This window comes from Pseudoduganella lurida (assembly GCF_007830455.1).
Taxonomy (GTDB): Bacteria; Pseudomonadota; Gammaproteobacteria; order Burkholderiales; family Burkholderiaceae_D; genus Rugamonas; species Rugamonas lurida.
The window spans coordinates 286363-342213 of sequence record NZ_VLLB01000004.1; the positions used below are offsets into that span (position 1 = coordinate 286363).

At 66.4% G+C, this 55851-nt stretch carries 56 protein-coding genes (2 of these 56 cut by a window edge); 26 read left to right on the plus strand and 30 right to left on the minus strand.

Annotated elements, in window-relative coordinates:
• From IP91_RS13695 to rpsP, 8 genes are all read right to left on the minus strand, one after another.
• Window positions 1-1286, minus strand: the start of a protein-coding gene (locus IP91_RS13695) for a M16 family metallopeptidase (protein WP_145649617.1). Its footprint begins 1444 nt before the window's first position; the window shows 1286 of its 2730 coding nt (coding positions 1-1286); it begins with the start codon at window positions 1284-1286; its stop codon lies off the left edge, out of view.
• A gap of 85 nt (window positions 1287-1371) precedes the next feature.
• Window positions 1372-1692, minus strand: coding sequence for a DUF3579 domain-containing protein (locus IP91_RS13700; protein WP_145649618.1), 321 nt, complete (start codon window positions 1690-1692; stop codon window positions 1372-1374).
• Window positions 1693-1901: 209 nt separating this feature from the next.
• Window positions 1902-2861, minus strand: coding sequence for a CobD/CbiB family protein (locus tag IP91_RS13705; protein ID WP_145649619.1), 960 nt, complete (start codon window positions 2859-2861; stop codon window positions 1902-1904).
• Window positions 2862-2939: 78 nt separating this feature from the next.
• Window positions 2940-3599 carry a CoA pyrophosphatase gene (locus IP91_RS13710; protein WP_145649621.1) on the minus strand — a complete coding sequence of 220 codons (660 nt, stop codon included), beginning with the start codon at window positions 3597-3599 and terminating at the stop codon, window positions 2940-2942.
• Window positions 3600-3745: 146 nt separating this feature from the next.
• Complete coding sequence (gene rplS / locus IP91_RS13715) at window positions 3746-4129, minus strand: 50S ribosomal protein L19 (protein ID WP_145649623.1); 384 nt, start codon at window positions 4127-4129, stop codon at window positions 3746-3748.
• A gap of 123 nt (window positions 4130-4252) precedes the next feature.
• Window positions 4253-5014, minus strand: a complete 762-nt coding sequence (gene trmD, locus IP91_RS13720) for a tRNA (guanosine(37)-N1)-methyltransferase TrmD (protein WP_145649625.1) — start codon at window positions 5012-5014, stop codon at window positions 4253-4255.
• Window positions 5015-5035: 21 nt separating this feature from the next.
• Window positions 5036-5581: a ribosome maturation factor RimM gene (rimM, locus tag IP91_RS13725; protein WP_145649626.1), complete on the minus strand. Its 546-nt coding sequence runs from the start codon at window positions 5579-5581 to the stop codon at window positions 5036-5038.
• A gap of 20 nt (window positions 5582-5601) precedes the next feature.
• A complete protein-coding gene (rpsP, locus tag IP91_RS13730; protein WP_145649628.1) occupies window positions 5602-5847 on the minus strand; it encodes a 30S ribosomal protein S16 in 246 nt (81 codons plus the stop codon).
• Between the two features lie 211 nt (window positions 5848-6058).
• On the opposite strand from rpsP, the gene IP91_RS13735 reads away from it, so the two are divergent.
• Window positions 6059-6490 (plus strand): NINE protein, encoded by a 432-nt coding sequence (locus tag IP91_RS13735; RefSeq protein ID WP_145649630.1) that lies wholly within the window; start codon window positions 6059-6061, stop codon window positions 6488-6490.
• Between the two features lie 164 nt (window positions 6491-6654).
• The gene (locus tag IP91_RS26700; RefSeq protein ID WP_145649631.1) at window positions 6655-7086 is read left to right on the plus strand and encodes a glycine zipper 2TM domain-containing protein; all 432 of its coding nucleotides are present in this window, start codon (window positions 6655-6657) and stop codon (window positions 7084-7086) included.
• A gap of 236 nt (window positions 7087-7322) precedes the next feature.
• On the opposite strand, the gene IP91_RS13745 is transcribed toward IP91_RS26700, so the two are convergent.
• The 7 genes from IP91_RS13745 to ugpQ all read right to left on the minus strand — a co-directional run bounded on the left by IP91_RS13745 (window position 7323) and on the right by ugpQ (window position 17193).
• Window positions 7323-8933 carry a methyl-accepting chemotaxis protein gene (locus tag IP91_RS13745; RefSeq protein WP_145649633.1) on the minus strand — a complete coding sequence of 537 codons (1611 nt, stop codon included), beginning with the start codon at window positions 8931-8933 and terminating at the stop codon, window positions 7323-7325.
• A gap of 358 nt (window positions 8934-9291) precedes the next feature.
• On the minus strand, window positions 9292-11082 hold the full coding sequence (locus IP91_RS13750; protein ID WP_145649634.1) for an acyl-CoA dehydrogenase: 1791 nt from the start codon (window positions 11080-11082) through the stop codon (window positions 9292-9294).
• 82 nt (window positions 11083-11164) lie between these two features.
• Window positions 11165-12097 carry an electron transfer flavoprotein subunit alpha/FixB family protein gene (locus IP91_RS13755; RefSeq protein ID WP_145649636.1) on the minus strand — a complete coding sequence of 311 codons (933 nt, stop codon included), beginning with the start codon at window positions 12095-12097 and terminating at the stop codon, window positions 11165-11167.
• A gap of 19 nt (window positions 12098-12116) precedes the next feature.
• Complete coding sequence (locus IP91_RS13760) at window positions 12117-12866, minus strand: electron transfer flavoprotein subunit beta/FixA family protein (RefSeq protein WP_145649638.1); 750 nt, start codon at window positions 12864-12866, stop codon at window positions 12117-12119.
• Window positions 12867-13094: 228 nt separating this feature from the next.
• On the minus strand, window positions 13095-13322 hold the full coding sequence (locus tag IP91_RS13765) for a sulfurtransferase TusA family protein (protein ID WP_145649828.1): 228 nt from the start codon (window positions 13320-13322) through the stop codon (window positions 13095-13097).
• A gap of 448 nt (window positions 13323-13770) precedes the next feature.
• Window positions 13771-16380, minus strand: coding sequence for an alanine--tRNA ligase (gene alaS / locus IP91_RS13770; RefSeq protein WP_145649639.1), 2610 nt, complete (start codon window positions 16378-16380; stop codon window positions 13771-13773).
• A gap of 69 nt (window positions 16381-16449) precedes the next feature.
• A complete protein-coding gene (gene ugpQ, locus IP91_RS13775) occupies window positions 16450-17193 on the minus strand; it encodes a glycerophosphodiester phosphodiesterase (RefSeq protein WP_145649641.1) in 744 nt (247 codons plus the stop codon).
• Window positions 17194-17259: 66 nt separating this feature from the next.
• Here ugpQ and IP91_RS13780 point away from each other — a divergent pair, with 66 nt between their 5' ends.
• Complete coding sequence (locus tag IP91_RS13780) at window positions 17260-18495, plus strand: CaiB/BaiF CoA transferase family protein (RefSeq protein ID WP_145649643.1); 1236 nt, start codon at window positions 17260-17262, stop codon at window positions 18493-18495.
• A 280-nt stretch (window positions 18496-18775) separates the two neighbouring features.
• Here IP91_RS13780 and IP91_RS13785 read toward each other — a convergent pair whose 3' ends face one another.
• Both IP91_RS13785 and IP91_RS13790 read right to left on the minus strand, forming a co-directional pair.
• Complete coding sequence (locus tag IP91_RS13785; protein ID WP_145649645.1) at window positions 18776-19102, minus strand: hypothetical protein; 327 nt, start codon at window positions 19100-19102, stop codon at window positions 18776-18778.
• A 112-nt stretch (window positions 19103-19214) separates the two neighbouring features.
• Window positions 19215-20438 (minus strand): MFS transporter, encoded by a 1224-nt coding sequence (locus tag IP91_RS13790; RefSeq protein WP_145649646.1) that lies wholly within the window; start codon window positions 20436-20438, stop codon window positions 19215-19217.
• A gap of 96 nt (window positions 20439-20534) precedes the next feature.
• On the opposite strand from IP91_RS13790, the gene IP91_RS13795 reads away from it, so the two are divergent.
• Window positions 20535-21434: a LysR substrate-binding domain-containing protein gene (locus IP91_RS13795; RefSeq protein WP_145649647.1), complete on the plus strand. Its 900-nt coding sequence runs from the start codon at window positions 20535-20537 to the stop codon at window positions 21432-21434.
• A gap of 71 nt (window positions 21435-21505) precedes the next feature.
• Here IP91_RS13795 and IP91_RS13800 read toward each other — a convergent pair whose 3' ends face one another.
• The 4 genes from IP91_RS13800 to IP91_RS13815 are packed head-to-tail and all read right to left on the minus strand — an operon-like array spanning window position 21506 to window position 24024.
• The gene (locus IP91_RS13800) at window positions 21506-22390 is read right to left on the minus strand and encodes a hypothetical protein (protein ID WP_145649648.1); all 885 of its coding nucleotides are present in this window, start codon (window positions 22388-22390) and stop codon (window positions 21506-21508) included.
• Entirely contained in the window at window positions 22390-23187 is a 798-nt protein-coding gene (locus IP91_RS13805) for a hypothetical protein (protein WP_145649649.1), read from the minus strand. The genes IP91_RS13800 and IP91_RS13805 overlap by 1 nt, the downstream gene beginning before the upstream one ends.
• Complete coding sequence (locus tag IP91_RS13810; RefSeq protein ID WP_145649650.1) at window positions 23187-23693, minus strand: hypothetical protein; 507 nt, start codon at window positions 23691-23693, stop codon at window positions 23187-23189. The genes IP91_RS13805 and IP91_RS13810 overlap by 1 nt, the downstream gene beginning before the upstream one ends.
• 37 nt (window positions 23694-23730) lie before the next feature.
• Window positions 23731-24024: a DnaJ domain-containing protein gene (locus IP91_RS13815; RefSeq protein WP_145649651.1), complete on the minus strand. Its 294-nt coding sequence runs from the start codon at window positions 24022-24024 to the stop codon at window positions 23731-23733.
• Between the two features lie 131 nt (window positions 24025-24155).
• On the opposite strand from IP91_RS13815, the gene IP91_RS13820 reads away from it, so the two are divergent.
• The 4 genes from IP91_RS13820 (at window position 24156) to IP91_RS26440 (ending at window position 30248) form a co-directional block, all read left to right on the plus strand.
• A complete protein-coding gene (locus tag IP91_RS13820) occupies window positions 24156-25934 on the plus strand; it encodes a glutamine--tRNA ligase/YqeY domain fusion protein (protein WP_145649652.1) in 1779 nt (592 codons plus the stop codon).
• A gap of 163 nt (window positions 25935-26097) precedes the next feature.
• Window positions 26098-27918 carry a CHASE domain-containing protein gene (locus IP91_RS13825; RefSeq protein ID WP_145649653.1) on the plus strand — a complete coding sequence of 607 codons (1821 nt, stop codon included), beginning with the start codon at window positions 26098-26100 and terminating at the stop codon, window positions 27916-27918.
• A 142-nt stretch (window positions 27919-28060) separates the two neighbouring features.
• Window positions 28061-29050, plus strand: coding sequence for a glycine-rich domain-containing protein (locus tag IP91_RS13830; RefSeq protein WP_145649654.1), 990 nt, complete (start codon window positions 28061-28063; stop codon window positions 29048-29050).
• Between the two features lie 205 nt (window positions 29051-29255).
• A complete protein-coding gene (locus IP91_RS26440; RefSeq protein WP_229474383.1) occupies window positions 29256-30248 on the plus strand; it encodes a glycine-rich domain-containing protein in 993 nt (330 codons plus the stop codon).
• 71 nt (window positions 30249-30319) lie between these two features.
• Here the strand turns inward: IP91_RS26440 and IP91_RS13840 are convergent, their stop codons facing one another.
• The 3 genes from IP91_RS13840 to IP91_RS13850 all read right to left on the minus strand — a co-directional run bounded on the left by IP91_RS13840 (window position 30320) and on the right by IP91_RS13850 (window position 32234).
• Complete coding sequence (locus IP91_RS13840) at window positions 30320-30559, minus strand: hypothetical protein (RefSeq protein ID WP_145649655.1); 240 nt, start codon at window positions 30557-30559, stop codon at window positions 30320-30322.
• A 224-nt stretch (window positions 30560-30783) separates the two neighbouring features.
• On the minus strand, window positions 30784-31065 hold the full coding sequence (locus IP91_RS13845) for a hypothetical protein (protein WP_145649656.1): 282 nt from the start codon (window positions 31063-31065) through the stop codon (window positions 30784-30786).
• A 329-nt stretch (window positions 31066-31394) separates the two neighbouring features.
• Window positions 31395-32234: an NAD-dependent epimerase/dehydratase family protein gene (locus IP91_RS13850; protein WP_229474455.1), complete on the minus strand. Its 840-nt coding sequence runs from the start codon at window positions 32232-32234 to the stop codon at window positions 31395-31397.
• Between the two features lie 140 nt (window positions 32235-32374).
• Between IP91_RS13850 and IP91_RS13855 the strand changes: the two genes are divergently transcribed.
• The 3 genes from IP91_RS13855 (at window position 32375) to IP91_RS13865 (ending at window position 35213) form a co-directional block, all read left to right on the plus strand.
• A complete protein-coding gene (locus IP91_RS13855; protein WP_145649658.1) occupies window positions 32375-33400 on the plus strand; it encodes a CDP-6-deoxy-delta-3,4-glucoseen reductase in 1026 nt (341 codons plus the stop codon).
• Between the two features lie 59 nt (window positions 33401-33459).
• Complete coding sequence (locus IP91_RS13860; protein ID WP_145649659.1) at window positions 33460-34731, plus strand: MFS transporter; 1272 nt, start codon at window positions 33460-33462, stop codon at window positions 34729-34731.
• Window positions 34732-34841: 110 nt separating this feature from the next.
• Window positions 34842-35213 carry an HPF/RaiA family ribosome-associated protein gene (locus IP91_RS13865; protein ID WP_145649660.1) on the plus strand — a complete coding sequence of 124 codons (372 nt, stop codon included), beginning with the start codon at window positions 34842-34844 and terminating at the stop codon, window positions 35211-35213.
• Here IP91_RS13865 and IP91_RS13870 read toward each other — a convergent pair.
• A complete protein-coding gene (locus IP91_RS13870) occupies window positions 35210-35995 on the minus strand; it encodes a helical backbone metal receptor (protein WP_145649661.1) in 786 nt (261 codons plus the stop codon). The two genes, IP91_RS13865 and IP91_RS13870, sit on opposite strands and share 4 nt — an antisense overlap.
• A gap of 76 nt (window positions 35996-36071) precedes the next feature.
• On the opposite strand from IP91_RS13870, the gene IP91_RS13875 reads away from it, so the two are divergent.
• Window positions 36072-37034, plus strand: a complete 963-nt coding sequence (locus IP91_RS13875) for a GGDEF domain-containing protein (protein ID WP_145649662.1) — start codon at window positions 36072-36074, stop codon at window positions 37032-37034.
• 13 nt (window positions 37035-37047) lie between these two features.
• Here the strand turns inward: IP91_RS13875 and IP91_RS13880 are convergent, their stop codons facing one another.
• A complete protein-coding gene (locus IP91_RS13880) occupies window positions 37048-37614 on the minus strand; it encodes a DUF5610 domain-containing protein (RefSeq protein WP_145649663.1) in 567 nt (188 codons plus the stop codon).
• Window positions 37615-37658: 44 nt separating this feature from the next.
• On the opposite strand from IP91_RS13880, the gene sbcB reads away from it, so the two are divergent.
• A complete protein-coding gene (gene sbcB, locus IP91_RS13885; RefSeq protein WP_145649664.1) occupies window positions 37659-39101 on the plus strand; it encodes an exodeoxyribonuclease I in 1443 nt (480 codons plus the stop codon).
• An 83-nt stretch (window positions 39102-39184) separates the two neighbouring features.
• Here sbcB and pyrF read toward each other — a convergent pair whose 3' ends face one another.
• A complete protein-coding gene (gene pyrF, locus IP91_RS13890) occupies window positions 39185-40003 on the minus strand; it encodes an orotidine-5'-phosphate decarboxylase (RefSeq protein ID WP_145649665.1) in 819 nt (272 codons plus the stop codon).
• A gap of 152 nt (window positions 40004-40155) precedes the next feature.
• On the opposite strand from pyrF, the gene IP91_RS13895 reads away from it, so the two are divergent.
• The 4 genes from IP91_RS13895 (at window position 40156) to IP91_RS13910 (ending at window position 43173) form a co-directional block, all read left to right on the plus strand.
• A complete protein-coding gene (locus tag IP91_RS13895) occupies window positions 40156-40755 on the plus strand; it encodes a LemA family protein (RefSeq protein WP_199754595.1) in 600 nt (199 codons plus the stop codon).
• A 210-nt stretch (window positions 40756-40965) separates the two neighbouring features.
• Window positions 40966-41790, plus strand: coding sequence for a TPM domain-containing protein (locus tag IP91_RS13900; protein ID WP_145649830.1), 825 nt, complete (start codon window positions 40966-40968; stop codon window positions 41788-41790).
• Window positions 41790-42302: a TPM domain-containing protein gene (locus IP91_RS13905; RefSeq protein WP_145649666.1), complete on the plus strand. Its 513-nt coding sequence runs from the start codon at window positions 41790-41792 to the stop codon at window positions 42300-42302. Before IP91_RS13900 ends, IP91_RS13905 begins: the two co-directional genes overlap by 1 nt.
• A gap of 475 nt (window positions 42303-42777) precedes the next feature.
• Window positions 42778-43173 (plus strand): VanZ family protein, encoded by a 396-nt coding sequence (locus tag IP91_RS13910; protein WP_229474385.1) that lies wholly within the window; start codon window positions 42778-42780, stop codon window positions 43171-43173.
• 111 nt (window positions 43174-43284) lie between these two features.
• Here IP91_RS13910 and IP91_RS13915 read toward each other — a convergent pair whose 3' ends face one another.
• On the minus strand, window positions 43285-43737 hold the full coding sequence (locus IP91_RS13915) for a hypothetical protein (protein ID WP_145649667.1): 453 nt from the start codon (window positions 43735-43737) through the stop codon (window positions 43285-43287).
• Between IP91_RS13915 and IP91_RS13920 the strand changes: the two genes are divergently transcribed.
• A complete protein-coding gene (locus tag IP91_RS13920) occupies window positions 43715-43999 on the plus strand; it encodes a hypothetical protein (protein ID WP_145649668.1) in 285 nt (94 codons plus the stop codon). The genes IP91_RS13915 and IP91_RS13920 overlap by 23 nt on opposite strands.
• 48 nt (window positions 44000-44047) lie before the next feature.
• On the opposite strand, the gene IP91_RS13925 is transcribed toward IP91_RS13920, so the two are convergent.
• Window positions 44048-44986: a TraB/GumN family protein gene (locus IP91_RS13925; protein WP_229474387.1), complete on the minus strand. Its 939-nt coding sequence runs from the start codon at window positions 44984-44986 to the stop codon at window positions 44048-44050.
• Between the two features lie 439 nt (window positions 44987-45425).
• Between IP91_RS13925 and IP91_RS13930 the strand changes: the two genes are divergently transcribed.
• From IP91_RS13930 to IP91_RS13965, 8 genes are all read left to right on the plus strand, one after another.
• On the plus strand, window positions 45426-47699 hold the full coding sequence (locus tag IP91_RS13930; RefSeq protein ID WP_145649669.1) for a hybrid sensor histidine kinase/response regulator: 2274 nt from the start codon (window positions 45426-45428) through the stop codon (window positions 47697-47699).
• A gap of 98 nt (window positions 47700-47797) precedes the next feature.
• Window positions 47798-48787, plus strand: coding sequence for an LLM class flavin-dependent oxidoreductase (locus IP91_RS13935; protein WP_145649833.1), 990 nt, complete (start codon window positions 47798-47800; stop codon window positions 48785-48787).
• A 322-nt stretch (window positions 48788-49109) separates the two neighbouring features.
• A complete protein-coding gene (locus IP91_RS13940; protein WP_145649834.1) occupies window positions 49110-50258 on the plus strand; it encodes an MFS transporter in 1149 nt (382 codons plus the stop codon).
• 230 nt (window positions 50259-50488) lie between these two features.
• Window positions 50489-51391, plus strand: coding sequence for a tRNA glutamyl-Q(34) synthetase GluQRS (gene gluQRS / locus IP91_RS13945; RefSeq protein WP_145649670.1), 903 nt, complete (start codon window positions 50489-50491; stop codon window positions 51389-51391).
• 129 nt (window positions 51392-51520) lie between these two features.
• Entirely contained in the window at window positions 51521-51925 is a 405-nt protein-coding gene (locus IP91_RS13950; protein WP_145649671.1) for a DUF4124 domain-containing protein, read from the plus strand.
• A 319-nt stretch (window positions 51926-52244) separates the two neighbouring features.
• The gene (locus tag IP91_RS13955; RefSeq protein ID WP_145649672.1) at window positions 52245-52982 is read left to right on the plus strand and encodes a PEP-CTERM sorting domain-containing protein; all 738 of its coding nucleotides are present in this window, start codon (window positions 52245-52247) and stop codon (window positions 52980-52982) included.
• Window positions 52983-53084: 102 nt separating this feature from the next.
• On the plus strand, window positions 53085-53891 hold the full coding sequence (locus tag IP91_RS13960) for an alpha/beta fold hydrolase (RefSeq protein WP_145649673.1): 807 nt from the start codon (window positions 53085-53087) through the stop codon (window positions 53889-53891).
• Window positions 53888-54472 carry a Rhs element Vgr protein gene (locus tag IP91_RS13965; RefSeq protein WP_199754596.1) on the plus strand — a complete coding sequence of 195 codons (585 nt, stop codon included), beginning with the start codon at window positions 53888-53890 and terminating at the stop codon, window positions 54470-54472. The genes IP91_RS13960 and IP91_RS13965 overlap by 4 nt, the downstream gene beginning before the upstream one ends.
• Before the next feature lie 301 nt (window positions 54473-54773).
• Here IP91_RS13965 and IP91_RS13970 read toward each other — a convergent pair whose 3' ends face one another.
• Window positions 54774-55851, minus strand: partial view of a putative bifunctional diguanylate cyclase/phosphodiesterase gene (locus tag IP91_RS13970; protein ID WP_145649674.1) — the 3' portion only. It continues 695 nt past the right edge of the window; the window shows 1078 of its 1773 coding nt (coding positions 696-1773); its start codon lies off the right edge, out of view; the stop codon is at window positions 54774-54776.

The window sequence follows — 55851 nt, forward strand, 5'->3', positions numbered from 1 at the left end:
GTGATCTTCGGCAGCGCATCGCGGCCCTGGAACAGCAGGCGCCAGTCGCCCAGCGCGATCTGTTCGGACAGCGCCACGCCCACCTGCTGCGGATCGTTCAGCGATTTCTCGATGCCGTTGGCGAAGCTGCGGCGCGTGCGCTCCATCTCCTCTTCCGTGGGCGGCTGCTTGGCCAGGCTTTCGACGGCTTCGGCCAGCGCATCGCGCACCGGCTCGACCGGCTGGCCGGCTTTCACGACGGCGCCGAACAGCTGCAGGCCGGGCGCATAACCCAGCTGGCCGAACGCGAATACCTGCGCGGCCTTGCCCGATTCGGCCAGCAGCTTGTGCAGGCGGCCGTTCGGCGTGTCGCCCTCGATCTCGCTGATGAAGGCCAGCGGGTCGGCATCCGGGTGCAGCGAGGAAGGCACCTTGTAGCCGATCAGGACCAGCTGCATGTCGCCCTTGCGGCGCACGGTGAACTGGCGGTCGCCATCCTGCACGGGTTCCACGGTCCAGAATGGCGGCAGCTGGCGCTTCGGTTTCGGGATCGTGCCGAAGGTCTTGCCGATCCACGCCAGCGTCTGCGCCGGATCGAACTTGCCGGCCACCAGCAGCACTGCATTGTCCGGCTGGTACCAGGTGCGGTAGAACGCCTGCAGGTTCTCGATCTTCACGTTCTCGATGTCGCTGCGGTTGCCGATGGTGGACCGGCCGTAGCTGTGCCAGTCGAACGCAATGCTCTGCATGCGTTTCAGCAGCACGCCGAACGGACTGTTCTCGCCGCTCTCGTATTCGTTGCGCACCACCGTCATCTCGGAATCGAGATCCTTCTTGGCGATGAAGGACTTGGTCATGCGCTCCGCTTCCATCTGCAGGGCCCACTTCAGGTTCTCGTCGCTGGCGGCGAACACCTCGTAGTAGTTGGTGCGGTCGAGCGACGTGGTGCCGTTGAAGTTCATGCCCCGGTTGGCGAATTCCTGCGGGATGTTGCGGTGCTGCGGCGCGCCCTTGAACATCAGGTGTTCGAGCAGGTGGGCCATGCCCGTCTCGCCGTAGTTCTCGTGGCGCGACCCCACCAGGTAGGTGACGTTGACGGTGACCGTGGGCTTCGACGCATCGGGGAACAGCAGCACCTTCAGGCCGTTCGGCAGGCGGTACTCGGTGATGCCTTCGACGGACGGGCCCTTGACGACGCCGGCCGGCAGCGCCTGGCCATGCACGACGGGGGGAACGAAGGTGAGGGAGAAGCAGGACAGCAGCGCGGCAGGAAGGATCGAACGACGCAGGGCAGGACGAAGGGTCATGTGGTTTCGCGGGTCACGTGAAAACCCTATCCTACGCCGATCCCGGCGCGGAAGAAATACGCTGAAGCTTAAGGGTGCCGGAGGATCAGGCCTTGTCGCCGGGGAGCGGCACGTGGCAGGCATCGACCACCTGCAGCTTGTTGTCGGCGGCGAACTGGCGCACGAAGTGATACGCCATCGGCTCCACATCCTTCAGGCCTTCGTTGACGACCACCGCCTTGACCCCGTTGATCATCGTGGGGCGTACCAGCGGCGAGTACTGCAGGTGCGCGTTGCGTCCGCCGCCGCCCGTGCTGCCCGCGGGGCGGAAGCACGACATCACGCCGCACAGGCGATCCGCCCAGTCGCTGGGCCGGAACTGCTTGCCGTCGAGGGTAAGCCCAAGAATGAAGAACTCGCTGGTCATAGACGGAAAACCATAGGCAGGAAGCTGAGACGTGGATGAGACGATGGGGCGGGGGTATTATATCTTATAGAAGACCTGACCGCCGAGTACCCGACTGGACCGGAAAGGAATGCGGGCGCCCGGTCCGCGCATGCAGCATTGTAAGCCGGTTCGGGCCGTGGCGATGTTCCTGCAAGCCGGCCACTGCCCGGCCTGCCCGGCCTGCACGATCAGCCGAGGGCCATGGCGCCGGACATCAGCAGCAGCAGCAGCATCCACAACAGCAGCGCGCGCCAGACCAGGCCCACGGTGCTCTGCAGCGCGCGCACGGAGGGTTCGTCGCCCGGCAGCGCTTCCACTTCCACGTCGCTGATGTCCACGGTGGCCGCATCGACCGGCACCAGGCGCGCCAGGTTTTCCTGCGGCGTGCCGAGGCGCACGCCCATCGCGCCGCCGCCGGCGGCCAGGATGATGCCGATGGCCTCGTCGCGCCAGCGGTGCGCGAAATTGCGCCAGGCGTAGATCGCGTCCTCGAAATTGCCGACCACGGCGAAGGCCACGGCCGTCAGGCGCGCGGGGATCCAGTCGATCCAGTAGAAGGCGCGCGCGGCGAACTGGCCGAACGCCTCGTTCTTCATGTGCTCCGGTTCGTTCCAGGCGCGCGCCAGGTATTCGGAGACGCGGTACATCACGGCCGCGGCGGGACCGAGCGGCAGCAGGAACCAGAAGAACACGCCGAACACGTTGCGGTGCGTGGTGATCAGCGCCTTCTCGACGGCGATGCGGGCGATCTCGTTGGCTTCCAGGCCCACCGTGTCCGTCTTCGTCCATTCGGCCAGCAGCGCGCGTGCGGCCGCTTCGTCGCCCGCGTTCAGGGCCAGCTGGATCGATGTGAAGTAATGGCTGTAGTGGCGGAAGCCCAGGGTCAGGTAGACGATCAGCACGTTCCAGGCAAAGGCGCCCAGGATCAGGTTGTAGCGCAGCAGCAGCCAGTAGACCAGCGCGGTGGGCACCATCAGCGCGGCCATCATCAGGAACCAGCCCATGCGGCCATGCGTGGCCTGGCCGGCGTTGAACCAGGCTTCCATGCGCACGGCGAACAGCTTGATGTTGGCGTAGATCGGGTTATCCGCGCGCAGCGGCTTCATCTGCTCGAGCAGCAAGGCGCAGAGAATCGATAGAAATGTCATTGAAATCCTTTGAGGCTGCCTCCGGGGCAGTGTTTCCATGCCCGGGGATGGCAATAGCGCAATGTGCGCTACGATAGCCTAAGCGCGCAAGAAATGAAACAGGTTGCGCAGCATCCCCGCCGTGGCGCCCCAGATGAAATGGCGGCCGTACGGCATCGTGTAGAACGACCTGGTGCGCTCCTGCAGCGCGAACGAGCGGCGCTGGTGATGCGCGCCATCGAGCAGGAAGGCCAGCGGCACTTCGAAGATCTCGGCCACCTCGAACGGGTCGGCCTTCAGCGTGAATGGCGGCGCGACGAGCGCCACGACCGGCGTGACCGCGTAGCCGGTGCCCGTGTGGTACAGGGGCAGCGTACCCAGCACCTCGATATGGCGGCGGTGCAGGCCCGTCTCTTCTTCCGTTTCGCGCAGCGCCGTGTCGACCGCATCCGCATCGGTCGGTTCGGCGCGCCCGCCCGGGAACGCGATCTGGCCGGCGTGATCGTGCAGGTGCGCGGTACGCTGCGTGAGCAGCACGGTGAGGCCTTCGGCCCGCTGCACCAGCGCGATCAGCACGGCAGCCGGCGTGGGGGCGGCGCGCGCCATCGAGGCTTCATCCGCCCCTTCAGGCGTCCAGGCACGCTCCATGGCGAAACGTTCGCGCAGCCAGGCGGGCGTCTGGCGCTCGGGCGCCACGGGCGGCTCGCCGGCGATGGCGTCGATCGGCAGCTGGGCGGGGTCGAAGAGGGGCTTGGCCAAGGAATTCTCCGGTTCGGCAAACGATACACGTGTGGGCGGCAGGCCCGACATCAAGCGCTGGCGCGAGAAAAGCGGCATAAAAAAAGGGATGCCGCGGACGGCATCCCTTTTTCGCTCCAGGCCACGCAGGCGCGGCCCGGCGAGGATTACTCGCCTTTGGCCGCAGCAGCGCGGCGTTGTGGCAGTTTTTCCTTGATACGTGCGGATTTGCCCGAACGCTCGCGCAGGTAGTACAGCTTGGCGCGACGGACGTCACCACGACGCTTCACTTCGATCGAAGCGATCAGCGGGGAGTACAGCTGGAAGGTACGCTCGACGCCTTCGCCGGACGAGATCTTGCGAACGATGAAGTTCGAGTTCAGGCCACGGTTGCGACGCGAGATCACGACGCCTTCGTAGGCCTGGGCGCGCTTGCGCGTGCCTTCGACCACGTTCACGCTCACCACCACGGTATCGCCAGGGGCGAAGTCGGGGATGTTCTTGCCCAGGCGGGCGATTTCTTCCTGCTCGAGTTGCTGAATCAGATTCATTTTATGACTCCTGTAACCATCATGCCGGCGCTCATGGGCCTTGCGGCCTGTACTCTGCCCGGTAGAGGATGGGGTTTGACAAGCGGCCCCAGGATTACCCCGTGGTCCGCACACTTGCTACGCTTACTCCACAGGTTTTATGAAACCTGCCAAAAACTTTTCGTCCCGCTTCGTCAGCAGGCCCGCCGTGCGGGCCGCCTCGAGGAGGTCGGGACGTTTCGTGACCGTCGCTTCCAGCATGCGCTCGCGGCGCCACTTGACGATCTCCGCGTGGTTCCCGCCCAGCAGCACCGGCGGCACCGTCACGCCTTCGTACACTTCCGGCCGCGTGTAATGCGGCGAATCGAGCAGGCCGTTCACGAAGCTGTCCTCGACGGCCGACGCATCCGTGTTCAGCACGCCGGGCAGCAGCCGCACCACGGCATCCATCAGCGCCATCGCCGGCAGTTCGCCGCCGGACAGCACGAAGTCGCCCAGGCTGATCTCCTCGTCGACGCAGCGGTCCAGCAGGCGCTGGTCCACCGCTTCGTAGCGGCCGCACAGGATCACGAGTCCCGGTTCCGCCTTCAGTTCCACGACCTTCCGGTGCGTCAGCTGCCGGCCTTGCGGGGACATGAACACCACGCGCGGCGCCGGCAGGCCGGCCACCTGCTGGCGCGCTTTCGCGGCCGCGATGGTCGCCTCCAGCGGTTTCGCCAGCATCACCATGCCGGGACCGCCGCCATACGGCCGGTCGTCCACGGTACGGTGGTTATCGGTCGTGAAATCGCGCGGATTCCACAGGTTCAGCCCCCACCGCCCCTGCTCGTGAGCACGACGGGTAACGCCGGACTGCGTGAGCGCGGCGAACATGTCGGGGAACAGCGTGATGACGTCAAATTGCATGCGCGTACTGCATCGGTCGGATCAGAAATCCAGGCCCCAGTCCACGACGATCTTCTTCGCTTCCTTGTCCACCTTGTTGATGAACTGGTCCACGAACGGAATCAGGCGTTCGGCCGATTCCGGCGCGCTGGCATCCTTGATGCGCAGGATCGATTGCGGTCCGTTGCTCATCATGTCGACCACCGTGCCGAGGCGTTCGCCCTGCAGGTTCTCGACGTCCAGGCCGATCAGCTCGGCCCAGTAGAATTCGTTCTCGTCTTCCAGTTCCGGGAACTGGCTGCGCGGGACAAGCACCGCGGCGCCTTTCAGCGCTTCTGCCATGTCGCGGTCGGTGATACCGACAAGCGTTGCCACCACGTCGCCGGAATGCAGGCGGGCCCGCTTGACGTCCACGTCATGCAGGCCTGGTTTGTCCAGCCACCAGGTGGTTGCTGCCAGCAAGGCATCGGCATCGGTGGAGAACGGACGGATCCTGACTCCTCCCACCACCCCGTAGGCGCCGGCGATGAATCCCACCTGCGCCAGGTCCCCGGGGATTTCCACCCCGGAAGCGGTCTTGCTGGTCAACTTGGACTACGCTCTGAAACTTAGGCGGCTTTTTGCGAAGCGACCAGGCGGGCAACGGCTGGCGACAGCTGGGCGCCAACGCCTTCCCAGTACGACAGACGGTCTGCAGCGACGCGGAAGGTCACTTCCTGGCCCGATGCCATCGGGTTGTAGAAGCCGATACGCTCGACGAAGCGGCCGTCACGACGATTGCGGGAATCGGTTGCAACGATGTTGTAGAAAGGGCGCTTCTTGGCGCCACCACGAGCTAAACGAATAACGACCATAATATTTCCAATAAGTGTGCTGAGACGGAAAAGCCGCCGATTATAGCGTGCTTCACACAGTCCCAGCAAGAATTAAAGAGGGTGGTGAGTGTTGGGGTAATCCATGATTATTACCTGTTTGGCCCCTGGCGGCAACCGCAAATTGCTCGCCATGCCACACAAACGGGACAATATCCCCGATACTGCGAGCTCTTCAGCAACCGTGACCGCCATGCGCTCCCCACCGCCCTTCCCGCCGCACAAATATCGCACGCTGGCCACGCTGCTGGCCTTCGTCTTCGGCGGCCTCGGCCTGCACCGCTTCTACCTGAAGGGCTTCCACGACCGCTGGGGCTGGCTGCATGCCGCGGCGCTGCCGGCCTGCGGCATCGTCATGTCGCTGGCGCCGCGGGCGGACTGGTTCTACTGGTACCTGCCGCTGACGCTGTCGGTGCTGGCCGGCTGCCTGGAAGCGCTGGTGCTGGGCCTCACGCCGGACGACCGATGGGATGCCCGCTACAACCAGGGTTCGGGCCGCCAGTCCGCCTCGCGCTGGCCGCTGGCCGTGGTCATCGTCGCGACGATGATGGTAGGGGCCGGCCTGCTGATCGCCACGATGGCCCGGCTGTTCGACCTGCTGTATACGGGTGGTGCCTACGGCTGACGTTTCATCATGCCGGGGCGGCGAGCCTTTCCGTTCGGGCGGCGCTTGCAGCCGGAAGACCTCACCGGGCGGACATCGGCACTTTACAAGCGATTACAATTGGACAACCGTGCGCGCCGTCGCCCCGCCTATACTGGGGCCATCGAAACATAACGGAGAACAACATGAACGCTCGCGCCACCCTCACCTCCCTCGCCCTCGCCACCACGCTGTCCACCACGCTGATGGCCGGTGCCCAGGCAGCCCCGAATCACCGCAACGTGTGCAATGACTGCGGCAAAGTGACGAGCGTCCGCGTCGTGCAGGAAGACGGCCACGGCAATGCCGGCGGCGCCATCGTGGGCGGCCTGGCCGGCGGCCTGCTGGGCAACCAGGTCGGCAGCGGCGGTGGCCGCACGCTGGCAACGGTCGCCGGTGCTGTAGGCGGTGCCTACGCCGGCAAGCACGTGCAGGGCAAGATGAACAAGGTGCAGGTGTGGAACGTCAACGTGCACTTCAACAACGGCCGCAACCAGACCTACCGCTTCGAGCACAACCCCGACCTGCGCAAGGGCGACCGCGTGCGCAAGGACCACGGCACGATCGTGCGTGGCTAAGGCTACGGCCCAGTTCGTGTCCACCCTGGGGTCAGACCCCGACAAAGACACGAGCTGAGCAGTATCCTGTCGGTCAATAACTGCGATGTCCCGATCGGATCTTGTTCGGGGATGGACATACCAGGTGCACTGTCGAGCTTGTGTCCATGTCGGGGTCTGACCCCAAGGTGGACACGAACTGAGCAGTAAAAGCAAAAGCCCCGCGATGCGGGGCTTTTTGCATTGCAGCGTACGGATCAGGCGGCGAGCAGCGGATGCTTCGTGACGCCCAGGCGCGGTGCGCTGCTGCTGGCGGGCAGCTGGAACACGCTGACGAGGCCGGACAGCTCCTTCGCCTGGTCCTGCAGCGAGGCGGCAGCGGCGGCCGCTTCCTCGACCAGCGCGGCGTTCTGCTGGGTGGTGGCATCCATGTCGCTGACGGCCTGGTTGATCTGCTGGATGCCCGCTTCCTGCTCGTGCGTGGCGTTGCTGATTTCGCCAACGACCGACGTCATGCGCTCAACGCTGGCGACGACTTCGCGCATCGTGGCGCCGGCCCGGTTGACCAGCGCGCTGCCCTGCTCCACCTGGCTGACGGAATCCGTGATCAGCGCCTTCACTTCCTGCGCGGCGCTGGCCGAGCGCTGCGCCAGGTTGCGCACTTCGCTGGCAACGACGGCAAAGCCGCGGCCCTGTTCGCCGGCGCGGGCTGCCTCCACCGCCGCATTCAGGGCCAGGATATTGGTCTGGAACGCGATGCCGTCGATCACGGCGATGATGTCGACGATCTTCTTGGCGGAGGCATCGATCGATTCCATCGTGCGCACCACTTCGCCGACCGCCTCGCCGCCCTGGGAGGCCACGGCGCGCGTGGCTTCGGCCATTTCGGCGGCGGTGCGCGCACTGCCGGCATTGTGGCTGACGGCCGCGGCCAGTTCTTCCATCGACGATGCCGTTTCCTCCAGCGCGCTGGCCTGCTGCTCGGTACGCGAGGACAGGTCCAGGTTGCCGGTGGCGATTTCATCCGACGCGCTGGTGATCGTTTCGGTGCCGCTGCGCACCTGCGCCACGATGCCGCCCAAGCTGTCGCTCATCGCGCGCAGCGCCTCCAGCAGCTGGCCCGTTTCGTCGCTGCTGCGCACATCGATCTGCGTACGCAGGTCGCCGGCGGCCACCGTCTGCGCCACGGCCACGGCCTGTGCCAGCGGCTTCGTGATGGAACGCGACGTGAAGCGGGCGATGGCAAAGCCGGCCACCACAGCCAGTGCCGTCAGGCCGAAGACGACCATACGGGCCGTCTCGTAGGCCTTTTCGCCCTCTTCCTTTTCGTCCTCATTGATCTTTTCCTCGCGCGCCACCAGGTCCGTCAGCGCCGCCTGCCACTGGAACTGGATCGGCCGCACTTCATGCAGCAGCACACGGGTGGCTTCGTCGCGCTCGTGCGCCAGGCCGAGGGCGCTGGCCTTCTCGATCAGCGGCTGGATGTCGCGGGACAGGCCCTGGATCTTCGCCAGCAGCGCACGCTCCTCGGCACCGGCATTGTTTGCCTCGAACAGCTTGCTCAGGCTGGCATTCGATTCCGCATAGCGGGCCGCATCCTTCTCGATCCGTTTCACTTCCGGTTCCAGCTCCTTCGCGTCCGTCAGCAGCGCCAGGTTACGCAGGGCGATCATGCGGTCCACCACATCGGAACGCATCTCCGAGGCGAGATGGATGCCCGTATTGTTGACCTCGGTAACCCGGCGCAGGTCGGACTGCAGGGCCGCCATATTGTGCAGGCCAAGCCAGGCGATTCCCAGCAACAGTGCCAGCACGGCCGTGAACCCTGCGGACAGCCGGGTACCGATTTTGAGGTTCTGAAGATTCATTTGCGAAAGGAAAAAACGATGAATTTGACGGAATTGAGGAAATCGACGTCATGTTGACGTTAAGATTTCGTTTAGTCAACTCAAAATGCGCAAATGAAATATTTTATCGATGAACTGTTACAAGTGAGCAACGATCAAATGGTGTGGCCTGGGAAACACTTGACTTCGCTGCACGTCCTGGACAATCACGATCCCGCGCAGTGGCTGGAAGTGCGTCGCTGGGCGTCTACAGTTGTGTGCGTGATCGCTGCGCTTGCAGGGAAACCAACCGAAAGCGTTAGCCATGCAACTTCCAGGCAAGGGGACGACGCCAAAAAAAACGCCGGCATTGGCCGGCGTTCACAGAGGGAACTGCCCTTCAGAACTGATCTTCCGCCAGCGCCAGCACACTGGCATGCCCATCGACGATCGCGGCGCGCAGCGCGCCGGACTGCACCAGCACGTGCTCGGCAAAGAAGCGCGCGGTGGCGATCTTGGCGGTGTAGAACGCCGCATCGCCATTCCCTTCGGCCAGTTTCTGCTGTGCCACCAGTGCGGCACGCGCCATCTGCCAGCCGCCCAGCACGATGCCGGCCAGCTTCAGGTACGGCACGCTGCCCGCGAACACCGCCTTGACATCGCTCTTCGCATTGGCCAGCACGAACGCCACCACCGCTTCCAGGTCGGCCGCGCCCTGCTCCAGGCGCTGGCGAATGGCAGCGAACGCCGTATCTTCCGTTTCCCCCAGCTGCGTGCCGGTCGCCCGCACCTGCGCGATCAGGTGCTGCGCGACCTTGCCGCCATCGCGCAGCGTCTTGCGGCCCACCAGGTCATTGGCCTGGATGGCCGTGGTGCCTTCGTAGATCGTGAGGATCTTCGCATCGCGATAATGCTGGGCGGCACCCGTCTCCTCGATGAAGCCCATGCCGCCATGCACCTGCACGCCGTCGCGCGCCACGTTTTCGCTCAGCTCCGTCGACCAGCCCTTGATGACGGGAACCAGGTATTCATAGATCGCGTGATGCGCGGCGCGCGTCTCTTCATCTTCGTGATGACGGGCGATATCGTGGTAGCTGGCGCCCACGTAAGCCAGCGCCCGCGCCGCTTCGGTCTGCGCGCGCATCGACATCAGCATGCGCCGCACGTCCGGGTGGTGGATGATGGTGACGGGGCCGCTTGATCCGGCCACGTCGCGCGACTGCACGCGGTCGCGGGCGAAGGCCACCGCCTGCTGGTACGCGTTCTCGGCCAGGCCGATGCCCTGCATGCCCACGCCGAAGCGGGCCGCGTTCATCATGATGAACATGTATTCCAGGCCGCGGTTTTCCTCGCCCACCAGGGTGCCGATGGCGCCGCCGTGGTCGCCGAACTGCAGCACCGCCGTGGGACTGGCCTTGATGCCCAGCTTGTGCTCGATGGAGACGCACTGCACGTCATTGCGCGCGCCGAGCGAACCATCCTCGTTGACCAGGAACTTCGGCACGATGAACAGCGAAATGCCCTTCACGCCCGGCGGCGCATCCGGCGTGCGCGCCAGCACGAGGTGGACGATGTTCTCCGTCATGTCGTGCTCGCCGTACGTGATGAAGATCTTGGTGCCGAACACTTTATAGGTGCCATCGCCCTGCGGTTCGGCGCGCGTGCGCACGGCCGCCAGGTCGGAGCCGGCCTGCGGCTCCGTCAGGTTCATCGTGCCGGTCCACTTGCCCGTCACCAGCGGCGCCAGGTAGGTCGCCTTCTGCGCATCGCTGCCGGCCGTCAGCAGCGCCTCGATCGCCCCGTCCGACAGCAGTGCCACCAGCGCGAACGACAGGTTGGCGCCGTGCAGCATCTCGACGCACGGCGTGCCGACCAGCTTCGGCAGGCCCTGGCCGCCGAACTCCTGCGGATGCTGCAGGCCCTGCCAGCCGGCTTCGCCGAACTGGCGGAACGCTTCCTTGAAGCCTTTCGAGGTGGTCACCTGGCCGTCGTGCCAGTAGCTCGGCTCCTTGTCGCCGGCGTGGTTCAGGGGCGCGATCACGCCGCTGACGAACTTGGCATTCTCTTCCAGTACTGCTTCGGCCGTGTCGCGGGTGGCGTCCTCGCAGCCGGGCAGCGCGCTGATGGCGTCCAGGTTGGCCAGTTCGTTCATCACGAACAGCATGTCCTTGATCGGGGCTTGATAGCTCATTGTCGTCTCCAGTAAAAAAGCCACGGTGGCAAGGCGGTGGGCCTGGCCAGCGTGGCTCGTTGTCAGCGTAGCCTTGGGGTTCTTAGCCCAGTTCTTTCACCAGTTGCGGCACGACCTCGAACAGGTCGCCCACGATGCCGTAGTCGGCCACCGAGAAGATCGGCGCTTCCGGATCCTTGTTGATCGCCACGATCGTCTTCGAATCCTTCATGCCGGCCAGGTGCTGGATCGCGCCGGAAATACCGACGGCGATGTACAGCGACGGTGCGACGATCTTGCCGGTCTGGCCCACCTGCCAGTCGTTCGGCACGAAGCCGGCATCGACGGCGGCGCGCGAGGCACCCATGGCGGCGTTCAGCTTGTCGGCCAGCGGTTCCAGCACCTTGAAGTTGTCGGCCGAGCCGATGCCGCGGCCGCCGGAGACGATGATCTTCGCGGCGGTCAGTTCCGGACGGTCCGACTTGGCCACTTCGCGGCCCACGAACGACGACTTGCCGGAATCGGCCACGGCCGTCAGGTTTTCCGTGGCGGCCGAACCGCCGGTAGCGGCCGCCGAATCGAAGCCCGTGGTGCGGACGGTGATGACCTTCACGCTGTCGGACGACTGCACGGTGGCGATCGCGTTGCCGGCGTAGATCGGGCGCTCGAACGTGTCGGGCGCGTCGACCTTGGTGATTTCGGAGATCTGCGCCACGTCCAGCTTGGCGGCCACGCGCGGCAGGATGTTCTTGCCGTACGCGGTGGCCGGGGCCAGGATGTGGCTGTAGCTGCCGGCGATCGCGAGGATCTGCTCGGCCACGTTCTCGGCCAGGCCGTCGGCGAAGTGCGGCGCGTCGGCGACCAGCACCTTCGTGACGCCGGCGATCTGCGCGGCGGCCTGCACGGCGGCGGCGGCATTCGAGCCGGCGACCAGCACGTGGACTTCGCCGCCGCACTGGGCTGCGGCGGTCACGGTGTGGTGGGTGCTGCCTTTCAGGCTGGCGTTGTCGTGTTCTGCGATGACGAGTGCGACCATGATGGTTCCTTGAATATTTTTAGATGACCTTGGCTTCGGTGCGCAGCTTCTGCACCAGCGTGGCGGCGTCCGGCACCTTGATGCCGGCGGAGCGCTTGGCCGGCTCGGCGACCTTGACCGTCTTCAGGCGCGGCGTCACGTCGACACCCAGGTCTTCCGGCTTGATCGTTTCCAGCGGCTTCTTCTTCGCCTTCATGATGTTCGGCAGCGTCACGTAACGCGGCTCGTTCAGGCGCAGGTCGGTCGTGACGATGGCTGGCAGCGTCAGGGCCACGGTTTCCAGGCCGCCATCCACTTCGCGCGTGACGGTCACCTTGCCGTCTTCCAGGTTGACCTTCGAGGCGAACGTGGCCTGCGGCCAGCCCAGCAGCGCGGCCAGCATCTGGCCCGTCTGGTTCGAATCGTCGTCGATGGCCTGCTTGCCCAGGATGATCAGCTGCGGCTGTTCCTTGTCGGCCAGGGCCTTGAGCAGCTTGGCCACGGCCAGCGGCTCCAGCTCGGCCGTCGTTTCGATCAGCACGCCACGGTCGGCGCCGATCGCCATGCCGGTGCGCAGCGTTTCCTGGCACTGCGTCACGCCGGCCGACACGGCCACCACTTCCGTCACCTTGCCCGATTCCTTCAGGCGCGTCGCCTCTTCCATCGCGATCTCGTCGAACGGGTTCATCGACATTTTGACGTTGGCGATATCGACGCCAGTGCCGTCCGACTTCACGCGCACCTTGACGTTGTAGTCGACCACGCGTTTGACAGGTACCAGGACTTTCATGGGATGCCTTTGAATGATGGATAGTGAAAATGTGGGCTAGATTATAAGAGCTTTTCCACATTGATACAGCGCATTGATACGGATTAAAGCACGATCGTACGATTTTTGGCTGGAGGGCTTCCTCTAAATCGCGGATGCCGGCGCGATCCGGCAAAACAAAGGGACAGTGCCGTTGCCAGGACTGTCCCTTCATGTTCACCCATCCGCCACCGGGGCGGCGAGCTGGTGTTACTTGCGCTGCATCAGAAAAGTGAATTCGGCGCCCAGCTGCACATGCGAGAGCAGCGGATTGCCCGTCTGTTTGGCGAATGCCTGGAAGTCGCGCACGGAACCGGGATCGGTTGCCACGATGCGCAGGACCTGGCCGCTCTCCAGTTCGGCCAGTGCCTTCTTCGCCTTCAGGATCGGCAACGGGCAGTTCAGGCCCCGTGCATCGATTTCCTTATGAAATTCCATGATTTCGGTATCGAGTAGTAAAGTGTCGCTCATCAAATTCTCACCAATTATTGTGCTGAGTCATGACAGTCTACTCCAAAAAGTAGGCGTTGACGCGGTGCACCAAAAGAGATCATACGTCGTTGCATTTTTGCAACGAGAGATTCAGAAAAGGAAAGGGATACTGGAGACAACGGGCATGAATCGGAGTATAGAACAGAAATGGACTCTGCCGCACTGCGTCACGACGGTGCAGTGCGCGCCTCACCGCAGTGCGCCGCCGGGGCTGCCAGGCCGACGAACAGCCCCGTTTTGTGGGCTTTCCAACGACCTGACACGACTGCTCAACCGTCCCTGTCATCTCGGGATCAACATGAATTCCATGCATGAAAAAAAGCGGCCGAAGCCGCTTTCTGCAGTGTCCTGGTGCCTGGCACCGGGACACGAACCTGCCATGCCGTAGCCGGGCTTACACGCGCTGCTCGACCCAGGCCTGCACGGCCGCCAGCGCTTCCGGCAGCGCGGCGGGATTGGTGCCGCCGGCCTGCGCCATGTCGGGACGCCCGCCGCCCTTGCCGCCCACCTGCTGGGCCACGAAGTTCACCAGTTCGCCCGCCTTCACTTTCGTGATGGAATCGGCCGTCACGCCGGCGATCAGGCTGACCTTGTCGCCGCTGACGCTGGCCAGCACGATGGCGGCCGTCTTCAGCTTGTCCTTCAGCTTGTCCATCGTCTCGCGCAGCGCGTTGACATCGGCGCCTTCCAGCGTGGCCGCCAGCACCTTGATGCCCTTGACGTCGACTGCCTTCGTCGCCAGCTCGTCGCCCTGGCCGGATGCCAGCTTCGACTTCAGTGCGTTCAGCTCCTTTTCCAGCGTCTTGACCTGGTCCTGCACCTGGCCGATGCGGGATGTGATTTCTTCCGGCGTGGCCTTCAGTGCGGCCGCGGCCTCGTTCAGGCGGCGCGCCATGCCCTGCACCAGCGCCAGCGCGCCCTCGCCCGTGACGGCTTCCACGCGGCGGATGCCGGCCGCGACACCGCCTTCGGAAACGATCTTGAACAGGCCGATGTCGCCCGTGCGGGTGACGTGCACGCCACCGCACAGCTCCTTCGACGAGCCGATGTCCAGCACGCGCACTTCGTCGCCGTACTTCTCGCCGAACAGCGCCATCGCACCATGCTTCACGGCGTCGTCGAACGACATGTGCTGCGCCTTGACCGGGTGGTTTTCCAGGATCTCGGCGTTGACGATGGCTTCCACTTGCGCGATCTGATCAGGCGTCATCGGCGCGTTGTGGCTGAAGTCGAAACGGGTCTTGTCCGGATCGACCAGCGAGCCCTTCTGCGCCACATGGCCGCCCAGCACTTCGCGCAGCGCCTTGTGCATCAGGTGCGTGGCGGAGTGGTTGCGGATTGTGCGGCCGCGCTTGGCCGTGTCCACCTGGGCGGAGACCTTGTCACCGACCTTCAGCGTGCCGGTGTCCAGCACGCCGTGCTGGCCGAACACGTCCGCCTGGATCTTCAGCGTGTCGTCCACGGTGAACCTGGCGCCGGCGCTCTGGATGACACCCTGGTCGCCCACCTGGCCGCCGGATTCGGCGTAGAACGGCGTGGTGTCCAGCACCACGATGCCGGCTTCGCCTTCCTTCAGCTCCTGCACCGGTGCGCCGTTGGCATACAGCGCGATCACGGACGCGTCGAAGGCCAGCTGCTCGTAGCCGATGAAGCTCGTCTTCGCGCCGCTGTACTCGACGTTGGCGGCCATCTTGAACTTGCCGGCCGCGCGCGCCGTGCGCTTCTGGTTTTCCATGGCGGCCGTGAAGCCTTCTTCGTCGAGCGTGATACCGCGCTCGCGGCAGATGTCGGCCGTCAGGTCCAGCGGGAAGCCGTAGGTGTCGTACAGCGTGAACGCGGTGCCGCCGTCGAGCTTGTGTGGGTCCTTGACCAGCTGCGCCTCGAGGATCTTCATGCCGTTTTCCAGCGTTTCGCCGAAGCGCTCTTCTTCCGTCTTGAGCACCTGCTGCACGTAGGCCAGCTTGTCGGCCAGTTCCGGATAGGCCACGCCCATCTCGATGTTCAGGTCATTGGCCAGCTTGTAGAAGAACGGCTTCGTCTGGCCCAGCTTGTGGCCGTGGCGCAGCGCGCGGCGGATGATGCGGCGCAGGACGTAGCCGTGGCCTTCCGAGCTCGGGATGATGCCGTCGACGATCAGGAAGGACGCGGCGCGGATGTGGTCGGCGATCACGCGCAGCGACTTGCTTTCCAGGTCTTCCGTGCGGGTTTCGCGGGCGGCAGCCTTGATCAGGTTCTGGAACAGGTCGATCTCGTAGTTGCTGTGCACGTGCTGCAGCACGGCGGCCAGGCGTTCCATGCCCATGCCGGTGTCCACGCAGGGCTTCGGCAGCTTCGTCATGTTGCCCGCTTCGTCGCGGTTGAACTGCATGAACACCAGGTTCCAGATCTCGATGAAGCGGTCGCCGTCTTCCTCGGCCGAGCCGGGAGGGCCGCCCCAGATGTCGGCGCCGTGGTCGTAGAAGATCTCGGTGCACGGGCCGCACGGGCCCACGTCGGCCATCTGCCAGAAGTTGTCGGACGCGTAGCGGGCACCCTTGTTGTCGCCGATGCGGATGATGCGCTCTTTCGGCACGCCGATCTCGTTCGCCCAGATGTCGTAGGCTTCGTCGTCTTCCTGGTAGACGGTGACGGTGAGCTTCTCGACCGGCAGGCCGTAGACCTTCGTCAGCAGTTCCCACGCATAGGCGATCGCATCGCGCTTGAAGTAGTCGCCGAAGCTGAAGTTGCCCAGCATCTCGAAGAAGGTGTGGTGGCGCGCCGTGTAGCCGACGTTTTCCAGGTCATTGTGCTTGCCGCCGGCGCGCACGCAGCGCTGCACGGTGGTCGCGCGCGAGTACGGGCGCGTGTCGAGGCCCAGGAACACGTCCTTGAACTGCACCATGCCGGAGTTCGTCAACAGCATGGTCGGGTCGTTGCCCGGTACCAGCGGGCTGGAACGGACGATCGTGTGGCCCTTCGATTCGAAGAATTTGAGGAACTTCTCGCGGATTTCGGATGATTTCATGTCGGTTGGCTAGTGCTGGGGCGCGCGCCCGGGCTGGTTTGGCAAAACGACGATTATACGGTATAGCAATCAATTAAAGTCTGCCCGCAGCAGGTCGATCCGGTCCGTGCAGAGGGCGTCCACGCCCCAGTCCAGCAGCGTGCGCGCCCGCTCGGGAGCGTTGACCGTATAGCAGAAAAGGCCGAATCCGGCGGCCTTCACGGCCCGGGCATGGGCGGCGGTCAGCCCCGCGTGGTGCACGTGCACGGCCAGCACGTCCAGTTCGCGCGCCTGCCCTTCCCAGTCCGGCGGCAGCTCGCGGAACAGGATGCCCCGGGCAAATTCCGGCGCCGCGGCCCGGGCGGCACGCAGCGCGGCGGGACTGAAGGAAGACAGCAGGGGCAGCTGGTCCGATTGCCCTTCGTTGCGGAACAGCTGGCGCAAGGTCTCTGCCACATGGCGGCCGGTGGCCTCGTCGTGGCCCGGGGCGGGCTTCAGTTCGACATTCATCCACAGGGCGTGCGCCTGGCAGTATGCGACGAACGGCTCGAAGCGCGGCACCGGCTCGCCACGGAACGCGTCGCCGAACCAGCTCCCTGCATCGAGCTTGGCGATCTCCGCCGCATCCAGCGCCGTGACGCTGCCGGACGCGCGCACGGTACGGCCGAAATCCGGATCGTGGAGCACCACGGCCTGGCCATCGCGCGCCAGCATCACGTCGAATTCCACGGCCCGGTAGCCATGGCGCAGGCCGGCCGCCAGCCCGGCGATGGTGTTCTCCGGCGCGACGGTGCCGCCGCCCCGGTGGGCGATCATGGTGGGATAGGGCCACATGGACGCCACCTTAGCACGGGCCGATACGTTAATCTACGCTTCTCGCAATAAGGAAATGACAAGAATATGGAGACGAACAAAACCGCCGCGCTGGGCCACCTGCGCGTGCTGGACCTGTCGCGCGTGCTGGCCGGCCCCTGGTGCTCGCAGAACCTGGCAGACCTGGGCGCGGACGTGATCAAGATCGAGCGTCCCGGCAGCGGCGACGACACGCGGGCCTGGGGGCCGCCCTATGCGAAGGATGCCGAGGGGCGCGACACGCGCGAGGCGGCCTACTACCTCGCTGCCAACCGCAACAAGCGCTCGGTTACCGTGGACATCGCCACGGCCGAGGGCCAGGCCATCGTGCGCGAGCTGGCCATGCAGTCGGACGTGGTACTGGAGAACTACAAGGTGGGCCAGCTGGCCCGCTACGGGCTCGACTACGAATCGCTAAAGGCGATCAAGCCGGACCTGGTCTACTGCTCCGTCACCGGCTTCGGCCAGGACGGGCCGTATGCCCACCGGGCCGGCTATGACTTCCTGATCCAGGGCATGGGCGGCCTCATGTCCGTGACGGGCGAGCGCGACGACCTGCCGGGCGGCGGGCCGCAGAAGGCCGGCGTGGCGCTGTGCGACCTGATGACGGGCATGTACGCCACCGTCGCCATCCTGGCCGCGCTCACCCACCGCGACCGCACCGGCGAGGGCCAGTACATCGACATGGCACTGCTGGACGTGCAGGTGGCGATGCTGGCGAACATGGGCAGCAATTACCTCAACAGCGGCAAGGCGCCCCAGCGGTGGGGCAATGCGCACCAGAACATCGTGCCGTACCAGACGTTTGCCTGCGCGGACGGGCACATCATCGTCACGGCCGGCAACGACGGGCAGTACCGCAAATTCGTGGAAGCCGGCGGCCGGGCGGATCTCGCCGCCGATCCGCGCTTCGCCACCAATCCGCTGCGGGTGCAGCATCGCGACGTGCTGGTCCCTTTACTGGCGGAGATGGCGCTGACGAAAACCCGCGACGAGTGGATCGCGCAGCTGGAAGCGGCCGGCGTGCCGTGCGGCCCCATCAACGATCTCGACGATGTGTTCCGCAACGAGCAGGTGCTGGCGCGCGGCATGGTCGTCGACGTGCCCCACCCCACCGCCGGCAGCACGGCCTTGGTGCGCAGCCCGATGCAGTTATCGGCCACGCCGGCCGAGGTGCGCTCCGCGCCTCCAACCCTGGGGCAGCATACCGATGAGGTGCTGGGCGGGCTGCTGGGGCGCAGCGCGGACGATGTCGCGGCACTGCGCGCCCGCGGCGTTCTTTAGGCGCGCCTACTGCCGAGCCCGTGTCCTGGTGCCAGGCACCAGGTCATTGATGAGCCCGTGTCTCGGTGCCAGGCACCGGGATATTGATTGATGAGCCCGTGTCCTGGTGCCAGGCACCGGGACATGCGAAAAAAAACCGCCCGCGCATCCGTCGATGCGGGGCGGCCCAAGGGGCGTCGTGCTGTTGCCGCAGCGGGCCGCGAGGCCGGCGCCGCGACAAGGGCCCAGGTGCCGGCACGGCGCCCTCGCCGCAAGCGGTGCAAAGGTGCAGAGTGCGCTCTCAGTGAAGCTGCTGCTTGAACTCGATGAGCTCGTTGTGCATGTGGTTGACGGCCGATTTCATCTGGCCGGACAGCGGCAGCCCGCTGGTACAGACGCGGCGCGCGCGGGCGCCGAGCAGCTCCATGTCGTCGATCAGCTTGACGATGCGGGCGCGGTCGCGCAGGGCGAGGATTTCCGTGATGCGGTCCGACTGGCGGTCCAGCTTCTGGATGTAGTCGCGCAGTTCGCCAGGCATATTGCGTTCGGCCGACAGCGCCTGCGCGGCGTGGCCGACGGCCAGCTGAAGGCTGCTGAGGCGGCTGCGGAGTTCCTGTTCTCCCAACATGGTTCCCTCCTCTCCATGAACGTTCGGGGCCGCGGCTGCGGCGTTCATGCTTGGAGCGGACTGCGCCGCAAAGGTTGCCCCGGTCCGCCTGCCGGTTGAGCAGGCTCAACGTTCATGCCGGCTGCGGCGCCTCCGGTTCGACCGCGTGGGCCGGCACCGGCGCGAGATGGCGCAGGCGCAGCGCGATCAGCAGGCCACCCGCCAGCAGCACCGCCAGCAGGGCGACAACGGCGTTCCAGCCGCCGTGTCCCCACAGCACGCCGCACAGCCAGCCCACCACGCTGGAGCCGAGGTAGTAGAAGAACAGGTACAGCGCCGAGGCCAGCGCCTGCTGGGTGCGGGTGCGCCGCCCCACCCAGCTGCTGGCGATCGAGTGCGAGGCGAAGAAGGCAAACGTGAACAGCGCCATGCCGGCAACGATGGCGACGAGGTTGTCGGCCAGCGTCAGTAAAAGCCCGGCGAACATCGCGGACATGGTGGCCCACAGCACCCTGCGGCGCCCCAGCCGGTCGGCCAGCTTGCCGGCCCACACGGAGCTGAAGATGCCCAGCAGGTACAGGAAGGAAATGCCGCCGACGATGCTCTGCCGCAGCGAGAACGGCGCGCCCAGCAGCCGGAAGCCGATGAAGTTATAGGCGCTCACGAAACAGCCCATCAGCAGGAACGCCAGCGCGAACAGCCACGGCAGGCCGGCATCGCCCAGGTGGCGGCGGACGCCGGACACCATCTCGTCCAGCCCACCCGCCGTGGCGCGAAAATGGCGCGACGCGGGCAGGCTGCGCCAGAACTCGAACGCGGCCAGCAGCCCGGCCACGCCCATCGCCGCCAGCGCCACGCGCCAGCTGAGAAAGTCGCAGACAACGGACGTGAGCACCCTTCCCAGCATGCCGCCGAACGCGCTGCCGCTGATGTACAGGCCCATCGACAGGCCCAGCGACGCCGGCTCCACCTCTTCGCTGAGGTAGGCCATGGCAATGGCCGGCATGCCACCCAGCGCCACACCGAGCAGCGCGCGCGCCGCTAGGAGCTGGTGGAAATCGTGGGCGACGGCGCAGACGAGCGTCATCAGCGCGGCCAGGAACAGCGCCGTGACCATCATGTTCTTGCGACCCAGCCGGTCCGAGAACGCCGACGACACCAGCAGCGAGACGGCCAGCGCCCCCGTCGAGACCGACAGCGACAGGCTGCTCTGCGCCGGCGTCAGCGCGAACTGGTGGGCCAGCAGCGGCATCAGCGGCTGCACGCAGTACAGCAGCGCAAAGCAGGAGAATCCGCCAAAGAACAGGGCGCGGTTGGTGCGTTTGAAGGCGGGACTGGCAGGAGAGAGGCGGTCCATGGTGCGGCTTTCGGGGACGGGAAACCATCTTAGGATTGCACCGGTATTACTGTCCAATATATATATTGGAAGCGCTTTTGATACTTAAAAAAGATAATGGAACTCCGTCATCTGCGCTACTTCGTTGCCGTTGCCGAAGAGCTGAGCTTCACGCGCGCCGCCGACCGCCTGCACATCGGCCAGCCGCCGCTCAGCCAGCAGATCCAGGCGCTCGAGCACGAGGTGGGCGCGCGCCTGCTGGACCGCAACAAGCGCCGTGTGCTGCTGACCGAAGCGGGCAAGCTGTTCCTGGACGATGCGCGGCGCGTTCTCGCGCTGGCCGACCAGGCGAAGGAGACGGCACGGCGCGCGGAACGGGGCGAAGCGGGCCAGCTGAAGGTAGGTTTTACGTATTCGACGCCGTTCACGCCCCTGTTCGCGACCGTGGTGCGGCGCTACCGCCAGCTGTATCCGGGCGTTCTGCTGACCTTCGTCGAGATGGCCACGCTGCACCAGCTGGAGAAGCTGGAGGCGCGCGAGCTCGACCTCGGCTTCGTGCGCACGGTGGCCGTTCCGCTGCCGGATACGGTGAAGATGACCTCGTTGCGTACCGATCCCTTGCGCGTGGTGCTGCCGGCCGATTCGCCGCTGGCGCGCCAGGACAGCATCGCCGTCAAGGACCTGGCGGGGCAACCGTTCGTCGTGTTCCCGAAGGATGCCGGCACGGGCATCTACCCGCAGCTGTTCCGCCTGTGCCGCGCGGCCGGCTTCACGCCGCAGATCGCGATGGAGGCCGGCGAGGCGTCGACGATCATCGGGCTGGTGGCAGCGGGATGCGGGATTTCGGTGCTGCCCAGCTCGTTCGAGGGCATCCACATGGAGGGTGTCGTCTATCGGCCGCTCGCCGATCCGGAGGCGGCGACATCGCTGCTGCTGGCGCAGCGTACCGATGGCGGGAATGCGATGGTGGCGGCGTTCGTGGCGCTGGCGAGGGAGGCGGCCGCTGCGGAACAGTAAATCGGGGACAGCCACCTATTTTCGGGCATCTTTCCCGAAAATAGGTGGCTGTCCCCGATGTTCTTGCCTGATCAGTCGTAGTCGGGATCGAGCTCGGAGCCGCCGTAGTTCTCCAGCTCGGCGAACAGCGTCTTCATGGCCGTGCGGCCAGGGATGTGCTGGAGCACGGTGCAGCTGTTGCGGTAGACGTCGATGCGATTGAGCAGCACGGGGTGGTGCTGCACGGGCACGGCGGCCACCAGCTGCGCCCAGCCGGCTTCGTAGTCGGCCTCGTAGTTGGCCTTCTTCTTGCGCACCGCCTTCACGAAGCGCTCGAAGTCCTTCTGCCCGGTGCGCGCGACGATGCGGCCGGTCCCTTCGACGGCAAAGATGATCGCCAGCGCAATCACCCCTTCCGCATTCAGGTCGGGATCCTGGACCGGGCCGCCGGTATTGTGGCGGCGCAGCCAGTTGGCCAGCCGGACGACGGCCTGCGCTTCGGTGCGCTGCTTCAGCTGCTCCTGGTAGCGCGCCGGGCCGTCCCAGTTGGCGTTCGGGTCCGTCAGGCAGATCTCGAAGAAGATGTCGCGCAGGCGCCGCTGGGCATACACGGGATCCTGGTCGTACTCGCCCACCAGCGTGTCTTCCGGCATGGCCGACAGGTCCTTCAGCTGGCGGAAGCCGGCCTGGAACGCCGCCTCGGCACCGTGATCGACGAGGAAATCGAGCGCGGCGGCATCGCTGTCGACCGTCATCAGCTGTTCGAGGCCCAGCGACACGCCACCGGTGGTCAGTTGCACGGCGCGCCCGATGCCGTCGGCGGTGCGGTTATTGGTGAATTTCTCCGCCACCATCGCGGTGATGCCGGCCAGTTCGTCGGCCAGCGTCACCGCCGCGTCCGGGCGGGTATCGCCCGGCAGCAGCTTGATGGCGCGCGTGAGTCTCGGCAGGTTTTCGCGGACGAGTGCGGGCAGCATCAGCCGAAGATCCCCGTGCCGACGGTGCGACGCGGCGTGCGGCCGGTGGCGGTGCGCGTGCTCGGCACCTGCTTGCGCAGGCGGTACAGCAGCTCCTTGGTGGAACGCTGCAGCACGGACGGTTCTTCCTCGTCCGGATCGTCGGAATACTCGGCATCGGCCAGGTCGGCGCTGTGGCGGAATTCCGGGAACAGCTCGAACAGCGCGCGGTCCCAGCCATCCTCGCTGGCCTGCGCCAGCGCCACGGCCAGCGGGATCACGTCGTTGTCCGACGACGAATGCGCCGTCAGGTACGAGCCCTTCGAGATCACCTCGCCGGCCACTTCCAGCATCTCCTTCGGTGCCAGCGAGAACACGATGGCAAACACCGTCGCGCCGAAGTCGGAAGCGGACGCTTCCAGCAGCAGCTCGCGGCGGCGCTCTTCATCCTCGGTGCCGAACACCACGCCGTGGATGTGCGCGAACAGCGACTCGGCGATGCGCTCGGGATCGTCCTCGATCATGTCCTCGTTCCACGTGGCGGCGATGTAGGCCAGGCTGGCGGCCCAGGCCTTCGGCGGCACCAGCAGCGTGGCCAGCGACAGCTTGCCGCCGTCGAAGCCGGCCATGTGCAGCGCCGTCACGTGCGGCGGGATGGTTTCCAGCACTTCGGCCACCACCAGGTCGCCGTGCTGCTCGGCGGCATCGGCAAAGGCCTGCTCGGCGTGGCTGATCGAGCCGGCCAGCACCAGTTCCGTCACCTGCTTGCTGATCGCGGGCAGGTAGCTGGGCGACGCGTTGTCTGCGGTATCGGCCATCAGTGGTCTCCTTCCTGGTCGAACATCTGGGTGAAATCGTCGCTCGCGCCGCTCTCTTCGTCATCCACGTCGTCGCCATCGTCGCCTTCGGCCAGCTGGTCGAGCGAGGTGTCGTCGTCGTCCCACATGCGCGGGTGCTTGTGCAGGAAGGCCGTGACGATCGCCTGGCGGCCCAGGTCCGGATGGTTTTCCTCGATGGCGGCCAGCATCTCGGCCGCCGGGCCGTCAGGGCAGGACACGGCAGCGAACACGTGCGCCGGATCGCCGAACTCGAAGTCCTCGGCATCGGCCAGCAGCGCCTTCGGATCGCCGATCTCGATCACGTCCACCAGCGCGAACGCCATCATGTTCAGGTCCTCGATGCCGGAACCGTTGGCATACTCGGTGCGCAGCGCGGTCGTCATCGCCTGGTAGTTCTTGCGGTCCGGCGGATCGCCCAGGATGCCTTCGATCTGTTCGGCCAGTTCGCGCGACTGGAAGGCGAACTCGGGGTGTACTTTTCTCATGTTCAGACTCTCTGTGAAAACGGTGTGCAGCAATACTTCATTCTGCCGGCAGGGTCACGCCGTGCAGGCCGAAGACGGAGCGCCACAGCTGGTAGGCCTCAGCTTCCGGATCGATGATGATGCGGTGGTTGACGCTCTGGTTGTATTCTTCCCGCTTGACGGGGTCGGACAGCACCTCGTACGCCTTGGCGATGGCCTTGAAGCGGGCATCGGCGCCAGGTTCGGGATTGCGGTCGGGATGGAAGCGCATCGCCAGCGACCGGTAGACCTTCTTGATCTCGTCGTCGGTGGCATTGGGTGCCACGCCGAGCACGTTGTACAAATTATCCATGAAGTAACGATGGCCCCGAAAATAAAGACATAAGGGCGAATTATCCTACAGAAAACCGGCGGCCGTCCCGACGCACGCCCTGTCCTACGGTAAAATGGCCCGCTAAATCACTCCCATCCTTGCCTTTTTAAATGAGCAACGACAAAAACACTGCAAAAGGCGCGCCAACCGCGGCGCCGGCACCGAACTTCCTCCGCAACATCGTCGAACATGACCTCGCCACCGGCGCGCACCAGCGCGACGGACTGCCGTCCGTCATCACGCGCTTCCCGCCCGAGCCGAACGGCTACCTGCACATCGGCCACGCCAAGTCGATCTGCCTGAACTTCGGGCTGGCCCGCGACTACCAGGGCCGCTGCCACCTGCGCTTCGACGACACCAATCCGGCCAAGGAAGAGCAGGAATACGTCGACTCGATCATCGACAGCGTGAAATGGCTGGGGTTCGACTGGGAGCACAAGGGCCCGACGGGTGCCGGCAACCACCTGTACTACGCCAGCAATTACTTCGACCAGCTGTACGAGATGGCCGAATACCTGATCACGGCCGGCTACGCCTACGTGGACAGCCAGAGCGCCGAGGACATGGCGGCCAACCGCGGCAATTTCAATACGCCGGGCGTGAATTCGCCGTTCCGCAGCCGTCCTGCCGAAGAATCGCTGCAGCTGTTCCGCGACATGAAGGCCGGCAAGTTCAAGGATGGCGAACACATCCTGCGCGCGAAAATCTCGGAAGACGCGATGAGTTCGCCGAACATGAACCTGCGCGATCCGGCCATCTACCGCATCCGCCATGCGCACCACCACCGCACGGGCGACAAGTGGTGCATCTATCCGATGTACGACTACACGCACCCGATCTCGGACGCGCTGGAAAACATCACCCATTCCATCTGCACGCTGGAGTTCCAGGACCACCGGCCGTTCTACGACTGGCTGCTGGCCACGCTGGCCGAGGGCGGCTTCTTCCAGCAGCCGGTGCCGAAGCAGTATGAATTCGCGCGCCTGAATCTCACCTACATCGTCACGAGCAAGCGCAAGCTGCGCCAGATGGTCGAGGAAGGCATCGTCGACGGCTGGGACGATCCGCGCCTGCCCACGCTGGTGGGCATGCGCCGCCGCGGCTTCACGCCGGAAGGCATCCAGCTCATGGCCGAGCGCACCGGCGTGACGAAGTCGGACGGCTGGATCGACTACGGCGTGCTGGAAGGCGCCGTGCGCGAGGACCTGGACCCGAAGGCGCCGCGCGCGATCGCCGTGCTGAAGCCCTTGAAGCTGATCGTCGATAATTTCGACGCGAACGAGACCGTCGAGTGCAGCTCCCCCGTGCACCCGCACCATCCGGAACTGGGCAACCGCACGTTCCCGTTCACCCGCGAGCTGTGGATCGAGGAAGAAGACTTCATGGAAGTGCCGAGCAAGGGCTACTTCCGCTTCTATCCGCCGATCGGTGACCAGCCGGGCGCCCGCGTGCGCCTGAAGTACGGTTTCGTGGCCGAATGCACGGGCTACGACAAGGATGAAAACGGCAAAGTGGTCGCCGTGCACGTCAACTACTTCCCGGACAGCAAATCGGGCACGGATGGCGCCAACACGTACAAGGTGAAGGGCAATATCCACTGGGTCAGCGCCACTGCCGCGCTGCAGGCCGAAGTGCGCCTGTACGACCGCCTGTTCACGGAGGAAAAGCCGGATGCCGGCGGCAAGGACTTCAAGGAGTTCCTGAACCCGAAGGCGCTGGAAGTCGTCACCGCCTACCTGGAGCCGGGCCTGCAGGACGCGGCGCCGGAGCAGCGCTTCCAGTTCGAGCGCCATGGCTATTTCATTGCCGACCGCGTCGACTCGCAGCCGGGCAAGCCCGTGTTCAACCGGATCGTCACGCTGAAGGACAGCTGGGCCAGCCCGAAGTAAGCGCTCCCCGCTGAAGACAAGCCGCCTCCGGGCGGCTTGTTCATTTTCGGGCACGGCCGCGTCCTGCAACGCTACCAGATAGCAAGTTTTGATACGCCTTGACGTAGCTCATACGCGCTGCCTATATTGCCATGTAGACCACGCTTTGTTGTGCATAGCAATCATGGACCACGTCACGACGGGAAAACTGCAGGGCGACCCCGCCACGCCATCCTGGTGGAGCGGCGTGCTGCTGTCGGTGATGGTCGGAGGCTGCTTCTATGCGTGGATGGCGAACTCGCTGGAGACCGAAGCGGTGGAACGCTTCCGCAACCAGGCCCGCAGCATCCAGTACAACGTGGCCGGCGGCATCAAGGCCTGCACCGACGTGCTGCGCGGCACCGCCAGCCATTTCCAGGCAGCGGACAGCATCTCGCGCGAGAGCTTCCACCGCTATGTGCAGGGCCTGGACATCCAGCGCAACTTCCCCGCCATCGCCACCATCAATTTCGCCCAGTACGTGACGGACAAGGACCGCGATGCCTTCGAGCGGCAGATGCGTAGCAGCGCGGTGCGCCAGCTCGGCTACCCCGAGTTCCAGATCCTGCCGGCCGGCCGCCGCGCCCACTACACGGTCATCACCCTGCTGGAACCGGTGTACGGCGCCCGGACCAAGTTCGGTTTCGACCTCTCGGCCCGCGCCGCCAGCGACAATGCGCTGGCGGAGGCGCGCGACAAGGGCGTGCTCACCAGCTCCGGCATGCCGATCCAGCTGCCGGAATCGCCCACCCAGTTCGGCATGCCGCTGCGGCTGCCCGTGTACCGCTCCGACCTGCCGCTGAACACGGTGGCCGAGCGCCGCGCCGCCTACCTGGGCTCGGTGGGCATCGGCTTCTCCGTGCCGCGCCTGGTCGAGGCGGCGATGGTGGACGTGCCCGTGCACGGCATCCGCGTGCGGCTGTACAGCGTCCCCTCCGGCATGAAGGCGCAGGGCGGCCAGCCGGCCGGCCACCTGCTGTTCGACAGCCTGGAGACGGGCCAGGGCCGCCTGCCGCCGGAAGCGCATGTGCAGCTGAGCCTGCCGCTGAACTTCAACGGCCGGGTCTGGCAGGCGTATTTCGATGCGCCGCGCGCCGCCCTGTTCTCCACCTTCGACGCCTACCTGCCCTGGCTGGCGGCGCTGGTGGGCTTCGTCAGCACGCTACTGATGTATGCGCTGTTCCATGCCCAGGTGTCGTCGCGCCGCCGGGCGCTGCAGATGGCACGCGACATGACCCGCGAGCTGCGCGACAGCCAGGCCCGGCTGCAGCTGTCGCACCAGCGGCTGAGAAGGCTGGCGGCCCATGCCGAGCAGATCAAGGAAGAGGAACGCAAGCGCATCGCCCGCGAGATCCACGACGACCTGGGCCAGAGCCTGCTGGCGCTGCGCATCGAGGCGGACCTGCTGGCCAACCGCACGGCGCACCGCCATCCGAAGCTGTATGCGCGGGCCAGCGCCACGCTGCGCCAGATCGACGACACCATCCGCAGCGTGCGCAACATCATCAACGACCTGCGCCCGAACGTGCTGGACCTGGGCCTGTCCGCCGCCGTCGAGTGGCAGGTCACCCAGTTCCGCAAGCGCTCCGGCATCGCCTGCGACGTGGTCGATCCCGACGGCGCGCCGGAACTGGACGACCGCTGCGGCGTGGCACTGTTCCGTGTACTGCAGGAGTCGCTCAGCAATATCCTGCAGCACGCCCGGGCGACCCACGTGCGCGTGGAACTGCGCCACCTGGGCGGCACGCTGAAGATGACCATCACGGACAACGGTATCGGCCTGCACGACAGCAGCCGCAACAAGACCGGATCGTTCGGCCTGGTGGGCATGGAAGAGCGCATGAGCCTGCTCGGCGGCGACTGTTCCATCCTCAGCCGGCCCCATGGCGGCACCACCGTCACGGTGACGGTGCCCGTGGCATGGCGCGTGGCCCCCGTGCAGCTAGGAGAATTCGCAAGCCATTAGGATTTTCCCTCCGATCAAATAGGAATCGAAAAAATCAAGATGTAGGAATATTCCGGTGCCTTTGATGTACATCAATAGGTCGGCATGAGCAGACGCAACAATGGTGCTGCAACGCCCGACAACCGACATGAAAGGACACGCCATGAACCAACAGGCATTCGGAACGATCGAAGCGCTGGACCTGGAGCCGATCAAGGTCAAGCTGATGCACGAGGAATCCGGCGAGGGCTGGAGCCGCGCCCATGCCGATGCGGTGGAGAAGGAATACCGCCGCTTCCTAATCCTGATGAAGAAATACCCGCAGGAACAGGCCGCCCCGCTGATGGACGTGGACACGTTCTGGCACTACCACATCCTCGACACGCTGAAGTACGCGGCCGACTGCGATGCCGTGTTCGGCCACTTCCTGCATCATTTCCCGTACATCGGCCTGCGCGGCGAGGCCGATAAGGCGGCGCACCACCGCCTCGGCGTGCGCATGAAGGAGCTGTACGAGGAAACCTTCGGCGAAGACTACGGGCAGGCCGCCAGCGCCTGGTCGGCCTCCCCGGAACGTGCCGCAGCCGCTGGCGGCCAGGCGGCATGGTCGGCCCGCGCGGCAGGCACAGCAGGCACGGCAGCCATGGCATGGTCGGCCCGGGCCAGCGTGCCGGGCGTGGCCTGGTCGGCCCGGGCGCCGGAAGCGGCAGCGGATCCGGCACTGGCGGTTGCGTGGTCCGCCCGTGCGCCGCAGGCACAGGCCGTGGCGTGGTCAGCGCGGGCCCCCGAAGGCCGGGCGGTTGCCTGGTCGGCCCGGGCACCTGAAGCCCAGGCGGCTGCATGGTCAGCCCGGGCACCCGAAGGCCAGGCCGTCGCCTGGTCAGCCCGGGCACCCGAAGGCCAGGCCGTCGCCTGGTCGGCCCGGGCACCCGAAGGCCAGGCGGTTGCCTGGTCGGCCCGGGCACCGGAAGCCCAGGCGGTTGCCTGGTCGGCCCGGGCACCTGAAGGCCAAGCCGTCGCCTCGTCGGCCCGGGCACCCGGAGGCCAGGCGGTCGCCTGGTCGGCCCGGGCGCCGGAAGCGCAGGCGGCGCCAGCCCCTGTCGCGGTGGACAACCTGTACATCGAGCGTCCGCGCCTCACGCCGGCTGCCTGAGCGCGTCGGCGGCCGCTGTGTCTCGGAGGCGCAACAGCGCCTCCGGGAGGCGTCCCGCGGCCAAGCGCGCACGGTTGAAGTTCAGCTTGAAATCCACGCGTAGCGGCCTATACTGGGGCGTTGATATTGATTCAAATCAATATTTATGTTTCCGGACGACCGGTGCCGTTCTTCCGCTACCCCACCCCATCATGAAGGGACTCCCATGATTTCCGAACAGTTCAAACCGATTGCCGACCTGGACCTGGAGCCGATCAAGGTCAAGCTGATGCACGAGGAATCCGGCGAAGGCTGGAGCCTGGCGCAGGCCAACGCTGTGGAATTCGAATACCGCCGCTTCCTGTACCTGATGAAGATGTTCCCGAACGAGCAGACGGCACCGCTGATGGATGTCGACACGTTCTGGCATTACCACATCCTGGACACGATGAAGTACGCGGTCGATTGCGAAGCCGTGTTCGGCTACTTCCTGCACCACTTCCCCTACATCGGCCTGCGCGGCGAGGACGACACCGAAGCCCACCACCGCGTCGGCAACCGGATGAAGGAACTGTACGAAGCCACTTTCGGCGAAGCCTATGTGCGCGATGCTGCCACGGCCTACTCGGGCGCCGCCACTGCCGTGGCCTACTCCGGTGCCGCCACGCAGGCCGCTTACTCGGGCGCCGCCACGGCAAACACCGCTTATTCGGGCGCGGCAACCGCGAAGACCGCCTATTCGGGCGCCGCTGCGGCAAAAACCGCGTACTCCGGTGCCGCTACCGCAAAAACCGCATACTCCGGTGCCGCTACCGCAAAAACCGCCTACTCGGGTGCTGCCACGGCAAAAACCGCCTACTCGGGTGCCGCCACAGCCAGCCAGGTCGCCTACTCCGGTGCCGCCACCGCCAGGACGGCTTACTCCGGTGCGGCCACTGCGAAAGCGGCCTACTCCGGTGCCGCCACTGCACAGAATGCGTACTCCGGCGCTGCCACTGCAAAGACCGCCTACTCCGGCGCAGCAACGGCAAAGACGGCATATTCGGGCGCGGCAACGCAAACCGCGTACTCCGGTGCCGCCACCACCGCCAGCCAGGTTGCCTACTCCGGTGCAGCGACCGGTGCTGGTGCGCAGACGGCCTATTCCGGCGCTGCCGTCGGCACGGCTGCACCGCAAGACGATTTCTACGCCCAGCGCCCCCGCCTGACGGCCGCCTGATCGTTCCGGGCTGAAACGCAAACGGCCGGTCCTGGAAGCAGGACCGGCCGTTTTTTTAGCGCTGCCGCCTGTCAGTACGACATCAGCGAGCGCAGTTCGCGGATCGACAGATCGCTGATCTCGTGCATGCGGATCAGGATCGTGGCACCGATCGGCAGCGTGTTATGGCGGATCTTGCTGATGACGGGCGGCGCCACTTCCAGCGCACGGGACAGGGCCGCGTCGTTCTTCAGCTGCAGTTTTTCGATGATGGCGTCCAGGACGCGGTTCGGGTTGTACGCCGGCGACGACGTGAGCTCTTTCAGGGACATGATCACAATTCTTCAGAAGTCCGGGTCAAAAAAACCACGGTTTTAACCAAATTAAATACGGCCACATGCGAAATTCCAGCCATAAAAAATCCATCTCTGCGGATTTATTGGCACAAGGGCGCTATGGTACACCGTCCTGTTGCTCAAAAGTCCAGCTTTCGGAACATTTGTGAGAATGTGTGAGATTTTAACGCGTTTTACTATGTTAGGTAATTGCCATGGCGTTACAGGATCACGGCCTCGCACTGGCGGCAGGAGCGTAGTGCCAGCATGTACCAGGTGAGCACCGCCAGCGTGGCGAACTCCGCGAGCACCACGGGCAGCAGCAGGGGCGATGCGGCCGGTGTGGTGCTGGCCGGCAGAAGGTGCCAGTGCAGCTCGCGGCGGATCACGTCCGGCGCCGGCGGCGGCAGGCCGGCGCGGCTGCGCCGGGCCAGCCAGGCGCGCACTTCTTCCTTGCTGGGATGGGGATGGGGTGGCGGCAACCACGCCGGCGGCGGCAGCATGCGCAGATTGCCAGGGGGCGCGAGCGGGGTAGGCCGGGACGGCGGCGGCGCCGCCGTTGCGTGCTGCAGTCCGGATCGGGCTTGCGGCGCGAGGCGAGAAGGTTGCGTCTGCGCTGGGGGTAGAGGTTGAACTTGAGGTAGAGGCTGACCCTCGGCCCGGCGTCCGGACTGCGCTGGAGCATGATGCTGGCTGTCACCCGGGACGCCAGACTGTACCGGGGTTGCGACTCCCGGCTGAGGCCGATCGTTGTCCATACACCCTCCCTTGATCTGAACCTAAAGTAGTCTCGCGCAAAGGCCGTGCATTTGCGAAGTCTCAATCCGGTACGTCAACCGTCCTCCGGTCGCGCTTGCCGGAGGGCAGCCTGTAGCCCTTCCGCCACGGTCGGATAACGCAACGTTATGCGTAATTCATCTTTCAGCCTGGCATTGGCGAGCCGGCGCGATTCCGACATGTACGACAGCAGGGTCGGCGAGACCACTTCGGCCAGTGCCGTCCGCGCCAGCCGCGGTGGACGGGCCAGGCCGTACGCATCGGCCACCGCATCGAAGTAGTCCGCCATCTTCATGGCACTGTCGTCCACCGCGTGGTAGACCCGCTGCGGGCGGCCCCGCTGCAGGGCGCGCAGGAGGATGGCCGCCAGGTCGTCGGCATGGATGTGGTTGGTGAAGACGTCGTCGGCCGGAAGCAGCGCCGGCGTGCCCTGGTGCAGCCGGGCCAGCGGCAGCCGGTCGGCCGCGTAGATGCCCGGCACGCGCAGGATGGCAAGCCGCCCGTGCGCGCCGCGCGCCCACTGCCTCAAAGTCCCCTCCGCATCGACCCGGCGCAACGCCCGGCCATTGCGGGGCGCCACGGGCTGCGTTTCGTCCACCAGGCGGCCCGCCAGGTCGCCATACACACCGGTGGTGCTGACATAAACCACCCTGGCCGCCTCGGGTAGAATGGCGGACACATTGCGGGTCCGGCTGTCACGCCCGCCCTGTGCCGGCGGTGGCGCCAGGTGGATCACCCGGTGCGCCAGCCCGGCCAGGCGCGCCAGGCTGTCGCGGCGGTCCAGGTCGGCCAGGATGGGGACGGCGCCGGCCGCGCGCAGTGCGGCCATGTGCGCCGGGTCGCGCGTGACGGCGAACACGCGGTAGCGCGTGCGCAGCAGCGGCAGCAGGCGCATGCCCACGTCGCCGCAGCCCAGGATCAGCAGCCGCGGCTTGCCCAGGCGGCGCGCGGTGGGCGTCGAGGCGCCAGTCGGGGCACTGCATGATGCGACGGGGAACCGCGCGGATATTTGTTGGCTATTCATTCAAGGATTGTATGACGTTTCAGATTACTGTTCAGCCCAGCGGCCACCAGTTCGCCTGCGATGACGACGAGACCGTGCTGGCTGCCGCGATGCGCGCCGGCGTCGGCCTGCCTTACGGTTGCAAGAACGGTGCGTGCAGCTCCTGCAAGGGCAAGGTCGTTTCCGGTTCCATCACGCATAAACCGCACCAGCGCCGCGCGCTGACGGAAGAGGAAGAGGCGCAGGGCATGTCGCTGTTCTGCTGTGCCCTGCCCCATTCGGACCTGGTGATCGCCGCCCGCGAAGTGACCGGCACCGGTGACTTCCCCGTCAAGAAGATGCCGTCGCGCGTGACCACGCTGGAAAAAGTGGCGCCGGACGTCATCATCCTCACGCTGCAGCTGCCGGCCAACGAGGTGCTCGAGTACCACGCCGGCCAGTACATCGAATTCCTGCTGCGCGACGGCAAGCGCCGCAGCTACAGCATGGCCAGCGCGCCGGGCGCGGGCCCGATCACGCTGCACATCCGCCACATGCCGGGCGGCCTGTTCACTGACCAGGTGTTCACCACGATGAAGGAGCGCGACATCCTGCGCTTCGAAGGCCCGCTCGGCACGTTCTTCGTGCGCGAGGAATCCGACAAGCCGATGGTGCTGCTCGCTTCCGGCACGGGCTTCGCGCCGATCAAGGCCATCGTCGAGCAGATGAAGGCCTCCGGCTCGCAGCGCCCGATGGTGCTGTACTGGGGCGGACGCCGTCCGCAGGACCTGTACCTGCACGGCCTGTGCGAACAGTGGGCGGCCGAGCTGCCGAACTTCCGCTACGTGCCGGTGGTCTCCGATGCGCAGCCGGAAGACGGCTGGACCGGCCGCACCGGCTACGTGCACCAGGCCGTCGTGGCGGACCAGCCGGACCTGTCGGGCTGGCAGGTGTATGCCTGCGGCGCGCCGATCGTCGTCGATTCGGCCCGCCGCGATTTCGTCGCCCAGTGCCGGCTGCCGGAAGACGAGTTCTACGCGGACGCCTTCACCACCGAAGCCGACCTCGCCCAACCATAAACCGCGGCACGTGCCGCGGGCCTTGGGGCACGCGGCGGCGTGCCCCAACTGCCCACTCAATGTCCCAGTTCTCCGCCTCGAACGGCTTTTCCGTCCTCCGCCACCGCAACTTCAGCTTCTACCTTGCCGCCCGCATCCTCGGCACCCTCGCCGTGCAGATGCAGAATGTCGCCATCGGCTGGCAGGTGTATTCGATGACGCACAGCCTGTTCTACCTGGGCATGATCGGCCTGGCGCAGTTCGCGCCCTTCCTGCTGCTGATCCTGCCGGCCGGCCACGCCGCCGACCGCTACAACCGCCGCAACATCATCACCATCTGCCTGGGCGTGCAGCTGCTGGTGGGCGCGCTGCTGCTGGGCTATACGCTCACGGGCTTGCAGGTGGTCTGGCCCGTGTTTGCCGTGCTGGTGCTGTTCGGCAGCGCGCGCGCCTTCATGGGGCCGGCCACGCAGGCCATCCTCGTCAACATGGTGCCGCAGCAGGACTTCAGCAAAGCCGTGGCGCTGTCCTCGTCGAGCTTCCACGTGGCCGTGATCCTCGGGCCGACCCTGGGCGGCCTGCTGTACATCTACGGCCCCACGCTGGTGTATTCGATCGGCGCCGGCCTGCTGCTGGTGGCCACGATCCTGATGGCGCTGACGGCCTCGCCACCGCAGAAGACCAACCGCGAGCCGGCCACCTGGCACAGCGTGCTGGAAGGCCTGCGCTTCGTGATGTCGCGCCCGATCGTGCTGGGCGCCATCTCGCTGGACCTGTTCGCCGTGCTGTTCGGCGGCGCCACCGCGCTGCTGCCGGCACTGGCGCACGACGTGCTGCACATCGGCCCGCAGGGCCTGGGCCTGCTGCGCACGGCGCCCGGTGCCGGCGCCGCGCTGTGCTCGATCGCGCTGGCGTTTTTCCCGATCACGCGGCGCGTGGGGCTGTGGATGTTCGGCGGCGTGGCGCTGTTCGGCGTCGGCACCGTGATCCTCGGCTCGACCGGCACCTTCCTCATCGCCTTCATCTGCCTGCTGCTGATGGGCGCCGGCGACATGGTCAGCGTCTACGTGCGGCACCTGCTGGTGCAGTACGAAACGCCCGATGCGATCCGCGGCCGGGTCAGCGCCGTGAACTCCGTGTTCATCGGCGCCTCCAACGAACTGGGTGAATTCGAGTCCGGCGTGACGGCCGGCTGGATGGGCCTGACGCGCGCCGTGGTCTTCGGCGGCGCGGCAACGCTGGTCGTGACGGGCCTGTGGATGAAGCTGTTCCCCGTGCTCGCGAAGATGGACCGCTTTCCGCACCACGACAAGGAACTGGCCGAGCAGGCGGCGGCCTCTGGTACGAAGTGAGTTGATTTCCCCGCGCGTGCCCCAATACCTGAGCTATGTGCAGCAGCTAACGGCAGCACGGTGCCAGGTGGCGTAGGATGACATCACAGTTACAACAGAGGAGAACGACCATGCAGGTACAAGTCAACAGCGATAAATCCATTACCCATGACGCGAGTCTCGACGAGCACGTCACGAACGTCGTCCAGACGGCCGTTGCCCGCTTCGGCGAGCAGATCAGCCGCGTCGAAGTCCACCTTTCCGATGTGAACGCGCACAAGTCCGGCGCCGGCGACAAGCGCGCCATGATGGAAGCCCGCGTGGCCGGCATCCAGCCGATCGCCGTCACCGACCATGCCGATACGCTGCACCAGGCCATCAGCGGCGCCTCCGGCAAGCTGGTGCGCGCGCTGGACACGGCGCTGGGCAAGCGCAGCGATGTGAAGCACAACACCCCGGTGGCCGACCTGGTCGCGCCGGATGAACCGGTCGAGCCGGTCTAAGCGAGCGTCCGCAGGTACGCCAGCCCTGCCAGAGCGCGGCTGCCGTACCATGACAGCATCTCCCCATCCACGAGCTGCACGGGCTTGCCGATCTGGCGCTCGAGCGCATCGGCATGCGCTTCCGTGAAACGATAGGGCTCGGTGGACAGCAGGACCTGGTCGACGTTCGTCACCAGGTCCTCGTTCCATTCGAAGCGGGGATAGCGCTCGCTACCCTGCCCGTTACCCGGTTCGGGTACCGTCCACCCCAGTTCCGCCAGCATCGCCGCGATGTATGTGTCGCGCGACACCGTCATCCACGGATCCTGCCAGATGCAGTACAGCACGCGCTGCGGCGGGCCTTTCGGCATGGCGCGCAGCGCCTGGAGCTCCCGTTCAAACGCGGTGGACCAGCGTCCCGCCGCTTCCTGCACACCGAACACGCCGCCGAGCAGGTGCGCCAGCGCCAGGTTGTCTGCCGGCCGCTGCGGATGCGTCACCACGATGTTCGGCACGAACTCGGCCAGACGGTCGACCGTCGGCTTTTCGTTCTCGTCGATGTTCACGACCAGGTGCGTCGGTGCCAGCGCACGGATCTTCTCGATATTCACGTCCTTCGTGCCGCCCACCTTGGGGATGGCCTGCACGAGCTCGCGCGGATGGATGCAGAAACCGGTGCGGCCGACCATGTGGCCGGCCAGCCCGAAGTCGCACAGCATTTCCGTCAGCGAAGGCACCAGCGAGACGATGCGGGCGGCGGGATCCGGCCGGTGCTGGCGGCCGATGGCGTCGGTGAAAAACATGGTAAAGAGGTCCCTGTAAAACGCATGGTGAAGAGTGTCGATGCGCTATGATGAGGTTACTTTCAGGAACGCACCAGTGAAACAGATCAGCACCTTTGCCGCCACCCCGCATGCCATCGCCGACCTCCAGCTGTTCCGTGACACGGACCATGCGAGCGTGGCGGCATTGCTGGCGGCCTGCCCCGTGCTGCTGGCGGACGCGGGCGACACCGTCTCCGATCCGGCCCGCCCGCGGCTGGTGATCGTGCTGCGCGGCGCACTGGCCGATGCCGGCGAGGATGCCACCACGCGCATCCTGCCCGGCGAAAGCGCCGGCGAACAGTCGGTGCTCGATGGCGAGGCCGATGCCTCCACGCTGACCGCGCTGGAAGAGAGCGAACTGCTGGTGATCGACGCGGAACTGGCCTGGCGCCTGATCGACGAATCGGACGGCGTGGCGCGCAACCTGCTGCGCCTGCTGTCCTTCCGCATCCGCGCCGCCAACGTGAAACTGCGGCGGCGCCAGAAGCTGGGCGAATTCTACCGCCAGCTGTCGATGAACGACGGTCTGACGGGCCTGTACAACCGCGCCTGGCTGAACGACGTGCTGCCGCGCCTGACCGCCACCGCCCATGCCACGCGCGCACCGCTGTCGCTGATCATGCTGGACCTGGACCACTTCAAGCAGTTCAACGACCGCCATGGCCACCTGCTGGGCGACCAGGCGCTGCGCACGGCGTCGCGCCTGCTGGCCAGCGCCCTGCGGCCCACGGATTTCGCGGTGCGCTACGGTGGCGAGGAGCTGATGGTGATCCTGCCGGACACCAGCGGCAGCATCGCGGCCGGCGTGGCGGAGCGGCTGTGCGAACGGATGCGCGAGGCGGTGGTGTTCGGCGACATGCGCCTGCCGCTGCCGCACATGACGGCCTCGTTCGGCGTGGCCTGCCTGGGCCTCGGCCAGGACGACCACGACCTGATCGATGCGGCCGACGCGGCGCTGTACCGCGCCAAGGCAGCCGGGCGCGACCGGGTGGCGGTGGCGCCGGCGGCCCCTGCCTGAACCGGCCGGCGTGTCAGGCCGCTTGCGGCTCGGCCTGGGCGATTTCTTCCTTCGGCTGGGTATTCTTCTGCGCGAAGGCGTCCAGCCCCTTCATCACCAGTTCATAGGTCTTGTCGATATTGCCGGCGATATCGCCGCCCAGCACGTTCAGGCCCTTCAGGATGTCGCGCGCTTCCTTGAAGCCCTGCTCGACGCCGCCGCGCACCGTGTCCATGAACTTCTGCAGGGCGGTGCTGTCTTCCGTACCGGGGTTCTGCTTCTTGAAAGCGCCGTAGAAGCCGGTGGCCAGCGACACGATGCGGTCTGCCGTGGCTTCCGGCGAATTGTCGTTGCGGGCCGCGTTCTGCACGGCGTTTTCGCCCAGTTCCGCGCGCAGCGCCTCGTTGATGCCGGTGATCGCCGATTTGTACAGCAGCGCCTGCGGATCGTTCTGCGCGCCGATGGAGATCTGCGCGGAGGCCTCCATGATCGACACGTTCAACTGCAGTTTCGCCCTTGCCGAGGCCGATACCTCGCCCTGGTTCGCAACCTTCGAATCGGTGGAGATGGACTTCGAATTGAGGGAAACGGAATTTGCCACGATAATCTCCAGTCAAGACATAACAATGCGATGCGCATTCAACGATGAACCATACATTTCTCTGGCACGACTATGAAACCTTCGGCGTCGTGCCGCGCCGCGACCGTCCCGCGCAGTTCGCGGCGATCCGTACCGATGCCGAGCTGAACGAGATCGGCGAACCCCTCATGCTGTACTGCCAGCCTGCATCGGACTACCTGCCCGATCCGCAGTCCTGCCTGATCACGGGCATCCTGCCGCAGGACTGCCTGGCAAAGGGCGTGCCCGAACACAAGTTCGCCGCCGCCATCGAGGCCCAGTTCGCGCAGCCCGGCACCATCGGCGTGGGCTACAACACGATCCGCTTCGACGACGAGGTCACCCGCTTCCTGTTCTGGCGCAACCTCATCGATCCCTATGCGCGCGAATGGCAGAACGGCTGCGGCCGCTGGGACCTGCTGGACGTGGTGCGCATGTGCTATGCCCTGCGGCCCGACGGCATCGAGTGGCCTGTAGGGGATAACGGCAGGATCTCCTTCAAACTTGAATTATTGACATCAGTCAACAATCTGGTCCACGAGACGGCGCACGACGCGCTGTCGGACGTGCGCGCCACGATCGCGCTGGCGCGCCTGATCCGCCAGAAGCAGCCGCGCCTGTTCGACTTCTGTTTTTCGCTGCACAAGAAGGACCGGGTGTCCGAGGAAATCGGCCTGCACCTGGCCCGCGAGCTGCGCCAGCCGTTCCTGCACGTGTCCGGCATGTTCCCGGCCGAAAAAGGCTGCCTGGCGCTCGTCTGGCCGCTGGGCCCGCATCCCACCAACAAGAACGAGATCCTGGTGTGGGATTGCAGCCACGATCCGCGCGAACTGTTCACTCTTGATGCGGACACCATCCGGACCCGCCTGTTCAGTCGTGCCGATTCGCTCCCGGAAGGCATGACGCGGCTGCCCATCAAGAGCGTGCACATCAACAAGTCGCCCATGCTGGTAAACAACCTGAAGACCCTGAGCCCGGCGATGGCGCAGCGCTGGAGCATGGACCTGGAACTCGCACTCGCTCATGCGCGCTATGCGGCGGATGGTCCGGACCTGGCGGCAATCTGGGAGCAGGTATTCCACCGCCCGGCCGGCGAACCGTTCGATGTCGACGAGGACTTGTACGGTGGCTTCGTCAGCACGCCGGACCGCAAGCTGCTGGACTCGGCGCGCCGGGCCAGGCCGCAGGAGCTGGCGACGATGACGCTGCCGTTCAAGGACGACCGCCTGGCCGAGCTGCTGTTCCGCTACCGCGCCCGCAACTTCCCGGACACGCTCACGCAAGAAGAACACGAACAGTGGGAACAGCACCGCGCGGCGCGCCTGCTGGAAGGGGCCGGCGGCGCGCGCAGCGTCGACCAGCTGTTCGGTGAAATCGACACGCTGTCCCAGTCGGCCGACGAGCGGGGCGAAGCAATCCTGGGCGCGCTGTACGAATACGCCGAGATGATCGTCCCGCAGGCCTACTGACCGACAATATTGGAGACAACATCGGGGACAGCCACCTATTTCCGGGAAATATTTCCCGGAAATAGGTGGCTGTCCCCGATTGTTCAGCGGTGCGCGTTGATGGCCTGGCGCGTTTCTTCGGCCACGCGGCGGGCGGCGGCTGCGAAGTCCTCGCCGCCCTGCGGCTTCGCGTAGAGGATGGCGCGCGACGAATTGATCATCATGCCGGTGCCGGACGTGGTGCGGCCGGCACGCACCGTCGCCTCGATATCGCCGCCCTGCGCGCCGATGCCGGGAATCAGCAGCGGCATCTCGCCGACGATGTCGCGCACCGCCCTGATCTCTTCCGGGAACGTGGCGCCCACCACCAGCGCGCACTGGCCGTTGGCATTCCATTTGTCGGCAACCAGTTGCGCCACATGCTGGTACAGCGGCTTGCCGTCCACCTGCAGGAACTGCAGGTCGGAACCGCCCGGGTTCGACGTGCGGCACAGCACGATCACGCCGCGGTCCTGCCACTCCATGTAGGGTTCCACCGAATCGGATCCCATGTACGGGCTGACCGTGACGGCATCGGCGCCGTAGCGGTCGTACGCTTCGCGGGCATACTGCTTCGCGGTGGCGCCGATATCGCCGCGCTTCGAATCGAGGATGAGCGGAATGTGCGGGTAAGCCTCGCGCAGGTAGGCACAGATGCGCTCCAGCTGCCCCTCGGCGGCCAGCGCCGCGAAATAGGCGATCTGCGGCTTGAATGCGCAGGCCAGGCCGGCCGTCGCGTCGATGATCTCCTTGCAGAACTGGTAGATGCCATCCGGCGCATCGCGGAACTGCACGGGCAGGCGCTCGATGTCCGGGTCCAGGCCCACGCACAGCAGGGAATCGTTGGCCGCCCACGCAGCGTTCAGTTTGGTGATGAAGTTCATGGCGGCCTCTCGAGCGATTGCAAACCCTGCATTATAGCCGTCGCCCGGACCGTCCCGGGCCGCGCGACTATGTGCTGCACCGTACAAAAGCAGAGGTAACGACCGTGTATAGTCCCTCGCATACAGGAGCTGTCTTTATTTTCGGAGGAAGCATGCGCAATACATTCGTACGCTGGATCGTTCTGGGCCTGATGGCCACCGTGCTGTCCGGCTGTGGCTACAACGATTTCCAAAGCAAGGACGAGGCCACCAAGGCCGCATGGGGCGAAGTGGTCAACCAGTATCAGCGCCGTGCCGACCTGATCCCCAACCTCGTCAATACCGTGAAGGGGTACGCCTCGCACGAGCGGGAAACGCTGGAAGCCGTGACGAAGGCCCGTGCGCAGGCCACCAGCTTCCAGATCACGCCGGAAGTGCTGAACAACCCGGCTGCCTTCCAGAAATTCCAGCAGGTGCAGGGCGAGCTGTCGTCCGCGCTGTCGCGGCTGATGGCCGTGTCCGAGAAATACCCGGACCTGAAGGCCGACACCAGCTTCCGCGACCTGCAGTCGCAGCTGGAAGGCACGGAAAACCGCATTACCGTCGCACGGCAGCGCTACATCGCCACGGTGCAGGACTACAATGTGCTCGCCCGCCGCTTCCCCACCAACCTGACGGCGATGATGTTCGGCTATGAAGTCAAGCCGAGCTTCACGGTGGAGAACGAGAAGGCGATTTCGACCGCGCCAAGCGTCGATTTCGGCAAGAAGTAACCAGGAAAGCGAAACGCCATGCCGCTGGGTCCGCAGGATAACGCCGCACCACCCGCCGCGCCGCGCCGGCGCACGCGGGAGCACCCCGCCGAAGGGAAATGGCTGGGCACTGCCGAAAGCACCAACGAACGCGACGTGCGCGGCAAGGGCCGCCGGCGCCGCCTGCGCGGCTGGGTGGCGGACAAGTCGCAAAGCTGGATCCATCACTGGATGGTGCGCTACACGATCCTGGTGCTGTTCGTCGTGCTGGCACTGCTGTTCGTGGAAGCGGCGAAGGCCCAGGACGGGTTCGTTGCCGTGCCCGAGCTGAAGGCGCGCGTCACGGACCAGGCTGGCATGCTGGATGCGCAGCAGAAAGCATCGCTGGAATCCGTGCTCGCCGATTACGAAACGCGTACCGGCAGCCAGATCGCCATCCTGCTCGTGAAATCGACGGCGCCGGAAGCGATCGAGCAGTACAGCATCCGCGTCACCGATGCCTGGAAGCTGGGCCGCAAGGGTGTCGACGATGGCGTGCTGCTGGTGGTCGCCAAGGACAATCCCGCGGCACTGCGCCGCCTGCGCATCGAGGCGGGCCGCGGCGTGCAGGGCTCGCTGACGGACGCCCAGTCGAAACGGGTGCTGCAGGACGTGATCGCTCCCCACTTTCGCAACAACGATTACTACGGCGGGCTGACGGCGGGCGTGTCCGCCATCGCCACGCTGCTCGACAAGGAACAGTTCCCCGCCCCGCAGAAACCAAGCGCACAGCCGGCCCAGAAGAATGATGGCGGCAGCGGCTGGCTGCTGCCCCTGCTGCTGGTCGGCGCCTTCGTGCTGCTGCCGATGCTGCGCGGCCGCCGCCGCAGCAGCGGCCTGCACCGTTCCGGCTGGGGTTCCGATGCGGCCGGCGTGCTGATCGGCAGCGCCATCGGCAGTGCGCTCGGCCAGCGTGGCGGCTTCGGCGGCGGCGGTGGCGGGTTCGGTGGCGGCGGCGGCTTCGGTGGCGGCGGTGGCGGCAGCTTCGATGGCGGCGGCGCCTCGGGAGACTGGTGATGACGGACTTTTCCACCCGCGCGCGCCGCGCCTGGCGCCACCTGTCCACCGGCGCCGGCACGGGCAAGCGCTGCTTCCCGCAAGCGACGCTGGAAGCGATTGCGGCCGCCATCGCCGAGGGCGAAACGCGGCACCGCGCCGAAGTGCGGCTGATCGTCGAACCGGCACTGCCGTTCGGCGCGGCCTGGGGCGGCGTGGGCAACCGCGACCGGGCCCGCGCGCTGTTCGCGCACTACGGCATCTGGGACACGGAAGAAAACTGCGGCGTGCTGATCTACGTGAACCTGGCCGACCATGCCGTCGACATCGTGGCCGACCGCAACGTCGGGCGCCTGATCACGGAAGGCGAATGGCAGGCCGTGTGCGCAACGATGACGGCCGCCTACAAGCGCGGCGATTTCCGGGAGGGCAGCGTGGCGGCATTGCGCCAGCTGGCCGACCTGCTGCAGCGGCACTTCCCCGCGGATGGTGCCCGTCCCAACCAGCTGTCGAACGAGGCCATCATCCTGTGACGGCATACGGCGCATAAAGATATGCGCGCCACATATATCTCATATCGAAAATGAAAATTGGACGCATATGTGGCCGGACAGCATAATGCACCTGTCTCCACTATTCTCCTCCAAGATAATAGTTTGAAGCCCGCCACCGAGCGGGCTTTTTTTTTGCCCTTTTTTTTGCCGGCGCGATTCCACTTGCGCGCTGTCATTACGACGTCACATAGCCTGCCTATACTCGACACATCTGCCACACACGCAACCGATATGCGTGGTGGCAGACCAGGTGTGCTCCGGCACACCGCTCCGAATTCGCTGCAAAGGTTTTTCCTGGTGTTCCGCTGTTCGTTTTCCTGATGTCTGCCTGTCGCTTCGACCGCACCTTCTCTTGGCCCGGACAGGGTTTGGCCCGCTGACTGCAGCGGGCTTCTTTTTTGCCGGCATGTTAAGGTGGTATTTTCTCCATCGCTGGCTTCTCCAGTTTTCCGCCGTGCTGAAACTCCTGCATACCCTGTTCCTCACTTCCGATCACGCCCGCCTGCGCTACTGGGGTGCCATGACGCTGTTCGCGCTCATCGTGGTCATCGGCTCGATCCCCGGCGCCCGTGCCGATGCCGCCGAAGTGGCTTCCGGCATCGTGCTGCATTCCTGCGCCTATGCCGTGCTGGCGTTCCTGATCTTTACCGGCAGCCGCGGCGTGCCGGCCCAGCGCGCCATCAAGAGCGTGCTGACGATCGCCGCGTTCGGCGCCATCGATGAATTCGTGCAGAGCTTCCTGCCGTACCGCCATGGCGCGGTCAGCGACTGGGTGGTGGACTGCACCGCTGCGGTGCTGATGGCAACCGTCATGTGGGCGCTGTGGACGACGCGGAAAGTGCCGGCCTGATCCGGCCACCCAGATACGGCCGCGTCCCTGCAGGCGGAACGTGCAATCCAGTAGCTTGAGCTGGATCAATCAGTCGCCCCCGCCCGAGAACACTTCCCCCGCCGCCGGCTCTTACTTCTGTTCGGGCATCCAGCCCATGGGAGACCAGATCATGAGAGCAATAACAATCAGTAAGGCCATGACAAGCTGTACCCGGAGGATGGCGGCGCTGGCAGCTTGCCTGGCGCTCGGTGCCTGTGCGGGCATGGAGGGCGAAGGCTCCGGCAGTTCGGCTTCGGGGAGCACGGGCAGTGGCCCGGGCAGCGCGTTCCGGGACAACGGCATGGAGGGCAACAGCCGGACCGGCAGCACCGGCAAGGACAATAGCAGTGGCAGCTCCATGAGGGACAATCCGGGCAGCGGCAGTTCCAGCAGCGGCAGTTCCAGCAGCGGCAGTTCCAGCAGCGGTAATTCGAGCAGCGGTAGCTCCAGCAGCGGTACCGAAACCAGCCCGCCTGACAAATCGATGGATTCCGGCGGGATGGCAAGCGGGAGCGGGGCAATGGGCGCCACGGGCGGCAGCATGGGCATGCCCGGCTGGCGGGGCACGATCCAGTCGATCGAACCGATGACGCGCCAGCAGGCCGGCATCGGCGTTGGCGGGTCGGTGGGTGCGGCGGCGGCCGGCGGTGCGATGCCGGATGCCGGGGCGCCGTCGGACCGCGTCTACCGCGTCACCCTGCGCACCGAGGATGGCGGCATGCAGAGCGTGGTCGTCGACAAGGCGCCGGAGTACAAGGTGGGCGACCGCGTCATGTACAGCAACGGCGCCTTCCAGCGCCAGTAAGCCAGCCAGGCGCCTCGGCATGCCGGGCGCCCGCTTTGGCGCTGGCGGTCAATACACTTTCTGAACGTCGTAGCCGCGCTGGCGCAGCAGTTCGGGGATGCCCTTGTCGCCCACCAGGTGCAGGAGGCCGATGCCCACGAAGGCCACCTGGTCGCTGCGCATGATGGCCTCGATATGCGCCGTCATTTCCGGGTTGCGCTTGCCGAGGAGCGTGCGGTCCATGAAGGTGGCGGAGACGCTGTCCCCGGCGGTCAGCTCGCGGGCGAGCGCCGTGATGCGCCCGGCATCGGCATTGCTCCACGCATCGATGAGGCCGGCAGACTTCTGCAGCGCCCTGCCGCTGGCCAGGTCGTCCAGGTTTTCCAGCAGATAGCGTTCCTGTTGCGCATCGTCCAGCGAAGAAAACAGGCTGAGCTGATATTCGGCCGTCTCCAGTTCGCGCACCGGTTTCTTCTGCTGCACGGCGGCCGACAGCAGGAACCCTTCCACGCCATTGCTGCGATGGTAGCCACTGCGCTCGATCTCGCCACCGACGAGGATATTGGCCACCAGCCACGGCCGATAAGTCTCGACACTGCGCAATGGCAGGTTTGCTTTTGCCAAGGCCTTTTCCAGCAACGCCAATGCCGCCGGCGACAGGTGATTCACGATCGAATCGCCGGCCGGGTAATAACCGTATTTCGTGAGCGCCTGCTGGAACGGTTCGGCCACGCGCGTATCGAGTTCCAGAACCAGGGCACTGGAGTCGGCCAGTGCGCGCGTCACTTCCGGCTCGAGCGGGAAAAAGCCCTGCTTGCCCACGTGGACCGTTCCGAACAGGTAGCTGGTCCTGCCCTCGTGCGTGACCCGGTACAGGGCGCCGCGTTTCGGCACGGCTGCCGGGACGATGGGCTCCCCGGGTACCGACTGGGTCGGCATATTCATTTCCACGCCCTGCGCCACGCAGGCAATCGACAGGACGATGGAGCAGATCAGATAACGCAGCATGCAATTCCCAAGCCGGCCTCGCGAGGCGGCAATCAAAATGACAACGGTAATGCCCGCAGTGGCCGGGGCATGGGCCGGAGAGCGCGCCATGCGCGTCTATTTCTGATGGTAAAGGAATTTGTGCGCTGCGGCTATTCAATCGCACGACGCGCGAGATAATCGCAAGACCCGTGCAACAAAACATTGCCAAAATAACCCCGATACGGTGCCATTTATAACCGGGTCGACAAGATCATAATCAAAACGGCATTATATGGACGGTTCGCGTGATATTTTATAAACATGATTGTTTCGCCAATTAGGCGCGCCATCGGATTGCCGGCGGCAGCTGCACGCGACGCTCTCTTGATCGGGGCAAGGAAAGGCTGTCATGGACGCGAAGCTATGGTAACGTCACAATAGTTACACCAAATACACTATTCCCGATCGTCCATTTTCCGTGCAGACACGCTCCGGCCAACCGCCCGTCCACGTGCACCCGCGCCTGCCGACCATCCGGTTCCGGCTGGTGCTGCTGGTATTGAGCTGCGTGCTGCCCGCCGCGATCGTTTCGGCCTTCCTGATCTACGACCATTACCGCGTCGAGCGGGCCAGCCTGCTGGGCGAGGCAATGGCCACGGCGCGGTCGATGGTGGCGGTGGTCGACCGCGATTTCGATACCGTCACGACGGCCTTGCGCACGCTGTCCGTCTCGGATGCCCTGGACCTGCCGGACCGCTCCAACTTCCGCCGCCAGGCTGCCAATGTGCACGCCATCCTGCCGATCACGGAAGTGGTGCTGTACGACCCCATCACCCACCAGCAGCTGATGAACACCACGGTCGGCACGCCGCTGCCGGATCCCGGCAATGCCGAGCTGCTGCGCGAAGTGCTGCGCACCGGCCAGCCGGTCGTCACCGGCACGGTGCGCAATGCGCGCGGCAACGGCAGCATCACCGTGGCCGTGCCCGTGCTGCGCGACGGCGTGGTGCGCTACGTGCTCGCGGCCGAGGTGCTGCCGGCGGCGCTCAGCACGATCCTCACGGACCAGAAGATCCCGGAACACTGGCGCGCCGCGATCCTCGATGCCGACTACCGCATCGTCGCCCGCAATGTCGACATCGCCCGCTACCGGGGCCGCCTGCCGGAAGCCGACGTCATCGCACGCATGCGCGCCCGGCCGGAGGACACTTTCGACGGCACCACCGTCGACGACCGCCACGTGGTGATGCTGTACAGCCGCTCCGCCAAGTCCGGCTGGAGCGTGACGCTGGGCGTACCGCACCGCACGCTGGCGGCGGGCCTGCTGCGCACGCTCGAATCGCTGATCATCGCCACCGTCGTGATCCTGGCGCTGGGCCTGGGCATGGCCTGGCTGGTGGGCGGCCGCATCGCCCGCTCGGTGCAGGCGCTGATCGGACCGGCGACGGAGCTGGGTGCGGGCCGCCAGGTGCATCCGCCGGTCGTCGATTTCCTGGAGGCGCAGCAGGTGGGCGACTCGCTGGTGCGCGCCGCGGCGGCGCTGGACGATGCGCGCGAGCAGGCCGCCAGCGAGCTGCTGGAACGCCGCGCCGCCCAGGAAGCGCTGCAGCTCGCGGACGTGCGCAAGGACGAGTTCCTGGCCACCCTGGCGCACGAGCTGCGCAACCCGATGGCGCCGCTCGTCAACGCGCTGGAGATCATGCGGCTGGCCGGCCCCGGCGCGGCCCCGCCGCCGGCCGTGCTGGACATCATCGGCCGCCAGCTCAAGCAGATGGTGCGCCTCGTCGACGACCTGCTCGATGTCTCGCGCATCACCACGGACAAGCTGGGCATCCGCACCGAAGCGGTGGTGCTGCAGGACGTCGTCTCGCATTCGCTGGAGACGGCCGGGCCCCTGATCGGCCAGCGCCGCCATGCGCTGGCCGTGCACGTGCCCGATAGTCCGGTGCTGCTGCGCGCCGATGCCACGCGCCTGGCGCAAGTATTTTCGAACCTGCTGAACAACGCGGCCAAGTACACGCCGAACGGCGGCAGCATCGCGCTGCACGCCGTCTGCCTGCCGGAGGGCGGCCGGGTGCGCATCGACATCAGCGACAACGGCATCGGCATCGCCAGCGACGTGCTGCCCCATGTGTTCGACATCTTCTACCAGGCCGACCGGTCGCTGGGCCGCTCGCAGGCCGGACTCGGGATCGGCCTGTCGCTGGCACGCCGGCTCGTCGAGCTGCACGGCGGCACGTTGTCCGCCGCCAGCCCCGGCAAGGGCCTGGGCAGCACCTTCAGCGTCGAGCTGCCGGTGGCCGCCGATGCCACCGCGCCCGTGCCCGAGCGCGACAACGCCGGCGGCGCGCTGCCGCCGCTGCGCGTGCTGGTGGCCGACGACAACATCGACCACGCCAACACGCTGCGCACGCTGCTGATGGCGGCGGGCCAGACGGTGAACGTGTGCTACGACGGCCTGTCCGCCCTGCGCAGTGCCGAGGCGTTCGATCCGCAGATCGCCTTCCTCGATATCGGCATGCCGCGCATGGATGGCTACGAGCTGGCGCGCCGCCTGCGGAGCGAACCGCGCCACCGCGACTGCCTGCTGGTGGCCGTCACCGGCTGGGGCCAGGACCGCGACCAGCAGCGCTCGCAGGCCGCCGGCTTCGACCGCCACGTCGTCAAGCCGCTGCAGCCGGCGCAGCTGCGCGCCCTCCTGCAGGAACGCGCCAGCCGTGCCACAATGGCTGACACCGCCCAGGTGCGCTGACGGTTTTCCCGTCCGCGAGCACCTCGGGGTCACGTCCATAGCCACACGAAAGGCAGGGTCTTGCTTGCAATGGCAGGCACAGCCCTGACATGCACCCGATGATTCCATTCTCGATACTCGACCTCTCCCCCATCGCCGAAGGCAGCCACGCCGGCGAGTCGCTGCGCCACACGCTGGACCTGGCGCAGCATGGCGAACGCTGGGGCTTCAACCGCTACTGGCTGGCCGAACACCACGGCATGCCGGGCATCGCCAGCGCGGCCACGGCCGTCGTCATCGCGCACGTCGCGGCCGGCACGAACAGCATCCGCGTCGGGGCCGGCGGCATCATGCTGCCCAATCACTCGCCGCTGGTGATCGCCGAGCAGTTCGGCACGCTGGAAGCGCTGTACCCGGGCCGCATCGACCTGGGCCTGGGCCGCGCGCCCGGCTCCGACCAGACCACGGCGCGCGCGCTGCGCCGCAACCTGGGCTCCGATGCCGAAGAGTTCCCGCAGGACGTGCTGGAACTGCAGGACTACATGAGCGACGAGCCGCGCCAGCGCGTGCTGGCCGTGCCGGGCCACGGTGCCAAGGTGCCGCTGTGGATCCTGGGCTCCAGCCTGTTCGGCGCGCAGCTGGCCGCGCACCTGGGCCTGCCGTTCGCGTTCGCCTCGCACTTCGCGCCGCAGATGATGATGCAGGCGATCAGCATGTACCGCGCCGGCTTCAAGCCGTCCGCGCAGCTCGACAAGCCGTACGTCATGCTGGGCTATAACATCTTCGCCGCCGACACGGACGAGGAAGCCCAGCTGCGCGCCACGTCGATGCAGCAGGCCTTCGTCAACCTGCGCACGGGCCGGCCGTCGAAGCTGCCGCCGCCGCTGAAGGATTACCGCTCCACGCTGGGTCCACAGGAAAACGCGATGCTCGATTCGGTGCTGTCCTGCACCGCCATCGGCGCGCCGGACACGGTCGAAGCGCAGCTGCGCGCCTTCATCGCCAGCACGCAGCCGAACGAGCTGATGATCACCTCCCAGATCCACGAGCACGCTGCCCGGCTGCGTTCCTACGAGATCGTGTCGGAGGTGCACAAGCGGCTGGCCTGAGACGCCGGATGTGCAGCGAGCTGTCGCGCACGGGGTCTGTCCCACAGCGCCCGCAGCTTCGAAACTGATGTGAGCCGCCTTCCGGCCCGCGGCCGCTGCACGCCCGGTGTCCGACATTTTTTCCGGGCGCCGTTCCCGGGAAAGTGTCAGACACCGGTGTTTGCCACCTCTGCACGAACGCTGCGCTTCATCGCGATTTCCTCGGCTGCCAGCACGGCCCGGCGTTATCCCCTACAATAACGCCCCCGTGCCACCAGGAGCCGCCGTGAGCGCGCAGCAAGAACTCGATACCCGCACCGACCACCCCGACATCTCCCCCGCCATGGTATGGCTGATGGCCACCGCCACCGGCCTGATCGTCGCCAACCTGTACTACGCCCAGCCGCTCGTCGGCCCCATCAGCCGCGCCACCGGCCTCGATCCCGGCGCCGCCGGCCTGATCGTCACGCTCACGCAGATGGGCTACTGCCTCGGCATGCTGTTCATCGTGCCGCTCGGCGACCTGGTCGAAAACCGCAAGCTGATCGTCACCGCCCTGCTGGGCACCGCCTGCGCGCTGCTTGCCGCCGCCTTCAGCAGCAACGCCATCCTGTTCCTGGCCGCCGCGTTCTGCATCGGCCTGGGCTCCGTCGCCGCGCAGATCATCGTGCCGTTCGCCTCGCACCTGGCGCGGCCGGAAAGGCGCGGCCAGGTGGTGGGCACCGTCGTCAGCGGGCTGCTGATGGGCATCATGCTGGCGCGGCCCGTCTCCAGCCTGGTTACCGATGCGCTGGGCTGGCACGCGATCTTCGTCATGTCCGCCATCGGCACCGCCGCCCTGGCCTTCGTGCTGAAGAGCCGCCTGCCGCTGCGCGAGCCGGATCACACGTCCACCTATCCGGCGCTGCTGGCCACGCTGTGGCACCTGCTGCGCACCACGCCGATCCTGCGCCGCCGCGCCGCCTACCAGTTCTGCATGTTCGGTGCGTTCAGCCTGTTCTGGACCACCGTGCCGCTGATCCTGGCCAGCGAGCCGTTCCACCTGTCGCAGACCGGCATCGCCATCTTCGCGCTGGCGGGCGTGGCCGGCGCCATCGCCTCGCCGCTGGCCGGCCGCCGCGCCGACCAGGGCAAGTCGCGCTCGACGACGGCCATCGCCCTGGTCGCCGGCATCGTCGCCTTCGCCGCCCCGCTGCTGCTGAGCGGTGGCCGCGTGTTCGAGCTGGGCCTGCTGGTGGCCGCGTCGATCGTGCTGGATGCGGGCGTTTCGGCCAGCCTCGTCGTCGGCCAGCGGGCCATCTACGCGCTGGGCGCCGACGTGCGCTCGCGGCTGAACGGCCTGTACATGGCCATCTTCTTCCTGGGCGGCGCGCTCGGCTCCTCGCTGGGCGGCTGGATGATGGCCCACCACGGCTGGCCCGGCGTCCTGCTGACCGGCCTGCTGTTCCCCCTCACGGGCCTGGCCGTCTTCCTCACCGAACCGCGCCGCTGACACTACCGCCGAGCCCGTGTCCCACCGTGGGGTCAGGCGTAGTGACACGCACTCGGCCGTAGGCCGAAATTCAGCGGAACGCCATGGGGAGCCGCGGTGCCAAAATGCCTCACAGACGAGCTCGTGTCACGACGCCTGACCCCAAGGGGTGACACGGGCTCGACAGTAGCGGCAGTTGACTCTTCCGGCGGCGGTTGACGCTCGCGCCGCCGTTCGCCGATACTGCGCGCATGACTTCGTACACCGGCCGTTTCGCGCCCTCTCCCACCGGTCCACTGCACCTCGGCTCGCTCGTGGCGGCGATGGCCAGCTACCTCGATGCCAAGGTGCATCGCGGTCAGTGGCTGGTGCGCATCGAGGATCTCGACCGCGACCGCAACGTGGCCGGCGCGGACGAGCACATCCTCGCCTCCCTGCAGCGCTGCGGCATGCAGTGGGACGGCGAAGTGACATGGCAGACGCGCCGCGAACCCCTGTACGAAGCGGCCCTGGCGCAACTGGCGCAGGACATCTACCCCTGCGGCTGCTCGCGCAAGGAAATCGCCGACTCGCAGACGCGCCTCGGCCTGGCGCACCATGGCGCGCTGGTGTACCCGGGCACCTGCCGCGCCGGCCTCGCGCCGGGCAAGGCGCCCCGCGCGCTGCGCCTGCGCACGCCGCAAGCGCCGCACCGCGTGATCGCCTTCGAGGACCGCTGGCACGGCCACGTCGAGCAGGACATCACGGCGCAGGTGGGCGACTTCGTCGTCCGCCGCGCGGACGGCTTCTGGGCCTACCAGCTGGCGGTCGTCGTCGACGATGGCGCGCAGGGCATCACGGACATCGTGCGCGGCGCCGACCTGCTCGACTCCACGCCACGCCAGCTGTACCTGCAGGAGCTGCTCGGCCTGCCGCAGCCGCGCTACCTGCACGTGCCCGTCGTCGTCAATGGCGATGGCGAGAAGCTGTCGAAACAGACCGGCGCGGCCGCGTTCGACAACGGTGCACCAGCCGAGATGCTGCTGGCCACCAGCCTGCTGCCGGCGGCGCGCTTCCTCGGCCTCGACATCCGGGCCGACACGATTCCCGCCTTCTGGCAGGCTGCCATGCCGGCGTGGGAAAACCTGCTGCGAGCCCACGTCCACACCGCCTAAAGCCGCCCTTCGCAGGAAAGCAGCCCATGCGGCTGTAGGATTGGTCCTCCGAAACACCGTGAGCTGGCGAACAGAACGCCACGGCGCGCCGGTGCACACTTCTTCCATCGTTTCAACAGGAGGTGCACCATGCGACGTTCAGCCCTTTTCATCACGCTCAGCCTGGCCCTGGCCGGCGGCTCCGGCGCATTCGCCAACGACCAGATCTACAAATGCCTGGATCCGAACGGTGCCACCCTGCTGTCCGACAAGCCTTGTGCCGTGATCGAAAGCGTGGAGGCCGATGCGGCACCCGCTGCCGGAAGCACCGATGTTGCCGCGCTGCCGACTGGCGTGGAAGCCGCCCCGGTCATCGCCGAATCCCCACGCCACGTGGTGGCCAAGGAACACTACACGCTGCCCCCGGCGGAAGTGAACCGCGACAAGTGGGCCAACCGGCAGCCTGCCACCGCAGCGCCGCGCATCGATGTCGCCACGCTGAAGGCCGCCAAGCTGAAGCTGGAGATGTCGGATCGCACGGCCAGCCTCGACTGATACGTCCTGTCTCCCCGCCGTCACAAGCTGCTGCGCGAATAAAGTACGTGCGGCAGCCTGCTCGACAATACCTGCCTGCGGCCATATCGCGTGCTGCTTTGCGAAGTACCCACTGACTTTATTGCGCGGACCGCATTCCCGTTCCGACACGGCCGTATTCGCACGGCACTTTGTTACAAAATCTTCAAACTTTCCTTTTGACAGTGGGCCTCTGCGCTACCGAGAATGATTCGTCGCGTTGACCAAAAATCAACGGGCCGGTAACGCGGCCACGACGGTTCTCGTGCAGTGATCACCAATCAACCACCAAGGAATGCACATGAAGATGAAACAGGCAGCGATCGTGATGGCAATGGCCCTGGCAGCGGGCAGCGCAGCGGCGGCAACGACGGATTTCTCGTCCGGCACGCAGGGCTGGGAAGGCTCCCAGCCGCTGAACGGCATCGGCGGTTCCGGCATCGACACGTCGCAGGGCAACGGCGCACCGTCCTATCGCACCGTGATGGAGAATTTCGGCATCAGCTTCACCAACAGCACCAACACGGACTTCGTCCACGACTACACGGCCACGTCCGCCGTCACCTTCGGCATCGACGTGCAGACGCAGAGCATCCGCTTCTTCGGCCAGGAAGTGCAGCGCGACCTGATCCTGGAACTGCGCGACTACGACAACGCCACCAACGGCCTGCCGTACACGAGCGTCTGGTACAACCTGGGCACGCTGGACGCGGCCGTGGGCGGCTGGCAGCACTATTCCGTGACGATCGACGCCACCTCGTCGGTCGGGCTGCCGGCGGGCTGGGGCGGCTACGGCGCCGAGGATGCCGTGGGCAACCCGTTCCTGCCGAGCGACCGTACGTTTGCCAGCGTGCTGGCCGGCGTGGACGAAATCGCCTTCACCACCTTCCAGCCCGGCTACATGTACGGCTTCACGGACTTCGACGTGTCGGTCGACAACATCTCCGTCAGCGCCGTGCCGGAGCCAAGCACGTATGCGATGCTGGGTGCCGGCCTGCTGTTCATCGGCGCCGCCGCGCGCCGCCGCAAGCAGGGCTGATTCTCGCACCACCCTGTCCAGCCCGTGGACAGGTGGCGGCAGCCGGGCCATCGTGCCCGGCCACTCGCTATAATCGCCGGTCCGACGACTCTTTCCGCCGCCATGACCGCCACTGCCGCCCCGACCTCCGCCCCCGGCCTGCCGGTCGTCCTGCTGCACAGTTCGATGAGCTCGCGCAGCCAGTGGTCGGCGCTAATGGCAGCCCACGGCGCCGATCATCACTTCATCGCCCATCATCACTTCATCGCTCTCGACCTGCTGGGCTACGGCAAGGCGCCCTTCCCGCCGCCGGACACGCATGCCACGTTCTCGCTGGCCCATGAAGCCGATGCCGTGCTGGCAGCCCTCGCCACGCACCTGCCGGCCGATGCCCCGTTCCACCTGATCGGCCATTCCTACGGCGGCGCCACGGCACTGCGCCTGGCGCGCCTGCATCCGCAGCGCGTGCGCTCGCTGGCCGTGTTCGAACCGGTGGCGTTCCACCTGCTCGAGGAAAGCGATGCCGGCCGCCAGGAGGTGGCGCGCGTGATCGCCGCCATCGAAGCGGCCGCCACGCCGGAAGATGCGGCCCGCGTGTTTCTCGATTACTGGAATGGAGCCGGTGCGTTCGACGCGTTGCCGGCCCCGCTGCGCGAGCGTTTCGCCGCGCAGGTGGCGAAGGTGCGGCTCGATTTCGTGGCGCTGCTGGGCGAGGCCGCCACCTTGCGCGACATGGCCGCCATCACCGCGCCGGCGCTGGTGCTGTCCGGCCGCGACGGCCCCGCTTCCACGCGCGCCGTCGCCACACGCCTCGCATCCGCCCTGCCGAACGCCCGCTCGGCGCAGACGCCCGGCGGCCACATGGCGCCCATCACGCATGCGGCGGAGGTGAACCGCGCGTTCATCGCTTTCCTGGCCGCGCAGGCATGACGGCACCGGGCACGCTGTCCCCTGCCCCGTTGACGCTGACGGTACCGGGCCAGTCCCGTCCCCTCACCGAAGGCGAGATCGCCTGCTGCCGCAGCGTGTTCGGCGCTGCCGTGGCGGTCGACGCGGTGCGCGTGCATGCGCGCGGCTGGTTCCCGTTCGGGCTGCAGCTGCGCGCCACGGCAATGGCGCCGGACGGCCATATCTGGTTCCGTCCGGAAGACTGCTGCGACGATTTTTCGCGGGCCCCGGCCTGGCGGCTGCTGTGGTTCATGCACGAGATGGTGCACGTGTGGCAGTGGCAGCTGGGGTACCCGGTGATGTGGCGCGGCGCGCTGCGCCTCGGGCTGTCGTACCGCTACGAGCTGGCGCCCGACCGGCGTCTGGCCGACTACAACATGGAAGCGCAGGGCGATTTGCTGGCCGACTGGTTCGCGCTGCACCGGCTGCAGCTGCCCGGCGCGATGCGGCAGGCCCGCTACGCCGCCGACGAGCCGCTGTTCCGGGAGGTGCTGCAGGATTTCCTGCGCGACCCGGCCAGCACCTCCCACCTGCCGCGCCGCTGGCCCCACTTCGGCCGCTGACAGCCGGTTTATGTCCTCGTGCCAGGCACCGGGACATACTGACCGCCGGGTCGTGTCCTGGTGCCTCGTGTCCTGGTGCCAGGCACCGGGACATACTGACCGCCTGGTCGTGTCCTGGTGCCAGGCACCAGGACACGTGCATGAGGTCGCAGGGAACGGTTGCGCACCGGGGTCTTGCCACAGCGCCCGGGACGGAGGAACGCAGCCAGCGGCCTGTCCGCGAGCCTGACCCCAGCCTTTCCCCTACGCGGTCAGTGCGAACGCCGAAGGCAAGGGAGCCCCCAGCCATCGCCGCCATGCTCTAACCGGCCCGCAACCAGTCCACCAGCGCCGGCGACTCCAGCGGCCGGCTGTACAGGTAGCCCTGCGCCTTGTCGCACTGCAGGCGCCGCACCACCTCGGCCTGCTCGGGCGTTTCGATGCCCTCGGCGACCGTGTTCATGCCCAGGCTCTGCGCCACCTTCACGGTGGCCTCGATCAGCACGCGGTGGTGGTGGCTGGTCTCGCTCTGGCTGACGAACGAGCGGTCGATCTTCACCGTGTCGACGGGCAGCAGGTGCAGGCTGGCCAGCGACGAGTAGCCGGTGCCGAAGTCGTCCAGCGCCAGCGTGATGCCCAGCGCCTTCAGCTCGTGCAGGCGCTGCTGCACGTCGGTGTCCTGCGCGGCCAGGCTTTCCGTCACCTCCAGCTGCAGGCTGCGCTCGGGCATGCCGGTGTCGCGCAGGATGCGCGCCACGGTCTCGGACCAGCCTGGCTGCGCCAATTGCGCGCGCGACAGGTTGACGGCCATCAGCCGCGGCGCCAGCGTGCCCAGCTCCGCGCGCCAGCGCACGAAATCGCGGCAGGACCGTTCCAGCACGAAGTCGCCCAGCGCGCCGATCAGGCCGCTCTCCTCGGCCACGCCGATGAACTCGAACGGCGGCACGATGCCGCGCACCGGATGGCGCCAGCGCACCAGCGCCTCGACGCCGGTGGAGTGGTCCGTCACGCCATCCGGCAGCAGGCCGACGACCGGCTGGTAGACGACGAACAGCTGCTCGCCCTGCAGGGCCTGGCGCAGCTCCATCTCGATGTCGTTGCGGCGCGCGGCCCGTTCGCGCATGGCCGCTTCGAAGCGCACGTGGCGTGCGCCGCCGGCCCGCTTCGCCTCGCGCATGGCGATGCCGGCGTCGCGCAGCAGCTCGTCCGGCTCGTGGGCATCGCCCCAGGCCACGCCGATGCTGACATTGCAGACGACCTCGTGGCCGTGCATCGAAAAGCCCCGTCCCACCGCGGCGATCAGGCGGGCCGCCACGCTCTCGGCATCCTCGACGCGGCGCAGCCCGTCCAGCACGACGACGAATTCGTCGCCGCCCACGCGGGCCGCCAGCTGGCCGCCG

Excerpts from the sequence above, each read along its gene's own strand:
- IP91_RS13700 (WP_145649618.1), bottom strand. The coding sequence starts at position 1,692 with ATGACCAGCGAGTTCTTCATTCTTGGGCTTACCCTCGACGGCAAGCAG.
- IP91_RS13705 (WP_145649619.1), bottom strand. The coding sequence starts at position 2,861 with ATGACATTTCTATCGATTCTCTGCGCCTTGCTGCTCGAGCAGATGAAG.
- rplS (WP_145649623.1), bottom strand. The coding sequence starts at position 4,129 with ATGAATCTGATTCAGCAACTCGAGCAGGAAGAAATCGCCCGCCTGGGC.
- trmD (WP_145649625.1), bottom strand. The coding sequence starts at position 5,014 with ATGCAATTTGACGTCATCACGCTGTTCCCCGACATGTTCGCCGCGCTC.
- rpsP (WP_145649628.1), bottom strand. The coding sequence starts at position 5,847 with ATGGTCGTTATTCGTTTAGCTCGTGGTGGCGCCAAGAAGCGCCCTTTC.
- IP91_RS13735 (WP_145649630.1), top strand. The coding sequence starts at position 6,059 with ATGCGCTCCCCACCGCCCTTCCCGCCGCACAAATATCGCACGCTGGCC.
- IP91_RS26700 (WP_145649631.1), top strand. The coding sequence starts at position 6,655 with ATGAACGCTCGCGCCACCCTCACCTCCCTCGCCCTCGCCACCACGCTG.
- IP91_RS13745 (WP_145649633.1), bottom strand. The coding sequence starts at position 8,933 with ATGAATCTTCAGAACCTCAAAATCGGTACCCGGCTGTCCGCAGGGTTC.
- IP91_RS13750 (WP_145649634.1), bottom strand. The coding sequence starts at position 11,082 with ATGAGCTATCAAGCCCCGATCAAGGACATGCTGTTCGTGATGAACGAA.
- IP91_RS13755 (WP_145649636.1), bottom strand. The coding sequence starts at position 12,097 with ATGGTCGCACTCGTCATCGCAGAACACGACAACGCCAGCCTGAAAGGC.
- IP91_RS13760 (WP_145649638.1), bottom strand. The coding sequence starts at position 12,866 with ATGAAAGTCCTGGTACCTGTCAAACGCGTGGTCGACTACAACGTCAAG.
- IP91_RS13765 (WP_145649828.1), bottom strand. The coding sequence starts at position 13,322 with ATGGAATTTCATAAGGAAATCGATGCACGGGGCCTGAACTGCCCGTTG.
- alaS (WP_145649639.1), bottom strand. The coding sequence starts at position 16,380 with ATGAAATCATCCGAAATCCGCGAGAAGTTCCTCAAATTCTTCGAATCG.
- ugpQ (WP_145649641.1), bottom strand. The coding sequence starts at position 17,193 with ATGTGGCCCTATCCCACCATGATCGCCCACCGGGGCGGCGGCACCGTC.
- IP91_RS13780 (WP_145649643.1), top strand. The coding sequence starts at position 17,260 with ATGGAGACGAACAAAACCGCCGCGCTGGGCCACCTGCGCGTGCTGGAC.
- IP91_RS13785 (WP_145649645.1), bottom strand. The coding sequence starts at position 19,102 with ATGTTGGGAGAACAGGAACTCCGCAGCCGCCTCAGCAGCCTTCAGCTG.
- IP91_RS13790 (WP_145649646.1), bottom strand. The coding sequence starts at position 20,438 with ATGGACCGCCTCTCTCCTGCCAGTCCCGCCTTCAAACGCACCAACCGC.
- IP91_RS13795 (WP_145649647.1), top strand. The coding sequence starts at position 20,535 with ATGGAACTCCGTCATCTGCGCTACTTCGTTGCCGTTGCCGAAGAGCTG.
- IP91_RS13800 (WP_145649648.1), bottom strand. The coding sequence starts at position 22,390 with ATGCTGCCCGCACTCGTCCGCGAAAACCTGCCGAGACTCACGCGCGCC.
- IP91_RS13805 (WP_145649649.1), bottom strand. The coding sequence starts at position 23,187 with ATGGCCGATACCGCAGACAACGCGTCGCCCAGCTACCTGCCCGCGATC.
- IP91_RS13810 (WP_145649650.1), bottom strand. The coding sequence starts at position 23,693 with ATGAGAAAAGTACACCCCGAGTTCGCCTTCCAGTCGCGCGAACTGGCC.
- IP91_RS13815 (WP_145649651.1), bottom strand. The coding sequence starts at position 24,024 with ATGGATAATTTGTACAACGTGCTCGGCGTGGCACCCAATGCCACCGAC.
- IP91_RS13820 (WP_145649652.1), top strand. The coding sequence starts at position 24,156 with ATGAGCAACGACAAAAACACTGCAAAAGGCGCGCCAACCGCGGCGCCG.
- IP91_RS13825 (WP_145649653.1), top strand. The coding sequence starts at position 26,098 with ATGGACCACGTCACGACGGGAAAACTGCAGGGCGACCCCGCCACGCCA.
- IP91_RS13830 (WP_145649654.1), top strand. The coding sequence starts at position 28,061 with ATGAACCAACAGGCATTCGGAACGATCGAAGCGCTGGACCTGGAGCCG.
- IP91_RS26440 (WP_229474383.1), top strand. The coding sequence starts at position 29,256 with ATGATTTCCGAACAGTTCAAACCGATTGCCGACCTGGACCTGGAGCCG.
- IP91_RS13840 (WP_145649655.1), bottom strand. The coding sequence starts at position 30,559 with ATGTCCCTGAAAGAGCTCACGTCGTCGCCGGCGTACAACCCGAACCGC.
- IP91_RS13845 (WP_145649656.1), bottom strand. The coding sequence starts at position 31,065 with ATGCTGCCGCCGCCGGCGTGGTTGCCGCCACCCCATCCCCATCCCAGC.
- IP91_RS13850 (WP_229474455.1), bottom strand. The coding sequence starts at position 32,234 with ATGCGCCTGCTGCCGCTGCTGCGCACGCGCTACCGCGTGTTCGCCGTC.
- IP91_RS13855 (WP_145649658.1), top strand. The coding sequence starts at position 32,375 with ATGACGTTTCAGATTACTGTTCAGCCCAGCGGCCACCAGTTCGCCTGC.
- IP91_RS13860 (WP_145649659.1), top strand. The coding sequence starts at position 33,460 with ATGTCCCAGTTCTCCGCCTCGAACGGCTTTTCCGTCCTCCGCCACCGC.
- IP91_RS13865 (WP_145649660.1), top strand. The coding sequence starts at position 34,842 with ATGCAGGTACAAGTCAACAGCGATAAATCCATTACCCATGACGCGAGT.
- IP91_RS13870 (WP_145649661.1), bottom strand. The coding sequence starts at position 35,995 with ATGTTTTTCACCGACGCCATCGGCCGCCAGCACCGGCCGGATCCCGCC.
- sbcB (WP_145649664.1), top strand. The coding sequence starts at position 37,659 with ATGAACCATACATTTCTCTGGCACGACTATGAAACCTTCGGCGTCGTG.
- pyrF (WP_145649665.1), bottom strand. The coding sequence starts at position 40,003 with ATGAACTTCATCACCAAACTGAACGCTGCGTGGGCGGCCAACGATTCC.
- IP91_RS13895 (WP_199754595.1), top strand. The coding sequence starts at position 40,156 with ATGCGCAATACATTCGTACGCTGGATCGTTCTGGGCCTGATGGCCACC.
- IP91_RS13900 (WP_145649830.1), top strand. The coding sequence starts at position 40,966 with ATGGTGCGCTACACGATCCTGGTGCTGTTCGTCGTGCTGGCACTGCTG.
- IP91_RS13905 (WP_145649666.1), top strand. The coding sequence starts at position 41,790 with ATGACGGACTTTTCCACCCGCGCGCGCCGCGCCTGGCGCCACCTGTCC.
- IP91_RS13920 (WP_145649668.1), top strand. The coding sequence starts at position 43,715 with ATGGGCGCCACGGGCGGCAGCATGGGCATGCCCGGCTGGCGGGGCACG.
- IP91_RS13915 (WP_145649667.1), bottom strand. The coding sequence starts at position 43,737 with ATGCTGCCGCCCGTGGCGCCCATTGCCCCGCTCCCGCTTGCCATCCCG.
- IP91_RS13925 (WP_229474387.1), bottom strand. The coding sequence starts at position 44,986 with ATGCTGCGTTATCTGATCTGCTCCATCGTCCTGTCGATTGCCTGCGTG.
- IP91_RS13935 (WP_145649833.1), top strand. The coding sequence starts at position 47,798 with ATGATTCCATTCTCGATACTCGACCTCTCCCCCATCGCCGAAGGCAGC.
- IP91_RS13940 (WP_145649834.1), top strand. The coding sequence starts at position 49,110 with ATGGTATGGCTGATGGCCACCGCCACCGGCCTGATCGTCGCCAACCTG.
- gluQRS (WP_145649670.1), top strand. The coding sequence starts at position 50,489 with ATGACTTCGTACACCGGCCGTTTCGCGCCCTCTCCCACCGGTCCACTG.
- IP91_RS13950 (WP_145649671.1), top strand. The coding sequence starts at position 51,521 with ATGCGACGTTCAGCCCTTTTCATCACGCTCAGCCTGGCCCTGGCCGGC.
- IP91_RS13955 (WP_145649672.1), top strand. The coding sequence starts at position 52,245 with ATGAAGATGAAACAGGCAGCGATCGTGATGGCAATGGCCCTGGCAGCG.
- IP91_RS13960 (WP_145649673.1), top strand. The coding sequence starts at position 53,085 with ATGACCGCCACTGCCGCCCCGACCTCCGCCCCCGGCCTGCCGGTCGTC.
- IP91_RS13965 (WP_199754596.1), top strand. The coding sequence starts at position 53,888 with ATGACGGCACCGGGCACGCTGTCCCCTGCCCCGTTGACGCTGACGGTA.